The sequence below is a fragment of the Algibacter amylolyticus genome, from assembly GCF_014202225.1.
Lineage (GTDB): Bacteria > Bacteroidota > Bacteroidia > Flavobacteriales > Flavobacteriaceae > Algibacter_B > Algibacter_B amylolyticus.
In genome coordinates this window covers 288,207-345,877 of the sequence record NZ_JACHGE010000002.1, presented here as the reverse complement: position 1 = coordinate 345,877, position 57,671 = coordinate 288,207, and the positions used below count along the sequence as shown (strand labels likewise).

General features: G+C 33.2%; 54 protein-coding genes and 1 tRNA gene (2 of these 55 cut by a window edge). 35 read left to right on the top strand and 20 right to left on the bottom strand.

Going from position 1 to position 57,671, the window contains the following annotated elements:
* A protein-coding gene (locus tag HNQ90_RS06590; protein WP_144117082.1) for a DUF294 nucleotidyltransferase-like domain-containing protein crosses the window boundary here: on the top strand, positions 1 to 1,259 show its 3' portion. The gene continues 658 nt to the left of window position 1, outside the view; 1,259 of the gene's 1,917 nt are visible here — the last part of the coding sequence; its start codon lies beyond the left edge, outside the window; its stop codon occupies positions 1,257 to 1,259.
* On the top strand, positions 1,256 to 1,918 hold the full coding sequence (locus HNQ90_RS06585; RefSeq protein WP_144117081.1) for a 3'-5' exonuclease: 663 nt from the start codon (positions 1,256 to 1,258) through the stop codon (positions 1,916 to 1,918). Before HNQ90_RS06590 ends, HNQ90_RS06585 begins: the two co-directional genes overlap by 4 nt.
* An 85-nt stretch (positions 1,919 to 2,003) precedes the next feature.
* On the opposite strand, the gene acs is transcribed toward HNQ90_RS06585, so the two are convergent.
* The 4 genes from acs to HNQ90_RS06565 form a co-directional block, all read right to left on the bottom strand.
* Positions 2,004 to 3,911 carry an acetate--CoA ligase gene (acs, locus tag HNQ90_RS06580; protein WP_144117080.1) on the bottom strand — a complete coding sequence of 636 codons (1,908 nt, stop codon included), beginning with the start codon at positions 3,909 to 3,911 and terminating at the stop codon, positions 2,004 to 2,006.
* A gap of 239 nt (positions 3,912 to 4,150) precedes the next feature.
* Complete coding sequence (locus HNQ90_RS06575) at positions 4,151 to 5,869, bottom strand: sodium:solute symporter family protein (protein WP_144117079.1); 1,719 nt, start codon at positions 5,867 to 5,869, stop codon at positions 4,151 to 4,153.
* On the bottom strand, positions 5,859 to 6,116 hold the full coding sequence (locus tag HNQ90_RS06570) for a DUF4212 domain-containing protein (RefSeq protein WP_144117078.1): 258 nt from the start codon (positions 6,114 to 6,116) through the stop codon (positions 5,859 to 5,861). The genes HNQ90_RS06575 and HNQ90_RS06570 overlap by 11 nt, the downstream gene beginning before the upstream one ends.
* Positions 6,117 to 6,227: 111 nt before the next feature.
* Positions 6,228 to 7,583 carry an alanine/glycine:cation symporter family protein gene (locus tag HNQ90_RS06565; protein WP_144117077.1) on the bottom strand — a complete coding sequence of 452 codons (1,356 nt, stop codon included), beginning with the start codon at positions 7,581 to 7,583 and terminating at the stop codon, positions 6,228 to 6,230.
* An 87-nt stretch (positions 7,584 to 7,670) separates the two neighbouring features.
* Here HNQ90_RS06565 and HNQ90_RS06560 point away from each other — a divergent pair, with 87 nt between their 5' ends.
* The 11 genes from HNQ90_RS06560 (at position 7,671) to arsB (ending at position 18,517) form a co-directional block, all read left to right on the top strand.
* Complete coding sequence (locus HNQ90_RS06560; protein WP_144117076.1) at positions 7,671 to 8,780, top strand: heparan-alpha-glucosaminide N-acetyltransferase domain-containing protein; 1,110 nt, start codon at positions 7,671 to 7,673, stop codon at positions 8,778 to 8,780.
* On the top strand, positions 8,767 to 9,141 hold the full coding sequence (locus HNQ90_RS06555; RefSeq protein ID WP_144117075.1) for a TfoX/Sxy family protein: 375 nt from the start codon (positions 8,767 to 8,769) through the stop codon (positions 9,139 to 9,141). Before HNQ90_RS06560 ends, HNQ90_RS06555 begins: the two co-directional genes overlap by 14 nt.
* Before the next feature lie 85 nt (positions 9,142 to 9,226).
* Entirely contained in the window at positions 9,227 to 11,101 is a 1,875-nt protein-coding gene (locus HNQ90_RS06550; protein ID WP_144117074.1) for a M1 family metallopeptidase, read from the top strand.
* Positions 11,102 to 11,163: 62 nt separating this feature from the next.
* Positions 11,164 to 13,521, top strand: a complete 2,358-nt coding sequence (locus tag HNQ90_RS06545; protein WP_144117073.1) for a TonB-dependent receptor — start codon at positions 11,164 to 11,166, stop codon at positions 13,519 to 13,521.
* Positions 13,522 to 13,654: 133 nt separating this feature from the next.
* Entirely contained in the window at positions 13,655 to 14,434 is a 780-nt protein-coding gene (locus HNQ90_RS06540) for a carbonic anhydrase (protein ID WP_144117072.1), read from the top strand.
* 12 nt (positions 14,435 to 14,446) lie between these two features.
* Complete coding sequence (locus HNQ90_RS06535; protein WP_144117071.1) at positions 14,447 to 15,094, top strand: HAD family hydrolase; 648 nt, start codon at positions 14,447 to 14,449, stop codon at positions 15,092 to 15,094.
* A gap of 125 nt (positions 15,095 to 15,219) precedes the next feature.
* On the top strand, positions 15,220 to 15,873 hold the full coding sequence (locus HNQ90_RS06530) for a hypothetical protein (RefSeq protein ID WP_144117070.1): 654 nt from the start codon (positions 15,220 to 15,222) through the stop codon (positions 15,871 to 15,873).
* Between the two features lie 84 nt (positions 15,874 to 15,957).
* Positions 15,958 to 16,287 (top strand): ArsR/SmtB family transcription factor, encoded by a 330-nt coding sequence (locus HNQ90_RS06525; RefSeq protein ID WP_144117069.1) that lies wholly within the window; start codon positions 15,958 to 15,960, stop codon positions 16,285 to 16,287.
* A 48-nt stretch (positions 16,288 to 16,335) separates the two neighbouring features.
* Positions 16,336 to 16,803, top strand: a complete 468-nt coding sequence (locus HNQ90_RS06520; RefSeq protein WP_144117068.1) for a DUF6428 family protein — start codon at positions 16,336 to 16,338, stop codon at positions 16,801 to 16,803.
* Positions 16,804 to 16,833: 30 nt separating this feature from the next.
* Complete coding sequence (locus HNQ90_RS06515; protein ID WP_144117067.1) at positions 16,834 to 17,466, top strand: arsenate-mycothiol transferase ArsC; 633 nt, start codon at positions 16,834 to 16,836, stop codon at positions 17,464 to 17,466.
* Positions 17,467 to 17,470: 4 nt separating this feature from the next.
* Positions 17,471 to 18,517, top strand: a complete 1,047-nt coding sequence (arsB, locus tag HNQ90_RS06510; protein WP_144117066.1) for an ACR3 family arsenite efflux transporter — start codon at positions 17,471 to 17,473, stop codon at positions 18,515 to 18,517.
* 98 nt (positions 18,518 to 18,615) lie between these two features.
* Here arsB and HNQ90_RS06505 read toward each other — a convergent pair whose 3' ends face one another.
* The 3 genes from HNQ90_RS06505 to HNQ90_RS06495 all read right to left on the bottom strand — a co-directional run bounded on the left by HNQ90_RS06505 (position 18,616) and on the right by HNQ90_RS06495 (position 21,527).
* On the bottom strand, positions 18,616 to 19,563 hold the full coding sequence (locus HNQ90_RS06505; RefSeq protein ID WP_144117065.1) for a phosphoribosylaminoimidazolesuccinocarboxamide synthase: 948 nt from the start codon (positions 19,561 to 19,563) through the stop codon (positions 18,616 to 18,618).
* Positions 19,564 to 19,688: 125 nt separating this feature from the next.
* Positions 19,689 to 20,201 (bottom strand): hypothetical protein, encoded by a 513-nt coding sequence (locus HNQ90_RS06500; protein WP_144117064.1) that lies wholly within the window; start codon positions 20,199 to 20,201, stop codon positions 19,689 to 19,691.
* Positions 20,202 to 20,573: 372 nt separating this feature from the next.
* Complete coding sequence (locus tag HNQ90_RS06495; protein ID WP_144117063.1) at positions 20,574 to 21,527, bottom strand: PhoH family protein; 954 nt, start codon at positions 21,525 to 21,527, stop codon at positions 20,574 to 20,576.
* A 254-nt stretch (positions 21,528 to 21,781) separates the two neighbouring features.
* On the opposite strand from HNQ90_RS06495, the gene HNQ90_RS06490 reads away from it, so the two are divergent.
* From HNQ90_RS06490 to HNQ90_RS06455, 8 genes are all read left to right on the top strand, one after another.
* Positions 21,782 to 22,672: an SAM hydrolase/SAM-dependent halogenase family protein gene (locus HNQ90_RS06490; protein ID WP_144117062.1), complete on the top strand. Its 891-nt coding sequence runs from the start codon at positions 21,782 to 21,784 to the stop codon at positions 22,670 to 22,672.
* 15 nt (positions 22,673 to 22,687) lie between these two features.
* Complete coding sequence (locus HNQ90_RS06485) at positions 22,688 to 22,984, top strand: putative quinol monooxygenase (RefSeq protein ID WP_144117061.1); 297 nt, start codon at positions 22,688 to 22,690, stop codon at positions 22,982 to 22,984.
* A gap of 154 nt (positions 22,985 to 23,138) precedes the next feature.
* Positions 23,139 to 23,855, top strand: coding sequence for a gliding motility-associated ABC transporter permease subunit GldF (gene gldF, locus HNQ90_RS06480; RefSeq protein WP_144117060.1), 717 nt, complete (start codon positions 23,139 to 23,141; stop codon positions 23,853 to 23,855).
* Positions 23,856 to 24,341, top strand: a complete 486-nt coding sequence (locus tag HNQ90_RS06475) for a hypothetical protein (protein ID WP_144117059.1) — start codon at positions 23,856 to 23,858, stop codon at positions 24,339 to 24,341.
* Entirely contained in the window at positions 24,334 to 26,001 is a 1,668-nt protein-coding gene (gene gldG, locus HNQ90_RS06470) for a gliding motility-associated ABC transporter substrate-binding protein GldG (RefSeq protein ID WP_172625898.1), read from the top strand. Before HNQ90_RS06475 ends, gldG begins: the two co-directional genes overlap by 8 nt.
* A gap of 172 nt (positions 26,002 to 26,173) precedes the next feature.
* Entirely contained in the window at positions 26,174 to 27,292 is a 1,119-nt protein-coding gene (gene dnaN / locus HNQ90_RS06465; protein WP_144117058.1) for a DNA polymerase III subunit beta, read from the top strand.
* A 392-nt stretch (positions 27,293 to 27,684) separates the two neighbouring features.
* Positions 27,685 to 31,575, top strand: a complete 3,891-nt coding sequence (locus tag HNQ90_RS06460) for an Eco57I restriction-modification methylase domain-containing protein (RefSeq protein ID WP_144117057.1) — start codon at positions 27,685 to 27,687, stop codon at positions 31,573 to 31,575.
* Positions 31,576 to 31,589: 14 nt separating this feature from the next.
* Positions 31,590 to 32,228 (top strand): hypothetical protein, encoded by a 639-nt coding sequence (locus tag HNQ90_RS06455; protein ID WP_144117056.1) that lies wholly within the window; start codon positions 31,590 to 31,592, stop codon positions 32,226 to 32,228.
* Between the two features lie 325 nt (positions 32,229 to 32,553).
* Here the strand turns inward: HNQ90_RS06455 and HNQ90_RS06450 are convergent, their stop codons facing one another.
* Both HNQ90_RS06450 and HNQ90_RS06445 read right to left on the bottom strand, forming a co-directional pair.
* A complete protein-coding gene (locus HNQ90_RS06450; protein WP_144117055.1) occupies positions 32,554 to 32,892 on the bottom strand; it encodes a DUF4870 domain-containing protein in 339 nt (112 codons plus the stop codon).
* Positions 32,893 to 32,990: 98 nt separating this feature from the next.
* Positions 32,991 to 33,833: a universal stress protein gene (locus HNQ90_RS06445; protein WP_144117054.1), complete on the bottom strand. Its 843-nt coding sequence runs from the start codon at positions 33,831 to 33,833 to the stop codon at positions 32,991 to 32,993.
* A 167-nt stretch (positions 33,834 to 34,000) separates the two neighbouring features.
* Here HNQ90_RS06445 and HNQ90_RS06440 point away from each other — a divergent pair, with 167 nt between their 5' ends.
* From HNQ90_RS06440 to HNQ90_RS06425, 4 genes are all read left to right on the top strand, one after another.
* Complete coding sequence (locus HNQ90_RS06440) at positions 34,001 to 34,756, top strand: DUF3108 domain-containing protein (RefSeq protein ID WP_144117053.1); 756 nt, start codon at positions 34,001 to 34,003, stop codon at positions 34,754 to 34,756.
* 10 nt (positions 34,757 to 34,766) lie between these two features.
* Complete coding sequence (locus tag HNQ90_RS06435; protein WP_144117052.1) at positions 34,767 to 35,129, top strand: DUF3810 domain-containing protein; 363 nt, start codon at positions 34,767 to 34,769, stop codon at positions 35,127 to 35,129.
* Positions 35,130 to 35,260: 131 nt separating this feature from the next.
* Entirely contained in the window at positions 35,261 to 36,313 is a 1,053-nt protein-coding gene (locus HNQ90_RS06430; protein WP_144117051.1) for a M28 family peptidase, read from the top strand.
* A gap of 63 nt (positions 36,314 to 36,376) precedes the next feature.
* Entirely contained in the window at positions 36,377 to 37,390 is a 1,014-nt protein-coding gene (locus HNQ90_RS06425; RefSeq protein WP_144117050.1) for a M28 family metallopeptidase, read from the top strand.
* 58 nt (positions 37,391 to 37,448) lie between these two features.
* Here the strand turns inward: HNQ90_RS06425 and HNQ90_RS06420 are convergent.
* Both HNQ90_RS06420 and bshB1 read right to left on the bottom strand, forming a co-directional pair.
* Positions 37,449 to 37,524, bottom strand: a tRNA-His gene (locus HNQ90_RS06420).
* 186 nt (positions 37,525 to 37,710) lie between these two features.
* On the bottom strand, positions 37,711 to 38,427 hold the full coding sequence (bshB1, locus tag HNQ90_RS06415) for a bacillithiol biosynthesis deacetylase BshB1 (protein ID WP_144117049.1): 717 nt from the start codon (positions 38,425 to 38,427) through the stop codon (positions 37,711 to 37,713).
* A 372-nt stretch (positions 38,428 to 38,799) separates the two neighbouring features.
* On the opposite strand from bshB1, the gene HNQ90_RS06410 reads away from it, so the two are divergent.
* The 3 genes from HNQ90_RS06410 to HNQ90_RS06400 all read left to right on the top strand — a co-directional run bounded on the left by HNQ90_RS06410 (position 38,800) and on the right by HNQ90_RS06400 (position 43,061).
* Positions 38,800 to 40,629, top strand: coding sequence for an SLC13 family permease (locus HNQ90_RS06410; protein WP_144117048.1), 1,830 nt, complete (start codon positions 38,800 to 38,802; stop codon positions 40,627 to 40,629).
* 35 nt (positions 40,630 to 40,664) lie between these two features.
* Positions 40,665 to 42,290, top strand: coding sequence for a phosphoenolpyruvate carboxykinase (ATP) (gene pckA, locus HNQ90_RS06405; RefSeq protein WP_144117047.1), 1,626 nt, complete (start codon positions 40,665 to 40,667; stop codon positions 42,288 to 42,290).
* A gap of 96 nt (positions 42,291 to 42,386) precedes the next feature.
* Complete coding sequence (locus HNQ90_RS06400; protein WP_144117046.1) at positions 42,387 to 43,061, top strand: DUF2490 domain-containing protein; 675 nt, start codon at positions 42,387 to 42,389, stop codon at positions 43,059 to 43,061.
* A gap of 47 nt (positions 43,062 to 43,108) precedes the next feature.
* Here the strand turns inward: HNQ90_RS06400 and rlmF are convergent, their stop codons facing one another.
* From rlmF to HNQ90_RS06380, 4 genes are all read right to left on the bottom strand, one after another.
* Complete coding sequence (gene rlmF / locus HNQ90_RS06395) at positions 43,109 to 44,035, bottom strand: 23S rRNA (adenine(1618)-N(6))-methyltransferase RlmF (RefSeq protein WP_241678379.1); 927 nt, start codon at positions 44,033 to 44,035, stop codon at positions 43,109 to 43,111.
* A gap of 61 nt (positions 44,036 to 44,096) precedes the next feature.
* Positions 44,097 to 45,893, bottom strand: a complete 1,797-nt coding sequence (locus HNQ90_RS06390) for a YfiR/HmsC family protein (RefSeq protein ID WP_172625897.1) — start codon at positions 45,891 to 45,893, stop codon at positions 44,097 to 44,099.
* 113 nt (positions 45,894 to 46,006) lie between these two features.
* On the bottom strand, positions 46,007 to 46,381 hold the full coding sequence (locus HNQ90_RS06385) for a response regulator (RefSeq protein ID WP_144117044.1): 375 nt from the start codon (positions 46,379 to 46,381) through the stop codon (positions 46,007 to 46,009).
* 25 nt (positions 46,382 to 46,406) lie between these two features.
* Positions 46,407 to 46,811 (bottom strand): response regulator, encoded by a 405-nt coding sequence (locus HNQ90_RS06380; protein WP_144117043.1) that lies wholly within the window; start codon positions 46,809 to 46,811, stop codon positions 46,407 to 46,409.
* A gap of 195 nt (positions 46,812 to 47,006) precedes the next feature.
* Between HNQ90_RS06380 and HNQ90_RS06375 the strand changes: the two genes are divergently transcribed.
* Positions 47,007 to 47,666: an HAD family hydrolase gene (locus HNQ90_RS06375; RefSeq protein ID WP_144117378.1), complete on the top strand. Its 660-nt coding sequence runs from the start codon at positions 47,007 to 47,009 to the stop codon at positions 47,664 to 47,666.
* 51 nt (positions 47,667 to 47,717) lie between these two features.
* Here the strand turns inward: HNQ90_RS06375 and HNQ90_RS06370 are convergent, their stop codons facing one another.
* The 3 genes from HNQ90_RS06370 to mscL are packed head-to-tail and all read right to left on the bottom strand — an operon-like array spanning position 47,718 to position 49,314.
* Entirely contained in the window at positions 47,718 to 48,611 is an 894-nt protein-coding gene (locus HNQ90_RS06370; RefSeq protein WP_144117042.1) for a DUF2167 domain-containing protein, read from the bottom strand.
* A gap of 42 nt (positions 48,612 to 48,653) precedes the next feature.
* Positions 48,654 to 48,815, bottom strand: coding sequence for a hypothetical protein (locus tag HNQ90_RS06365; protein ID WP_172625896.1), 162 nt, complete (start codon positions 48,813 to 48,815; stop codon positions 48,654 to 48,656).
* 46 nt (positions 48,816 to 48,861) lie between these two features.
* Positions 48,862 to 49,314, bottom strand: coding sequence for a large conductance mechanosensitive channel protein MscL (gene mscL, locus HNQ90_RS06360; protein WP_144117041.1), 453 nt, complete (start codon positions 49,312 to 49,314; stop codon positions 48,862 to 48,864).
* A gap of 284 nt (positions 49,315 to 49,598) precedes the next feature.
* Between mscL and HNQ90_RS06355 the strand changes: the two genes are divergently transcribed.
* Both HNQ90_RS06355 and HNQ90_RS06350 read left to right on the top strand, forming a co-directional pair.
* Complete coding sequence (locus HNQ90_RS06355) at positions 49,599 to 50,201, top strand: SatD family protein (protein ID WP_144117040.1); 603 nt, start codon at positions 49,599 to 49,601, stop codon at positions 50,199 to 50,201.
* A complete protein-coding gene (locus tag HNQ90_RS06350; RefSeq protein WP_144117039.1) occupies positions 50,195 to 50,917 on the top strand; it encodes a DUF3307 domain-containing protein in 723 nt (240 codons plus the stop codon). Before HNQ90_RS06355 ends, HNQ90_RS06350 begins: the two co-directional genes overlap by 7 nt.
* Before the next feature lie 174 nt (positions 50,918 to 51,091).
* Here the strand turns inward: HNQ90_RS06350 and HNQ90_RS06345 are convergent, their stop codons facing one another.
* Both HNQ90_RS06345 and HNQ90_RS06340 read right to left on the bottom strand, forming a co-directional pair.
* A complete protein-coding gene (locus HNQ90_RS06345) occupies positions 51,092 to 54,361 on the bottom strand; it encodes a cytochrome c biogenesis protein CcsA (RefSeq protein WP_144117038.1) in 3,270 nt (1,089 codons plus the stop codon).
* Positions 54,362 to 54,626: 265 nt separating this feature from the next.
* Positions 54,627 to 55,025, bottom strand: coding sequence for a group III truncated hemoglobin (locus HNQ90_RS06340; protein ID WP_144117037.1), 399 nt, complete (start codon positions 55,023 to 55,025; stop codon positions 54,627 to 54,629).
* Between the two features lie 258 nt (positions 55,026 to 55,283).
* On the opposite strand from HNQ90_RS06340, the gene HNQ90_RS06335 reads away from it, so the two are divergent.
* The 4 genes in view from HNQ90_RS06335 to HNQ90_RS06320 are tightly spaced (at most 8 nt apart) and all read left to right on the top strand, a layout consistent with a single transcriptional unit that may run on beyond the window.
* Positions 55,284 to 56,051 carry a Rossmann-like and DUF2520 domain-containing protein gene (locus HNQ90_RS06335; RefSeq protein ID WP_144117036.1) on the top strand — a complete coding sequence of 256 codons (768 nt, stop codon included), beginning with the start codon at positions 55,284 to 55,286 and terminating at the stop codon, positions 56,049 to 56,051.
* Positions 56,032 to 56,562 (top strand): KdsC family phosphatase, encoded by a 531-nt coding sequence (locus HNQ90_RS06330; RefSeq protein WP_092852426.1) that lies wholly within the window; start codon positions 56,032 to 56,034, stop codon positions 56,560 to 56,562. Before HNQ90_RS06335 ends, HNQ90_RS06330 begins: the two co-directional genes overlap by 20 nt.
* Positions 56,563 to 56,570: 8 nt before the next feature.
* Positions 56,571 to 56,888, top strand: a complete 318-nt coding sequence (locus HNQ90_RS06325; RefSeq protein WP_144117035.1) for a hypothetical protein — start codon at positions 56,571 to 56,573, stop codon at positions 56,886 to 56,888.
* A gap of 3 nt (positions 56,889 to 56,891) precedes the next feature.
* A protein-coding gene (locus tag HNQ90_RS06320; RefSeq protein WP_144117034.1) for a geranylgeranylglycerol-phosphate geranylgeranyltransferase crosses the window boundary here: on the top strand, positions 56,892 to 57,671 show its 5' portion. It continues 132 nt past the right edge of the window; only the first 780 of its 912 coding nucleotides appear in the window; the start codon lies at positions 56,892 to 56,894; its stop codon lies beyond the right edge, outside the window.

The following is a 57,671-nucleotide window of genomic DNA, read 5'->3' as shown; positions in this document are numbered from 1 at the left end:
AAATTGCAACAGGTCTTTTTCCTATTGAAACTAAAGTAACTCAAATAATGAGTTCTCCTGTAATTACAGCAAAAAAAGACTTAACAGTAGCCGACGGTCAATTACAAATGATAAAAAATAGTATTGGGCATTTATGTATTACCAAAGATGGCACTGTAAACTCTAAATTAATAGGTGTATTAACGCACCACGATGTTTTAACCACTTTGGGTAACAACCCTACTGTAATTTTAAAGGATATAAAAAGAGCCAAACGGACTAAAAAACTTCGTGCTGCTAGACATAAAGCCAATGGTTTATTAAAAAGCTATTTAGATCAAAACATTCCCTTATCACATATTATTAAATTGATTTCTCAAATTAATGATGCGGTAACTGTAAGAGCCATTGAATTGGCTGTTTTAAAAATGCCTACAGCTCCACCAGTTTCTTTTACATGGTTAGCCTTAGGAAGTCAAGGTAGGCGTGAACAATTACTATTTACCGACCAAGACAATGCCTTGATTTTTGAAAATGTTTCTAAAAAAGGCTATTCTGAAACTAAAGATTATTTTTTAGAACTTTCAAAGCTCGTTAATAAAACACTTAATAAAGTAGGTTTTGAGTATTGCGAAGCCGATATGATGGCTAGTAACCCAGAGTGGTGCAAATCGCTTTCAGAATGGCAAGACCAATTTCAAACTTGGATTTTAAATCCAGATGAAAAGGCCATTTTACTATCGTCTGTCTTTTTTGATTTCAATGCTGTTTATGGTAATAGCAATCTCACAGATAAGGTTACAGACACCATCTTTAAAACCTTAAATGAGGCCTCGCTGTTTTATAAATTTCTAGGTAGAGATGCTGTAAAAAGTCCATCGCCACTTGGTTTTTTTAAACAATTTTTAATCGAGCAAAACGGTGATCAAAAGGAGCTTTTCAACATAAAAAGCAGAGCCATTATGCCTTTAGTTGATGCGGCTAGACTACTCATTTTAAACAAGCAAATAAAAGGTGTTAATAACACCTACGAGCGTTTTGAAAAGTTAGCAGAACTAGAACCTGAAAACTCAGAGTTATACGAATCTTGCTCCTATGCTTTTAAGGCGCTTTCTAAATTTAAAACCAAACAAGGATTATTAAATGGTAATTCCGGAAAATTTATAAACCTTAAAACTTTAACTAAAGAGGAAAAATTAAAACTAAGACGATGCTTTAAGCCTATACACGAAATTCAAGAAGTTTTAATAAATAGATTTGATTTAAAAAACTTTATATGATTAGTTGGTTTAAAAAGCGTAAAAAAGATTATCCAGATTTTTGGTTGGCTTATCTTAATCATTTTAAAAACGAGAAGAAAACACCAATTGGCGAAACACGTTTTGTTGCTTTTGATACGGAAACTACTGGATTCGACAGGAAAAAAGACAGAATACTATCCATTGGCGCTGTTGCTTTTGTAAATAAAACAATTCCGGTAAATCAAAGTCTTGAATTATATTTAGAACAAGACATTTTTAATCCAGACACGGTTAAAATACATGAAATAATGAAGTCTAGTGATTTTGAGAAAATAACGGAACTAGAGGCCATAAAAGTGTTTTTAGATTATATAAAAAATGCCATTTTAGTAGCACACCATGCGAATTTTGATAAAACCATGATGAATGAAATGCTCTCTAGACATGGCTTAGGAAAATTAAAAAATAAATTTATTGATACCGGCGTATTATTTAACAAATCGAAACACAAAATATATCAAGAAAGCTTAAAAAAACATTACTTTTTGGATGATTTGTGTGAAGAATTAAATGTACCTAAAGTAGATAGACACACGGCAAATGGTGATGCCCTTATAACAGCAATTGTGTTTTTGAAAATCTTATCGCGTTTGGATAAGCGCAAAAATTTAAAATGGGGCTATTTATTGGGTAAATAGACTTGAATATTGACTTTTAATAAAACTAAACTTGATTTTCATGTTAAGATGAAAACCAAGTTTAGCATAGTTTTATTTATAGAAATTAAAGCACATTATCCATAATTTCCTGAACAACTTCTGGATTTAATAATGTACTAGTATCTCCCAAATTACCGGTATCTTTCTGTGCAATTTTACGTAAAATACGTCTCATAATTTTACCAGATCGGGTCTTTGGCAACCCACTAGTAAATTGAATTTTATCTAGTTTAGCTATTGGACCAATACTCTCTGTTATAATTTGATTTATTTCTTTTCTTAGGTTATCGTGATTTCTACTTTCTCCTGTATCTTTTAAGGTTACATAACCGTATAAAGCACTTCCTTTAACATCGTGCGGAAAGCCAACAATGGCAGATTCTGCTACGGCTGGATGCTCGTTTACGGCATCTTCAATTGGTGCAGTGCCTAAATTATGTCCTGAAACAATAATAACATCATCTACTCTACCCGTAATTCTGTAATATCCTACTTCATCGCGAAGTGCACCATCGCCAGTAAAATACTTGTTTTCATAGGCTGAAAAATAGGTCTCTTTATAACGTTGATGATTTCCCCAAATGGTTCTAGCCATGGATGGCCAAGGGAACTTAATACATAATCGACCATCTACTTGATTGCCTTTAAGTTCATCGCCGTTTTCATCCATTAAAGCTGGCTGAATACCTATAAACGGTAACGTAGCATAAGTTGGTTTAGTAGGTGTTGAATACGGAATTGGAGAAATCATAATACCTCCTGTTTCGGTTTGCCACCAAGTATCTACAATAGGGCTATTTCTTTTACCAACATTATCGTTATACCAATGCCATGCTTCTTCATTTATTGGTTCGCCCACCGAACCTAAAACTTTAAGAGATGATAAATCGTATTTCTCAACTAACTCTGCCCCTTGTTTTGCTAAGGCGCGAATTGCTGTTGGTGCGGTGTAAAACTGATTGACTTTATGCTTTTGAATAATATCCCAAAAACGACCAAAATCAGGATAACTTGGCACGCCTTCAAACATTACTGAAGTGGCTCCATTTACTAGCGGGCCATATACAATATAACTGTGTCCGGTAATCCAACCAATATCGGCAGTACACCAATACACATCGTTTTCGCGGTATTGAAATACGTTTTTAAAGGTATATGCGGTGTAAACCATATATCCGGCGGTGGTATGCACCATACCTTTTGGTTTACCTGTTGATCCTGATGTGTATAAAATAAATAAAGGATCTTCGGCATTCATAATTTCTGCTTCGCAATGCTCTGATGCATTATCTAAAAGGGGTTGCAACCATTGGTCGCGACCAGAAACCATATTTATATCTGAGTTAATTCGTTTTGCAACTAAAACGTTTTTAACTCCTGGGCAGCTCTCTAAAGCTTCGTCTACTATACCTTTTAAATCGATTGTTTTTGCACCTCGATACGACCCATCGCTGGTTAATACCATTTTACAATCGCTATCATTTATACGAGTTGATAATGCTGTAGATGAAAACCCTGCAAAAACTACCGAGTGTATAGCGCCAATTCTAGCACATGCTAAAACGGATACGGCTAATTCGGGAATCATTGGTAAATAAATACACACACGATCGCCTTTATTGATGCCTTGCGCTTTTAAAACATTAGCAAATTTATTGACACGTTTATGTAATTCGTTATAAGTTATATGTTGCGCTGCTTCCTTTGGATCGTTAGGTTCAAATAAAATAGCTGTTTTTTCGCCTCTAGTGGCCAAATGCCTATCTATACAGTTTTCTGTAATATTTAATTGAGCGCCTTCAAACCATTTTACTTCTGGCTTGGAAAAATCCCAACTTAATACATTATCCCATTTTTTTCGCCATAGAAAATGTTCTTCTGCTATTTCCTCCCAAAAACCTTCTGGGTTTCGTACAGATTTTCTATAAACTTGATAATACTCTTCTAAATGTTTTATGTGATAATTACTCATGAATTTTAGTTTAGATATTTGATGAAAAATATGTGTCTTCTAAATTAATAAATTAATGGAGATTAGGACTGTTTTGTTAAGGCGGATTATTATAAAATATTGTTAAGAAACTTACCATAGCAAACTAACCCGCGTTAGGGATTGCAGTGGAAAGCCCACAGTTTTTTGCGCCTTAGCTCAAAAACGAGGACTTGTAATGGAAAGCCCGACCCTTGGGTAACGCCCAAATTATTTTTATATTAATGTGTAGCCTCTCCTGCTCCGCTTGGTATTCTGATGTTTTCTACAATTTCTTGAACGTCTAGTGGAGGTTCTGGTGTGAATTTCATGATAACTACGGACACGATAAAATTGATAATCATAGCGACTGTTCCGAAACCTTCGGGCGAGATGCCGAACCACCAATCGGCTTTTGTACCGCCGCCAAACCAGCCAAACTTAAATTTAGTCATGTAGAAAAGCATGGATAAAATACCAACTACCATACCGGCAATAGCGCCTTCTTTATTCATTTTTTTATAAAATATACCCAATATAATAGCCGGAAAAAAGGATGCTGCCGCCAACCCGAATGCTAATGCTACGGTGGCTGCTACGAATCCTGGTGGATTAATTCCGAAATATCCTGCTACGCAAACCGCTACTACTGCTGCTAAACGTGCTGCGATTAATTCGCCTTTTTCTGAGATGTTTGGATTGATCATTTTCTTGATTAAATCGTGAGAAACTGATGCTGAAATAACTAATAATAATCCTGCCGCTGTTGATAATGCTGCTGCTAATGCTCCTGCAGCAACCAAAGCAATTACCCAGTCTGGTAATTGGGCTATTTCTGGATTGGCGAGTACCATGATATCTTTATCGACAACTAATTCATTTTTAGCTTCGTCGGCTACATAATTAATTAAGCCGTCGTTATTTTTGTCGTTAAAGACGATTAAACCTGTTGTTTCCCATTTTTTAAACCATTCTGGCATATTGGCGTAAGGTTGATTTGAAACGGTTTCTATCATGTTGGTTCTTGCAAATACAGATACAGCTGGTGCTGCGGTGTATAAAATAACGATGAGTAATAATGCTAAACCTGCCGATTTACGGGCGTCTTTTACTTTTTTAACGGTAAAGAAACGTACAATTACGTGCGGTAATCCTGCTGTACCAACCATTAATGCTAAGGTTATCGCAAAAATATCTATGGTAGATTTTGAGCCTTCGGTATATTCGTTAAAGCCTAAATCTGTGCTTAAACCATCTAATTTATCTAATAAATAAGTTCCTGAACCATCGGCTAACTGACTCCCAAAACCTAATTGTGGTATGGGATTGCCCGTCATTTGAATAGAGATAAAAATGGCTGGTACCATAAATGCGAAAATAAGCACGCAATATTGTGCTACTTGTGTGTATGTGATGCCTTTCATACCACCTAAAACGGCATAAAACAATACGATAATCATTCCTATTATAACTCCTGTATTGATATCGACTTCTAAAAAACGAGAGAATACTAGACCTACACCTCGCATTTGTCCTGCAACATAAGTAAATGATACAATTAATGCACAAATTACGCCTACTAAACGGGCGGTGTTTGAATAGTAACGGTCGCCAATAAAATCGGGTACTGTGAATTTGCCAAATTTCCTTAAATATGGTGCTAATAATAGAGCCAACAGCACATATCCACCGGTCCAACCCATAAGGTAAACGGCTCCGTCGTACCCATCGAATGAAATAATTCCTGCCATGGAAATGAACGAGGCCGCACTCATCCAATCGGCCGCAGTTGCCATACCATTTGCTAATGGGGAAACGCCTCCACCTGCAACATAAAACTCTTTTGTCGATCCTGCGCGAGCCCAAATTGCAATACCTATATATATGGTAAATGTAATTCCTACTAAAACATACGTCCAATTTTGGACTCCGAATCCTTCAACTAATAAACTATGCATCATATCCGTATTTTTTATCTAGTTTATTCATTAGACGAACGTATACAAATATTAAAACAACAAAAACATACATAGAACCTTGTTGTGCAAACCAGAAACCGAGTTTAAAACCGCCAATCCTGATGGTGTTTAATTCGTCTTTAAATAGAATTCCTGCTGCGAAGGATACTAAAAACCATATGGCTAATAGTATTAAAACGTACCGGATGTTTTCTTTCCAATAGGCTTTTGCGTTGTCTTTTTCTGTCATATTATTTTGGTTTAGTTAATAATCAAATTTATAAATCGGTATAGAAAAGCTCTAGTAATTATTGGGCAAACCGTATAAACTATAACCCAAATAGGCTTATAGCAATACTGTTTACAAGGTTTTAAAATATTTTTTTGCTTCTACTATTACCTTAGGCGCTAAGGTTATTGTAGCTAACATAGTTGGTATTGCCATAAGGGCGAAAACACCATCAATTAAGTTTAGCATCACACTAAAAGGGGTGGTTGCAGCAATAATTATACTTAATATATACATATAATTGTAGTAATGCTTTTTATCTGCTCCAATTAAAAAGCCTAAACATTTACTACCATAATAAGCGTAAGAAAATAATGAAGAGATACTAAATATCAATACACAAACCATTAGCAAATATTTTCCATAAACCGGCATTACATGATTAAATGCTGAAGCTGTTAAACTTACCCCGTTATTTGAAGTTGTTTCCCAAACACCAGTAACTAAAATAGCCAATGCGGTTAAGGTACAGACTATTAAAGTATCTATTGCTGGTCCTAACATAGCTACTAAACCCTCGCGAATAGGCTCGTCGGTTTTTGCTGCTCCATGAGCCATGGGCGCTGTACCTATACCTGCTTCGTTTGAAAACGCACCACGACGAATTCCTAACAATATTAAAGCACCCAAAACACCGCCCATAAAAGCATCTCCTTTATAAAAATCGGCAGAAAAAGCATCTGTAAACATCAATATGAAATATTTAGGAACGACGCTATAATTTGAAATTAATATATAAAGCACGAGAACAAAATAAAGTAGTACCATGGAAGGCACCATTTTAGACGCTGCATTACTAATACGTTTTAAACCGCCAAGAATAATTACTGAGGTTAAACCAACAAGTATAGCTGCTACAATAAGATTCGATTTTAGTCCTACTTCTACTCCATTTGGTATTAAAATAATATCGTTTATGGCCTGAGTTAATTGATTAACGTTCACTACGGGTAACGCGCCAATCATTCCGAAAAGGCTAAACATAACCGCTAAAGGTTTCCAAGATTTACCTAAACCTTCTTGAATAAAATACATAGGTCCGCCTTGTAACTCGCCAGCACTATCTTTACCGCGATACATAATAGCCAACGATGATGTAAAAAATTTAGTAGACATGCCCACAATAGCACTTACCCACATCCAAAACATGGCTCCTGGACCACCCACAGAAATAGCTACAGCAACACCAGCAATATTCCCCATACCAATCGTAGAAGATAATGCTGTTGTTAAGGCTTTAAAATGTGAAATTTCTCCAGGATCATTTGGGTCGTCGTACTTACCTCTTAACACTTGAATAGCATGCCCAAAATACCTAAAAGGTAAAAATCTAGATAGTACTAAAAGATACAAACCACCGCCAATAAGTAATATAACTAAAGGCAACCCCCAAGCGTAATCAGAAAATGTTTTTATGAGTTGTTCCATAATTATTTTTATGATTTTATAAATATATAACTTTACAAACTTTCATTTCAAATATTTAAAAGTATATTTATAACAGTAAACCCATTTATGGCGCAAACCAACCGCTTATACTTTATTGATGCTGTTAGAGCATTTGCTATATTAATGATGCTTCAAGGTCATTTTATAGATACTTTGTTGGCTCCTGCTTATAGGGACGAATCCAATGCCATTTATAATATTTGGTCATATTTTAGAGGTATAACAGCGCCTACTTTTTTCACTATATCTGGATTGGTGTTCGCGTACTTATTACTGCGGTCGTATGCCAAAGGAAATGATAAAGCTAGAATAAAAAAAGGATTATTTAGAGGGTTACTTCTGCTTGTTATTGGCTATAGTTTAAGAATTAATATTTTTAATTGGATTAATGGTTATTTCAATTCCTATATTCTTGTTATTGATGTTTTGCAATGTATAGGATTGTCTTTAATTCTTTTGGTTGCACTGCATAGCGTTTTTAAAAAATACAGCTATTTATATTCCATAGTACTTTTTGCTATTGGGTGCATTTGTTTTGTAACCGAGCCACTTTATAGAGATATCATTTTAGACAACGTTCCTAAAGTTTTTGCTAACTATATAACAAAAACCAACGGCTCTATATTTACAATTTTACCATGGTTTGGGTATTCGGCATTTGGCGCCTTTATTTCTACAGTATTTTTTAGGCATGTACACCGCGAAAAATTTAAAATAAGTACGGTAATCTCCTTTTTTGTAACAGGCGTTTTTCTTATTTACTTTTCATCCTTATTTCTTACAAAACTAAGCCTTGTAACGTCCATCCCGCTTTTTAAAATGAGTGCCGACTACAACTACTTGTTTACAAGACTTGGTAATGTCCTTATATTATTTGGTGTTTTTTATGCCTTCGAAAAATACTTAAAACAATCTATTATTGCGCGTATAGGAGAGAAAACCTTATCTATTTATGTTATCCATTTCGTACTACTATATGGTAGTTACACTGGATATGGTTTAAAACGATTTCTAAACAAATCTTTAGAACCCGAAACAGCCATTTTTGGTGCTATATTATTTATGGTAGTGGTATGTTTTATGTCATTTCATTACGGTAAAACAAATACGTTTGTTTATAATTTAATTCGGAAAATATATAATAAACTAAAAATATATTACCATGGCATACGATGAATTTTTAGCAGATAGAATCAGACAACACTTAAAAGACAAACACACTTATTTTACTGAGCTTAAAATGATGGGTGGCCTATGTTTTAAGGTAGATAATAAAATGCTATGCGGTATTCATATTGATAAAAATTTTGGAGATAGTTTATTGATGGCACGCATTGGTTTAGATGTATACGAAAAAGAATTAAAAAAGCCAGAATGCTTACCCATGGATTTTACAGGAAGGTCCATGAAAGGTTATATTTTTGTAACCCCTGAAGGTTTTTATACCGACGATGATTTGGCGTATTGGGTAGATTTATGTTTGGATTTTAATCCTTTGGCTAATACAAGTAAGCCGAAAAAGAATAAAAATCAATAATTTTCATTTAAAATTTTAAAAGCTAAATTGACCAATCCCATTGATTCGAAGAGAAAAACCTATAAATTAAAACTACCTTTTTAAAATGAAAAAATATCAACTTCTTTTAATCGTATTTATTTCTCTAAATCTTTATTCACAAAAAAATTTATACATACCTATTGAATTTCAAAAGGCATATAAATCAAACACTAGAAGTGCAGATGGCAAACCAGGTAATCATTATTGGCAAAACTTTAGCTCTTATGCAATAAAAGCAGCTATAGAACCTGAGACATGGAAAATAAAAGGCAGCGAGGTTATTGAATACACTAATAATAGCCCAGATACCTTAACGGCTATTTATATTAAATTATATCCTAATCACTACAAAAAAGGAGTACCTAGAGCCAATTTAGTTCCTATTGAAGATCTTACTGATGGTGTTCAAATAACCAATTTAAAAATTAACAATACCGCTTTCAACGTTAATAAAAGTAGTCAAATTACGGTTTTAGGGACTTATATAATTGTACATCTAGAAAATGGGATACTTCCTAAAAGTAAAGCCCTTATATCTATGGATTGGACAACTGAAATGCCTCCAATACATGTGGATCGAATTGGAGCATACGATAGTTCAAGCGCTTTTGTAGGCTATTGGTATCCGCAAATAGCGAGATACGACGACATAGACGGATGGGATATGATGGAATTTATGGGTAGCCAAGAAACCAATAATGATTTCTCCGATTTCAATGTAACTATTGAAGTTCCTGATACTTATACTATTTGGGCTACAGGTATTTTACAAAATCCAGAAGCCGTTTTTACGCCTGAGGTGTTGCAACGCTACAACACAGCCAAAACAACAGAAGAACCAATTACCATTCTAACTGGAGGCACTCCAATTAATTCAGCTAAGGGCACAAAAAACGAGTGGCATTTCAAAGCAGAATATGTACCCGATTTTGCATTTGGTGTGAGTAATACCTTTAGGTGGATTGGCAATACGGTAACCATTGAAAATAATAAAATAGCATCAAATTTAGTGTTTGATCCCTCAAAGGCGGATGCTATAAGCTATTTAATCAATGCGCAAAAAAAATCGTTCGAATATTTAAGTATGGTTTATCCTAAAGAGATGTATCCATATCCACAATTTACAACCTTTATTGGTGTACCAGGTTTTAACGGGATGGAGTTCCCTATGATGGCAAATAATGGGGTTAGCGATAAAGACTTTGAAAATACAGATGTTACTTTTCATGAATTGGCACATTCATATTTTCCATTTCTTATGGGCATTAATGAAGTAAAATACTCGTGGATGGAAGAAGGTTGGGCTACCTTTTTCACCATAAAATTTATACAAGAGTATTATAAAAACACACCAAAGGAAGATGCCGAACTCAATAGAAATTTAAATAGTTATAATGCTAATGCAGGAAATATTTGGGATGTTCCACTTATAACACCCTCATATTTATTAACATTTAGCTCTGCTCATAGTCAATTATCCTATCGAAAGCCGGCATTCATGTACTTTACTTTGGAGCATTTACTAGGAGAAGAAATCTTTAAAAGTTGTTTAAAAACATACATTGAGCGTTGGAAAGGAAAACACCCAACACCCTATGATTTCATGTTTACCTTCAATGATGTGAGCAATACTAATTTAAATTGGTTTTGGAACAAATGGGTATTTGAAAATGGGTATGGTGATTTAGGTATAGTCAAGTTTGAAAACTCAAAGGTGTATATTCAAAACTTTGGTGGCTTACCATTGCCAGTGTTTTTGAAACTTACTTATAAAAACGGGAAACAAGTATCTATTGAAAAAAAAGCAGATATTTGGATGAATAATAACGAAAACATAGCTGAAATTGAGATTTTAGATATTGATAATTTAATCGAAATAAAATTAATTGATACTAATTATCCGGATGCAGTCAAGAAAAATAATTTGTTTAAATTATAAAAGCAGGCGTTCTTATAGTTAAATTTTATATTTGTATTACAATTCTGAATTACCATCCAATTATGCTGAAAAATATTACATTCGTTTTATTCACCCTTTTTAGTTTAAACTTAGCTTCAGCTCAAGTTATAATTACTGGAAAAGTTTTAGAAAGCAATGCTAATTTGCCTATAGAATATGCCACCATCTCGGTTATAGACACTAATTCAAAAACACCTTTAACAGGAACGATAACAGCTGAAGATGGCACATTTTCTTTAAAAACTAACGAAACCAACTTTTATATAGAAGTGAGTTTTATGGGTTATGAATCGAAAACCATTAAGCAATTCGACATTGTAAAAAATACAATAAATTTAAAAATAATAACCTTATCGGAAGATAATCAAGCATTAGATGAAGTTGTAATTCGTGCTGAAAAATCCTCGACCGAATTTAAGCTGGATAAGCGCGTTTTTAATGTTGGCGCAGATTTAAGTTCAACAGGTGCTAGTTCACTTGAAGTTTTAAACAACCTACCATCGGTTAATGTAAATATAGAAGGCGAAATTAGTTTACGAGGCAGTCAAGGTGTTCAAATTCTAATTAATGGTAAACCTTCAGTTTTAGCTAGTGCAGATGGTAATGCCTTAGGAAGTATCACTGCCGATATGATTGAAAAAATTGAAGTTATAACCAATCCTTCAGCTAAATATGATGCCGAAGGCACATCTGGAATCATTAACATCATTATTAAAAAATCTGAAAAACGAGGTATTAATGGGTCGGCAACTTTAAACTTTGGTGTTCCTAACAGCAATAGTTTTGGCTTAAGCGTGAATAAACGTACAGAAAAATTTAATCTTTTTAGCCAATTCGGGTTTGGTATTCGTACCTATCCTAATAAAACAGAATCTATTAACCGAGATTTAGTAAATGACATAACCGTAAGTAGCACTGGCGATGGCGATTTTAATGAAAAGTTCGGAAATATATTAATTGGAACCGACTACCATATTAACGATTATAACATTATAACGCTTTCCGGATCGTATGCTTACGAGATTGAAGATCAAGATTCTAAAACCAACTACAATCAAACAGACGAGACCAACACCATAACCGACAGCTGGTTACGAAATGAGTTAACCGAAGCTGACAATCCAAAACTGCGTTACGAACTACAATACAAAAAGAGCTTTAAACGGCATGCCGACCAAAGTTTACTTTTTAGTGCTTTAGGAAATTCTTTTAGAAAAGATCAATTTTCAGATTTTGAAAACACGTTTACTCTAGGCGATAATGAAGATTTTAAACAAAAAACGCGTACCGACTACACCTTGGCAGATTATACTTTTAAACTAGATTACACGCATCCATTTTTAGAAAAATTCACTTTAGAAACAGGATCGCAATATGTAATAAATAGTGTATCTAACGATTTTGCTGTTAGCGATTTACAAGATGGTACTTACGTAAACAATCCCGACTTAACCAATGTATTTGATTTTGATCAAAATGTTTTAGGCCTTTACACCACCGCAGCTTACGAAGGCGATGTTTGGGGACTTAAACTTGGTTTTAGGTTAGAGCATACTAACCTTAGTACTTTGTTACAAACCACCAACGAAAGTAATGGAAACGACTACACCAATTTATTTCCTAGTATACATACCTCCTATAAAATAAGTGACGATTTTTCAATACAAGCAGGATACTCTAAACGTATAAGAAGACCAGGATTAAGAGAACTAAACCCTTTTAGTAATATTAGAAACAATTTTAGCATATTTACTGGTAACCCAGATTTACAACCAGAATTCACCGATTCTTACGAAATTACAAGTATAAACAAACTAGGTAAGGCCTCCTTAAATTTTAGTTTGTATAACAGATATACGGTTGATGTGGTAGAACGTATTTCAACTTTTGAAAACAATGTTAGTATATCCACCCCTGAAAATGTAGGTACCAATACAACCACAGGTTTTGAAGCTAACGGAAAATACGCACCAACAAATTGGTTTTCATTTAATGGCGATTTTAATATTAATTATTTTAGTAGAAAAGGTGTTTTTGAAGCAACAGATTTCGATTTTAAAGGCAACCAATGGTCCGCTAGTTTAACTACTAAGTTTAAACTTCCAGCAGATTTCGATTTAGAGGTCTCTGGCGATTATCAATCCAAATTTAAAACCGTGCAAAGCGAAATTGCAGATAACCTTTTTGCAGATCTTGGTTTAAGAAAAAAGATACTTAAAGGTAAAGTTATTTTAAACCTAAGTATTCGTGATGCTTTTGCGTCTAGAATAAACAAAACAACCACCTCGCAATCGGACTTCTATTTATTTAATAGCAGACAACGTGGGCGTTTTGTAACCTTTGGTGTTAGCTATGGCTTTGGAAAAGGCGAGGCTATGCAATTTTCAGGACAACGATAATAGTATAAATTTAATGAGATAAACTAATTAGCTAACCAAGTTCCCTAAAAAGATTAAAACATGATAAAAGTAAGGTTTTAAAATACCTGAATTAATTAATTTTGATCAATAAAAATCAACCTAATTTAAAGTTATGAAAATCAAATTTAGTCTGTTTTTTTATATAGTCCTAATAACTATACTATCATGTAAAGACTCAAAAAAAACAGATCATAGTGCAGCAAACGAACATCATTGGAGTTATGCTGGAGAAACCTCTCCTGAACATTGGATAGAAATTGAAAAAAATTCCGATTGCGACGGACCATCGCAGTCCCCAATAAACATTATACATAGAGATGTTGATTCTATAAAAAAGAATCATGAGCTAAAAATTCAATATACACCTAGCACTTTAATAAGTGAAGTTAAAAACAATGGGCACTCCATCCAATTTGATTTTGAACCTGGCGACTCTATAAATTATAAAAATGAGACCTTCTTTTTAAAACAAATCCATTTTCATGAACCGTCAGAACATAAAATAAACGGTATTATATACCCTATTGAAATGCACCTGGTACATGTTAGTAAAGCTGGAGAAATTACTGTGTTAGGTATTTTAGGCGAAGAAGGAAATGAAAGCCAATTATTTGAATTCTTTGAAAGTTTTTTACCCATAAAAGAAGGTGCTTTTAAAGATATTCACCAGGAAATTGATTTATCAAATTTATTTTTAGAGGATAAAAAGTACTACACATATAACGGTTCTTTAACGACACCTCCGTGCACAGAAAGTGTTAATTGGATTGTTTTTAAAGACCCTATTATATTGTCTGTTGAAGAAGTCTTAAAACTTAAAAGTAACATGCCAATTAACAATTACCGAAACGAACAACCATTAAATGGGCGTGTTGTTAAGTTTAATTATTAAACAAGAAAAAACATGAGCTATAAGGCAGTTATTTTCGATTTAGACGGCACACTAGTAAATTCCATTGAAGACATTGCAGATGCTATGAATTCAGTTCTAAAAAGCGCTAACTATCCAACCCATAGTTATCAAGATTATAATAATTTTGTAGGCAGCGGTATAAAAAGTCTCGTTACTAGGGCATTACCTAATACCAGTTGTAATGCGCAACAAACAGAAATAGGTTTTACTGCCATGATGGATATATACACTAATAATTGCATCAACAAAACAAAACCTTATGATGGTATTACAGCATTACTTGAGGCCCTAAAGGCTCGTAAATTAAAGCTTTCTATTTTATCAAATAAAGAGGATACACTCACCAAAAAAGTAGCTTTAGCGTTATTACCGAGCTATTTTGAGTCTGTTGATGGATTAACTACCGAGGCTCATAAAAAGCCAAACCCAATTAAAGCTCTTGAAATAAGTAAAAACTTAGGCATAAAACCAGAGGATATTATTTTTGTTGGCGATTCTGATGTTGATATACAAACCGCAAACAATGCCAATATGTATGCCGTTGGGGTATCTTGGGGCTTTAGAAAAAAAGAAGAATTGATTGCTAATGGTGCTAAATTAATAATAGACCATCCTTTAGAATTAATTGAAGTTTTATAACTCAAAGGTTAAATAGACCACCAATTACCCCAACTCATCCTTTTAAAAACACATTTGAGCTTTTTAAACTTCCAAAACTAAAACCATTATCTTTAATTTGAAGTGCTAACCGTAATCAAATTATAATGGAAGAAACAATAAAACTATTAATTTATATTCATGCCTTCTTTGGGGGATTAGGATTAATAACAGGAATAGGAAGTATTATTGTAAAAAAGGGAGGAAAACTACATAAAACTATGGGGAAACTTTTCTCTATTGGCATGCTAACAAGTTCACTTATTTCCATTCCTATATCTTGGATGCCCAACCATGAAAATATATTGTTATTCTTAATTGGCGTATTTACTATTTATCTTGTTTTATCGGGACAACGGGCTTTAACATTTAAAACTAAAACCAATGCCAATTGGGTTGATCACACTATTTCTGGTGTTATGCTCCTGCTCTCAATTATCATGATTGTTTTTGGCGTTTACGCACTTATAAACAACAATTATAATGGTATTATTCTACTTGTTTTTGGTTGTTTTGGACTGTTGTTTTCAGTAAAAGATTTTATATTTTACAAAAAAGCTAAAAAGCCTAAAACTTCATGGCTAATTTTACACCTAGGAAAAATGAATGGTGCATTAATAGCCTCAATTACTGCCTTTTTTGTTGCTGGAATGGGTTTTAAAAATTTAGTAGCTTGGATACTACCTTCCGTTTTAGGCACCATTTATATTTTGTATTGGAAGCATAAGGTAAAACCAAAGAAGATTAACAAAACAACCTAGCTTCTTTTTCTGTAAAATTTGTCTAATAAATTTTGAAAACAAAATACTTAATCGTAATATTGCAATGAATAAATAATTAAACACATGGGATTAGCTAAAACAGAAATGTTTACCGACGAGCAAAACAAAATTGCTCTATTTGCAAAAGTCTTTGGGCATCCTGCTAGAGTGTCTATATTACAACATTTATTTAAAATAAATGCTTGCGTTTGTGGCGATTTGGTAAACGAAATAGGTTTAGCACAACCTACAATATCGCAACATTTAAAAGAACTTAAACATTTAGGCTTAATAAAAGGAAGTGTTGAAGGCACTAGCGTTTGCTACTGTATTGATACCGATAATTGGGCTAAAATGAAAAGGGTAATGCTTCAGTTTTTAGATCAAGATGTATCTAAAACAGAATGTTGCTAAAAAAATTTTCAAACATTAATCGTATAATTGCAATAAACAAATACAGTTATGAAACTATCAGAAGTAAAATCAGTATTAGGAGGCTTGGAAACTATAGGTTTTCAATTACCAAACGGCGAATTAGTACCAAACCACTTTCATGTAACCGAAGTTGGTAAAATAACAAAACACTTTATAGATTGTGGTGGTACCGAAAGAAAGGAAGACGTTGTAAACTTTCAACTATGGAATGCTAATGACTATGACCATAGATTACATCCAGAAAAACTTTTAAATATTATTGAGCTTTCTGAAAAAGTATTAGGTATTGAAGATTTAGATATTGAAGTTGAATATCAAGCCGAAACCATCGGGAAATTTGGATTAGAATTTAATGGAAAAAACTTCCTGTTAACCTCTAAACAAACAGATTGCTTAGCCAAGGATAAATGTGGAATTCCAGCTGAAAAACCAAAATTAAAATTTTCAGATTTAAACGATGAACCATGTTGCACGCCAGATGGAAACTGCTGCTAAATCAAAATTTAAACTATAACGTTATACCAAATGACAACGACACAATCCACCTTATTTACAGAAATAGATAATTTAATAAAAGGTTTAAAACCAGAAACTATTTCGGCAGAGCGTAAAACAGTTTTACAACCACTAATTGATTTTATCCAGTTAAAAGTAAGTAATAAAGAAGCAATTAGAATCAATTTTATTTGCACACACAACTCGCGTCGAAGTCATTTATCGCAAATTTGGGCACAAACCATGGCGCACTATTTTAATATCAAAAATGTGTTTTGTTATTCGGGAGGAACAGAAGCTACAGCACTTTTCCCAATGGCAGCTAAAACCTTAGAAAACTCGGGGTTTACAATTAAAACGCTTTCTGAAGGTAAAAACCCAGTGTACAGCATTAAATATGCAGATAATGCACACCCCATAATTGGATTTTCTAAAACATTAGATGATGATTTTAACCCTAAATCTGAATTTGCAGCCATTATGACCTGTTCTCAAGCAGATGGCGGGTGCCCTTTTATAGCTGGTGCAGAAAAAAGAATCCCTATTACTTTTGAAGATCCTAAAGCTTTTGACAACACACCCCAACAAGCAGAAAAATACAACGAGCGCAGTTTGCAAATTGCAACTGAATTGTTTTATGTTTTTTCGCAAGTAAATTTATAAAAACATGGCTCAAAAAAAATTAAGTTTTCTTGATAGAAACCTAACGTTGTGGATTTTTGTGGCTATGGCCATAGGTGTTGGTATTGGGTATTTTGTCCCTACATTTCCAGACCTTATAAATTCCTTTAGTAGCGGTACTACAAATATTCCCATTGCTATTGGGCTAATTTTAATGATGTATCCGCCACTTGCAAAAGTGGATTATTCACTATTACCCAAAGTATTTAAAAACACCAAAATACTATCCATTTCACTTATACTGAACTGGGTTATTGGTCCGGTACTTATGTTTTTCCTTGCCATAACATTTTTACAGGATTACCCAGAGTACATGGTGGGTCTTATTTTAATAGGATTAGCACGTTGTATTGCAATGGTTTTAGTGTGGAATGATCTTGCTGAAGGCAGCAGTGAATACGGCGCTGGTTTAGTGGCCTTAAACAGTATTTTTCAAGTATTTGCATATAGCTTTTATGCTTGGATTTTTATTACTGTACTTCCGCCCTATTTTGGTTTTGAAGGTGCTATAGTTGATATTTCGATAGTAACTATTGCTGAAAGTGTTGCTATTTATTTAGGAATCCCATTCGTGATGGGCATTTTAAGCCGATTAATTTTGGTAAAACTTAAAGGCGAACATTGGTATACAAACACTTTTATTCCTACTATTTCGCCATTAACCTTAATAGCCTTGTTATTTACTATTGTGGTAATGTTTTCGTTAAAAGGCGAATTAATTGTTGAAATCCCAATGGATGTTTTAATAATTGCTGTGCCTCTACTTATATATTTTAGTTTAATGTTTATTATAGGCTTTTTCTTTACTAAAGCTATGGGAGCAGATTATACTAAAACGGCTGCCGTTGCTTTTACAGCAGCTGGAAATAATTTTGAATTAGCTATTGCAGTTGCTATTGCTGTTTTTGGTTTAAATTCTGGACAAGCTTTTGCAGGTGTTATTGGTCCATTAGTAGAAGTACCCGCCCTTATTTTATTAGTTAGGGTGTCCTTTTGGTTTCGTAAAAAGTATTTTAAAAAAGAATACGCATAAACTAAGGATAAGAATAAGTTTATATCACTATTATTTTCATATAAAAAAACGACCTTGTAACTAAACAAGGTCGTTTTTTGTATGATTTAAATATATATTTATTTAGCTAAATACCCTAAAACATTAGCTTCTATTCTATCTTGGATATTAGAAACATCTGCTTTTACAAAGGTTTCGCCTGTAATATTTTCGTAAAGTTCGATATAGCGATCTGAAACACTTTGAATGTACTCATCGCTCATAAAAGGTACAGTTTGCCCTTCTAAGCCTTGAAAGTTATTAGCAATTAACCATTGGCGTACAAACTCTTTTGATAGTTGCTTTTGAGCTTCTCCTTTATCTTGACGCTCTTGATACCCATCGGCATAAAAATAGCGTGAAGAGTCTGGTGTATGAATCTCGTCGATTAACACAATTTGTCCATCTTTAGTTTTTCCAAATTCGTACTTGGTATCTACTAAAATTAATCCTCTTGAAGCTGCAATTTCTGTTCCACGCTTAAATAATTTACGTGTATAATCTTCAAGTACAAGATAATCTGCTTCTGAGACTATACCTTTTGCTATAATATCTTCTCGTGAAATATCTTCGTCATGATCGCCCATTTCTGCTTTTGTAGCAGGTGTTATAATAGGCTCTGGAAATGCATCGTTTTCCTTCATCCCTTCTGGCATAGGAACACCACAAAGCATACGTTTACCCGCTTTATACTCGCGTGCTGCATGCCCAGACATGTACCCACGTATTACCATTTCTACTTTAAAAGGCTCGCATAAATGACCAACAGCCACATTAGGGTCTGGTGTTGCGGTTAACCAATTTGGAACTAAATCCTGGGTAGCTGCCATCATTTTGGTTGCTATTTGGTTAAGTATTTGCCCTTTGTAAGGTATTCCTTTTGGCATAACAACATCGAAGGCCGAAAGTCTATCGGTGGCTACCATGACTAGTTCTTCGTCATTTATGTTATATACGGCTCTTACTTTTCCTTTGTAAAGGCTTTTTTGACCTGGAAATTTGAAATTGGTATCTATTATGGTATTCATAAAAAAATAGTGTGCTAGTTGTTTTGCAAATGTAATTTGTTTAACAATGCTAAACAACTGAAAATAAAAAAGGGAGAAATAAATATTTCTCCCTTTTAATGCTTTATAATGTATTAAATTCTTATTTATTTAAACCTAATGTTATAGGTAAGGCCTATACCTACGTTTTGCACATCAATATCGTTTTCTGCAAACGTGTTTTGGTAAAAAGCGTAAATATTCCAATCTCGGTTATGGTAACCAATGTGTGGGTTTACGTATAATCCGCCATCATTATCAGCGCTATTAGTTAAAAAACCATATCCTAAATCCGAGCCTAAAAACAGCCCATTAGGTGTAAAATAATAGCGAACAAATCCTGCTGCTGGAATAACTCCAAAATCTTCAACTTCATCTTTACCAAAATAATGGTTATATCCAGAAGCTAAACCAATTCCTAAATTAGGGTTAACTAAATACTGTCCTCTTAAATCTAGACCAAGGTTAAATGAGGATGCATCACCTGCATCTCCAACAGGAACTCCTGCCGTTATTCCTGCTTTTAACCAAGAGTTATCTGATGTAATATCGATATCTTCATCTTGTGCATAGGTTGAACCAAAAACTAATAATCCTGCAATTAAAAATAACTTTTTCATATTATATTTTTTTAAGTTTATGACACAAATAAAGAAAAAGGGAAGACGTAAGACTTATAATGTTTTCATAAAAGATTCCTAAAGTTTTACAAACGTTTTGTAAGATTTTACACCTAAAAACACGGTAAAAACCTAAGCACAAATCTTTTAAGCCGCTGTTAAAACTGTTAAATTTTATTAAATAGATAAGTAAGAAAAAACACCTATTTTAAGCATGTATAAAAAAAACACCCAAAACCATGCTAAAATACACTAGTGAATAATAGATAATGTTAATAACTAAAATGCCCTAGCCCCGATTGCAACGGCATCCTTTTTGCCATTAAAAGCAAAAAGATATAGTGGAAAGCGGGAAATAGCTTCTAAAAAAAATTAATCTCGGTTTTCGATTTCTTTATAGGCAGCAATTACTTTTTTAACGAGTTTATGACGAATAACGTCTTTGTCGTCTAGGAAAATCATGCCTACACCTTCTACATTTTTTAAAATTAATAAGGCTTCTTTTAGACCAGAAATGGTACGACGCGGTAAATCGATTTGACCCGGATCGCCGGTTAACAGGAATTTAGCGTGCTTACCCATACGTGTTAAAAACATTTTCATTTGGGCATGTGTGGTGTTTTGTCCTTCGTCTAGAATCACAAAAGCATTGTCCAGAGTTCGACCACGCATAAAGGCTAATGGCGCTATTTGTATGGTACCATTCTCGATATAATGTGCTAATTTTTCGGGCGCAATCATGTCGCGTAAAGCGTCGTAAAGGGGTTGCATGTAAGGATCTAGCTTTTCTTTTAAATCGCCTGGTAAAAACCCAAGGTTTTCGCCTGCCTCGACTGCCGGACGTGTTAATATAATACGCTTAACTTCCTTATTTTTAAGCGCTTGTACCGCCAATGCCACACCTGTATAGGTTTTACCTGTTCCTGCTGGACCAATGGCAAAAACCATATCGTTTTTGCGCATAAGCTCGACCATTTTACGTTGGTTGGCCGTTTGCGCTTTTATAATTTTACCGCCTACGCCATGTACAATGGTTTCTCCACTTTGGTTAGAGGTTGTATAATCGTCGCTACTTTGGCTTGTTAAAACACGCTCTATGGTGTTTTCGTCTAACTTATTATATTTACCAAAATGCTTAAGAAGCATTGAGATTCGCCTATCGAACTCATCTAACAACTCTTCATCTCCAAAGGCCTTTATTTTGTTTCCGCGGGCTACAATTTTTAATTTAGGAAAGTACTTTTTAAGTAGTACTATATTTGCGTTTTGTGCTCCAAAAAACTCTTTTGGAGATATTTCTTCGAGTTCAATAATAATTTCGTTCAAAAGCGTTTGTTTATTATAAGTTGAGTAAAAACATTTTTTTAAGTGTTTACTTAGATGAAATGATTTATTAGATTTATTAGATTTATTAAGTATTTCTTATTTTCCTGAAATATGACTTTATGAACCTACAATTTTAATTTAAAAAACAAAAACTAAAACGAAAATTTATGTAGGTTTGTATCACATACAAGTATAACTCAAAAATACATAATTTTGAGTAAGGATACATTAAAAACATATCAACAATTTTGCCCATGGCAATTATAACATTAACAACTGATTTTGGTGAAAAAGATTACTTTAGTGGCGCTACAAAAGGCGCTATCTATAGTGAGCTGCCCGATGTTAGGATTGTTGATATCTCGCATTCTGTGTCGCCATTTAATATTCCTGAGGCGGCTTACATTATTCAAAATGCGTATAATAGTTTCCCAAAAGGCACCATACATATTATTGGTATTGATTCTGAAATTAACCCAGACAATAAGCATATAGCCTTAAAATTAGACGACCACTATTTTATTTGTGCCAATAATGGTATAATGAGTATGATTTGCTCTGAAATTGCACCCGAAAAAATAGTTGAAATTAACATACACGATAAAATACAAAGTAGTTTTCCTGTTTTAGATGTATTTGTAAAAGTTGCTTGCCATATTGCTCGTGGTGGTACCTTGGAGGTTATTGGCAAACCTATTACAGAAATTAAGCCTATTAAAAATATAACGCCTTATATAAATGAAGACAAGACCCAAATTATTGGTAGTGTTATTTATATAGATAATTATGGCAACGTGGTAACAAATATTAAACGAAGTTTTTTTGAAACCATACAAAAAGGACGCGAATTTGAAATTTCGGCACGCCATTACACGTTTAAAAAAATACATAAAAAATACAGTGATATTGTAAATTTTGAAATTGCAGAGAACAAAAGAAATGATGAAGGACGCAAACTTGTTGTTTTTAACTCCGGCGATTTTTTAGAAATTGCAGTTTATAAAAGTAATAGTGCTACCGTTGGTAGTGCCTCTACCCTTTTAGGTTTGGGTGTTATGGATGCTGTAAGTATTAGGTTTGAACCTAAACCCGTTATTCCTAAAGGCTCAGAAATTCCGGTTAATATTAAAGCGGCCGATTATTAAATTAAAACTAAAGTTATGTTGGTTAGAATAGTGAAAATGGGATTTTACAAACAAAATGTAGAGGTTTTTCTTGAAAATTTCGAGGCTACTAAAACCAATATAAGAGAGTTTAAAGGCTGTACCAATTTAGAATTATATAGAGATAAAAAGGACCCAAGCATATTTTTTACATACAGCTATTGGGAATCTGAAGCTGCTTTGGAAAATTATAGAAAATCTGAGTTATTCAACTCCATTTGGAGCAAGATAAAACCTCTATTTAGCATCAGACCAGAAGCTTGGAGTGTGGATAAAATGGAAAGTTTGAAATAGTTAATAGTTAATAGTTAATAGTTAATAGTTAATAGTTAATAGTTAATAGTTAATAGTTAAAAATTAAAAAACCCAATTACAAAAAACAAATAACCAACAACCAGTAACAAATAACCAGTAACCAGTAACCAGTAACCAGTAACCAAAACAACAAATGCTAGCTATACTTAAAAAAGAAATAAACTCGTTTTTTGCATCGCCAATAGGGTATTTAGTTATAGCCATTTTTCTTGTTTTAAATGGATTATTCCTTTGGCTATTTAAAGGAGAATTTAATGTTTTAGATTATGGTTTTGCCGATTTATCATCCTTCTTTTTATTGGCTCCTTGGATATTAATTTTCTTAATTCCAGCAGTAACCATGCGCAGTTTTTCCGATGAAAAAAAACAAGGTACTTTAGAGCTTTTACTCACTAAACCTATTTCGCATTTTAATATCGTTTTAGGTAAATATTTTGGAGCGCTTATTTTAATTTTAATAGCGCTTTTACCAACATTACTCTATGTTTACACGGTGTATCAATTAGGAAACCCTGTTGGTAATTTAGATTTAGGAAGCACCTTAGGCTCCTACTTTGGCTTACTATTTTTAGTGGCAGCTTATACAGCTATTGGCGTTTTTGCATCTACCTTATCAGACAATCAAATTGTGGCTTTTATAACTGCTGTATTTATCTGTTTTATATTTTATATTGGTTTTGAAGGCTTTGCCGAATTTACTTCTAGTAATTTTATAGAACAATTAGGCATGAGCTCGCATTATAAAAGTATGAGCCGTGGTGTTTTAGATACCCGAGATATTGTTTACTTTTTAAGTATTACGTTTTTATTTTTAGCCATTACAAAACTTAATATTAACAAAGCAAAGTAAATGATAGTAACGCCTCTTTTTGTAATTTTTATGGTGCTTGTGTTTATTGCTGTTTGGCTATTTGTAAACACCATAGACAAGCGTAAATATCTCACATTTATAGTTAGTTTAGTGTTAGCTCCCGTAGTTTACTTTTACTTGTTTTACCCAATGTTGAATATTTTTAGTAGCTACCACCATGAGAAACATTTTAATGCCGAAGCTTGGGAAGACCAACCAGAATTACGTTATGAAATGGCGACTCAAATTATAAATGATAGTCTTTTAATAGGAAAACAAAAAAGTGAAATTACTACGCTTTTAGGAAAACCAGAATGGTTAGGTTGGGATACCACATTAAAGGCAAATTCCGAAAATAAATGGAACTATAATTTAGGGTTTAAACCCGGGGCTTTTAATAACCAACAAGAATGTTTAGAGCTTAATTTTGTTAATAATACTGTAGAATCTATACGTCCGTATCAATTAGAAAAAAAGTTTGAATAAGAATTTAAAACACATATTAATACTTTGTATTGCTTTAATTGCGGTAAACGTTATTAGCAATATGTTTTATAAGCGTTTCGATTTAACCACCGATAAACGCTATACGCTTAGTGCATCGGCCTTAGATATTATTAAAGACGTTAACTCACCAATAGTAATTGATGTATTTTTAGAAGGCGAAGATTTTCCTTCGGAATTTAGACGTCTTCAAAACGAAACCAAACAACTATTAGAAGAGTTTACTGCTACCAATAAAAACATCGTGTTTAACTTTATAAATCCTTTAGAAGATGAAAGCACACGAGAGCGCAACATGCAACAACTAACACAACGTGGCTTAACACCTATGCAACTTAGTGTTCAGGAAAGCGGAAAATCGTCGCAAGCTGTTATTTTTCCATGGGCATTAGCAAGTTATAATGGGCAAACGGTAACCATCCCGTTGGTTAAAAATAAAATTGGAGCTACTCAGCAAGAATTAGTTACTAACTCGGTACAGCATTTAGAATACGCCTTTGCCGATGGCTTTAGCAAACTTACCAAACCTAAACGCCGAAAAATTGCTATTTTAAAAGGCAACCAGCAATTAGAAGATAAATACATTGCCGATTTTGTAAAAAAACTTGGCGCGTATTATTACATAGCACCTTTTACCTTAGATAGTGTAGCATCGAACCCGCAAAACACGTTAAAAGCTATTAATGCGTTCGATTTAATAATATCTGCAAAACCAACCGAAGCGTTTACCGAAGCGGAAAAACTTGTGTTAGACCAATACACCATGAATGGCGGCAAAAGTTTATGGCTAGTTGATGCTGTAGCCATGGAAAAAGATAGCCTTTACAATGCAACAGGTACTAATTATGCTATTTCTAGAGATTTAAATTTAACCGATTTCTTTTTTAAATATGGCGTTCGTATTAACCCGTATATGGTTAGCACGTTATACTCTGCGCCTATTACATTGGCTATGGGCCAAGGCAGCCAATCGCAATTTCAGCATCTTAAATGGCCTTATTCGCCATTGGCAGGCTCAAGTAGTAATCATCCTATTGTAAATAATTTAAATTTAGTCCGTTTTGATTTTGCAAACCAAATAGACACCTTAAAAAATAGCATTAAAAAGACCATACTTTTAGAAACGGCACCATTAACCAAACTAGAAGGCACGCCAAGAGAAGTGAGTTTAGAGTTGGTAACTAAAGAGCAAGACCCCAAGGCATTCAACAAAGGGAACCAAACCCTTGCTGTGTTGTTGGAAGGGGAATTTAACTCGGTTTACAGCAACCGCGTAAAGCCTTTTAAGCTTACCCAAGACAAGACTATAAGTCAACCTACAAAAATGATAGTTATTGCCGATGGCGATGTTATTAAAAATGATATGGCGCAAAATAAACCGCTAGAATTAGGTTTCGATAGATGGACCGGACAAACCTATGGCAACAAAGAATTTTTACTAAATGCGGTTAATTATTTATTGGACGATAACGGACTTATAAACATTCGTACTAAAGAAATCGCCATTGCCTTTTTAAATCAGCAAAAAATAACGGATCAAAAAACCAAGTGGCAACTTATAAACATCTTGCTACCATTACTTTTACTAGGCGTGTTTGGTTTTGTCTTTAACTACCTAAGAAAGAAAAGATACGCTTCTTAAATGTTAATAAGTTTGTTTCCAAATATAGACTGTTTGGAATATATTTGTAAGTAGTATAATTACAATAAAAACTAAGCTTTTAAATGAAGCATTTATAAGGGTTTTAGCGTTTTAGTTTCAACCTTTCAAATAAATGCAACATGCGATCTTTTAAAAAAATATATTCCAACACATGAAATTTATAGTATCAAGTACTTATTTATTAAAACAATTACAAGTTTTAGGTGGCGTTATTAATAGCTCGAATACCTTACCTATTTTAGATAATTTTTTATTTGAATTAGATAGTAACCAATTAACTGTTTCGGCAAGCGATTTAGAAACCACTATGGCTTCTACTTTAGAGGTTGAAAGCGACAGTAAAGGCAGTGTGGCTATTCCTGCGCGTTTATTATTAGATACTTTAAAAACGTTTCCAGAGCAACCCTTAACTTTTGTTGTAGAAGATAATAACACTGTTGAAATTAGCTCTAACCACGGTAAATATGCTTTAGCTTATGCCGATGGAAACGAATTTCCAAAAGCCGTAGCGCTAGAAGACCCAAGTAAAACCGTAATAACGGGCGATGTTTTGGCAACCGCCATTAGCAAAACTATTTTTGCTGCTGGAAACGACGATTTACGCCCGGTAATGAGTGGTGTATTTTTTCAGTTTTCAACCGAGGGTTTAACCTTTGTAGCTACCGATGCGCATAAATTAGTAAAATACACACGTGGCGATATTAAAGCCAACCAAGTAGCAGAATTCATTATGCCTAAAAAACCTTTAAATCTTTTAAAAGGAATTTTAGCGGCTAGCGAGGATGATGTAACTATAGAATACAACGAGAGTAATGCCAAATTCACTTTTGAAAACTCCGAGTTAATTTGTCGTCTAATTGATGGAAAGTATCCAAATTACGAAGCGGTAATCCCAAAAGAAAATCCAAATAAGTTAGTAATAGACAGAAACCAATTTTTAAACTCTGTGCGTCGTGTTAGTATATTCTCTAACAAAACCACACACCAAATACGTTTAAAAATTGCTGGAGCAGAATTAAATATATCTGCCGAAGATATTGATTACAGCAACAAAGCAGAAGAGCGTTTAACTTGCGATTACCAAGGCGACGATATGCAAATTGGTTTTAACTCGCGTTTTTTAACCGAGATGTTAAACAACCTAAATGCAGATAATGTACAACTAGAAATGAGTATGCCAAATCGCGCAGGTATTTTAACACCTGTCGATGGATTGGATGAAGGTGAACACATTACCATGCTAGTTATGCCAGTTATGCTAAATAGCTAAATGCTAGCAAACGCAGGAATCTCATAATACAAAGCAGCAATCTTAATTAGGTTGCTGCTTTTTTTGTCGCGCAAAATCGCCACTGCAAACTGAATAATTTGGGCGTTACCTAAAGGTCGGGCTTTCCACTATATCTTTTTTAAGTGGCATAGCAAGAACAAAGGACGTGGTTATCAGTTAAATGCATGTTTAAAGTAAAAATTAGTCTATATAACTCTTAAAAAAGGATGCCGTTTCAATCCCTAACGCGGGCAAATCCGCTAAAGTCAGTCACAAAACTATGTAGTAGTTATTCTAACTTGGCAAGTTTTATAAATTAACTTTTAAATATTACTAATTCCTACAAAAAGATTTCTATTTTTATAAGTTCATAAATAACGTCAACTACCTTTATGCCATTATATCAGTCATCTGTATTAAAACAGCACATCACTTTACAAGACAAAGACCTAGTCGATAAAGCTTATAAAAAATACACTAAGTATTTCCTTAATCCAACCATTCAAGACAATATACGTAGCTCTAAAGAAGAAGAGTATCAAGGCATATTTTTAACCGAGTTATTTGTAAACATTTTAGACTACACCTTAAAACCCAATGCTAATTTTAATTTAGTAGCCGAATATAAAAACCAAAACAACGCACGTAAAGCAGATGGTGCCATCTTAAATAACGATGTTGCCATTGCAGTAATAGAACTAAAAGGCACCAACACCAAAGATTTAGAGAGCATACGCAAACAAGCATTCGATTATAAAGCCAATCAAAAAGGCTGTGTTTATGTAGTAACCTCAAATTTCGAAAAACTAAGATTCTATATAAACGATGCCACAGAGTTTGAAGAATTTAATCTATTCGAACTCTCGCCAGAACGCTTTGCATTATTATACTTATGCTTACAAAAGGATAACATTATTAATAATGTACCCTTAAAAATAAAAGAAGCCTCGGTAGTTGAAGAAGAACAGATAACAAAACAATTTTATAAAGACTACTCACTTTTTAAGCGCGAGTTATATCGCGATTTAGTAAAACGCAATGCTAAAAACTTAAAAAACCAAGCATCATTACGAGCAGAAACAATGCAATCTCTTGACGAATTATCTGAAGAAGAAAAAGCAGAACAGCTAAAGCTCGAAAAAAACGTTAAGCTCACCTTATTTAAAAAATCGCAAAAACTAATAGACCGTTACCTATTTATTTTCTTCGCCGAAGATAGAGGTTTGCTTCCTCCAAACAGCACCCAACAAATATTAGACAAATGGCATGACGATGTCGATTTTGGCGACGACAGACCACTCTACACACTCTTTAAACAATATTTTAACTTCCTAGACCAAGGACGTGCAGGCACCGCTAAACGTGCCGAAATATATGCATACAACGGTGGTTTATTTAAAGAAGACAAAACACTAGATAGTTTGGAAATTGATAGCCAACTACTATTTACCCACACCAGTAAATTAGCCGCCTACGATTTTGAAAGTCAAGTAGATGTTAACATTTTAGGGCATATTTTTGAAAACTCACTAAATGAAATTGAAAGTGTAAATGCCGAAATTGAAGGTGCCGATTTCGATAAGCAAAAATCCAAACGTAAAAAAGACGGTGTATTCTACACACCAAAATACATTACCAAATACATAGTAGAAAACACTATTGGTAAACTATGCGACGAAAAGAAAACCCAACTCGGTTTTAAAGAAGAAGAGTATTTTAAAGGCCGAAAAATTAAGGGTAAAAACAGACCCGAAGCCACCATTAAAAAATTAGTTAATATTCTAGACGATTACAGAAATTGGCTATTACAACTCACCATTTGCGACCCTGCTTGTGGCTCTGGTGCATTTCTTAATCAAGCTTTAGATTTTTTAATAAAAGAGCACACCTATATAGACGAGCTTAAAACCAAGGTATTAGGTGGCGGTTTTCAGTTTCCAGATATAGAAAACACCATTTTAGAGAATAATATTTACGGCGTCGATTTAAACGAGGAGTCTGTAGAAATCGCAAAACTATCCCTTTGGTTACGTACGGCACAACCACGCCGAAAATTAAACGATTTAAGCAGCAATATTAAATGCGGAAACTCTTTAATAGATAGTAAAGCTATTGCAGGCGATAAAGCCTTTAACTGGCAAGAGCAATTTCCTAAAGTATTTAAAAAAACAGATAAAAAAATATACCACATAACAACAGCCATTCATGATAGTAGAACCTCTAAAAGAATGGAAAAATATAAAGTACGCGAGCGCAGAGATATGGGTACAAACCCGTACCCAAATGTTATTTACTTTACACCAGAAGACGATTTTTTAATAAGTAAAACCATTGCCAGCATTGTAAAAGAAGACGATTTAAAGGTACTAGCCTATAATATTTGTGCAGACCATATTCATTTATTACTGGCATGCGACCTAGAGGAAATACCAGCAATAATGCAAAAAATAAAAGGGCGCACGTCCTTTGAGTGCAACAAGTTTTACAAGGAGAATTACAAGGGGAATTACAAGGGGAATTACAAGGGGAATTACAAGGAGCAATACAAGGGGCTTAAGCCCCTTGCGCAAGATAAAGAGACAAAAAACAAACCCTTATGGCAACAAAAATACAGTGCACCAAAAGAAGTTACAACAACCCAGCAATTATACAACACCATAAAATACATACAAACCAACAGAGCTAAACACGAGTTACCAGAACACAACAGCGATGTACAAAACATAATAGATACTTTAACCTGTACTGAAGAAGAAGCCTTTAAAACCGAACACAAAGGTGGTTTTGATGTGGTTATTGGAAATCCGCCGTATGTAAGGCAAGAATTATTTAAAGAGATAAAACCATATTTAGAAAAAAATTATAAATGCTATAATAGTGTAGCAGATTTATACACCTATTTTATTGAAAAAGGAATCAAATTAATGAACGAAAAAGGATTGTTTTCTTTTATTCTACCTAATAAATTTCTAAAAGCAACTTATGGTAAAAACATAAGAAAAGTAATGAAAGAAGACGCAAACTTAGAATTGCTATTAGATTTTGACGATTATCCTGTTTTTGCTGATGCCACAACCTATCCAATTATTTATGTTTTAAATAAAAACCCAAATTATAAAGCCAAAACTTTTTTGTATTCTGAAATTAATAAAAGAGATTGTACAAGTGATCCAATTAATTCTTTAGAGTTAAAAAAATATAAAGTAAATAAATCTTCTATTAATGATGATAATTGGATTTTTATTAATGAGAAAGTTAATGATGTATTAATAAAAATTACAAATAATTCTGTGAGCTTGAAAGAATTTGTAAATGATAAAATTTTTAGAGGTGTTTCAACTGGTTGTAATGAAGTGTTCATAATAAATCAAGAAGCAAAAGACAGATTGGGTGAATCAAAGAATATTATTAAAATTTTAATGGGTAAAGAAGTGAAAAGAAACACCGTCGATTTTCAAAATACTTACCTGTTATTTATTCCTTGGGATTATAATTTAGAATCGAATCAAAATATTAAAGAATATCTTTTAGAAAATAAATCAAGATTAGAAAAAAGACCAGAAGTTAAAGAAGGTCGTTTTAATTGGTGGTGTTTAAGCAGGTATGGAAGTAAAAATTCTCATCTATTAACAGAGCCTAAAATAATATATCCAAGAATTAATAATCAATCAAATTTCTTTATTGATTCTGAAGGAGAGTTTTCTCTATCTGATAATAACTTTTTTATTAGTTCAGGAAATACAGAATTATTAGGACTTTTAAATTCTAGTTTAATATTTTTCTTTTTAAAGAATATATCTTCAACATTACAAGGAGGTTACTATGATTTTAGAAGGCCATATATAGAGAAAATTCCAATTAAAATTTCAGAGATTGTTAAAAATGATGCATTGAGAATAGGAGCAGATAAAAATTTAAAACTTAATGATAATTTTCAATTAATAATAACAAAATTCCAAAACTACCTCACACAAAAATTCCAACTAGAAAAACTATCCAAAAAAATCCAAAACTGGCACGAGTTAGAGTTTGGCGAGTTTATAAAAGAGCTTAACAAAGCCATAAAAGCCAATAACAAACTACGCATTAAAGAAGGCTTAGAAGAAATTCCAACTTTAACCAAAAAAGATGAGTTTGAGTGGCTAGACCTCTTTGAAGACAACAAACAAAAAGCACAAGCCTTACAAACCCAAATTAACCAAACCGATAAAGAGATAGACCAAATGGTTTATGAGTTGTATGGCTTAACTGATGAGGAAATACAAATAGTAGAAAACAGTTAACTTAATTAATATTTATGGCAGATTGCATTGATTGTAGAAAAGAAGTAAAAGTTAACTATAAGAGATGTTACTCTTGTAATAATGAATATCAAAATAATAGGAAGGTAATAAAACTAGAAAAAAATGAACCCTCAGAAGGTGAATTGTTTTTACAAGAATATTTTGAATCCGAGGGGATAAGATACAGGGCAGAAGTACCTATTTTAAAACTAAATAATGATTCAAAATCACATAGGGTAGCAGATTTTTATCTGCCCTATTACGGCCTTTATGTGGAGTTTTTAGGTAAATGGTTTGTTTCCGAAAAAGAAAAAGATCGATATCGCGAGAAAAAAAGAGTGTATCAAGAAAATGATATACCTTGTATTTTTCTTTATCCTGAAAATTTAGGAATCATAGATTTCATTCTTCCCAGTAGAGCAATTAAAGAGTTTAAAAAACATAGTTTAACTAAGGAATTATGGCTTTTTAGATCAAAGTTTCTTTGGCTCTATAAACAAGAAAATTTAGTTTTAATAGCCGTTTTAATAGCGATATTAATATCGGGTAATTTTATCTGGCAAGAAGACGTAAATCTTATTTTAATTTTGATTTCAATTATATGCTATCAGATATATTCAATAATTAAATTTTACAATAAGAAGCTTAAATGAAAGCAAACGATCCATCAATTAAAAACTTCCTTAAAAATTAACACATTGTATATAAAGGCCTAGAAACAAAGTAATCTTAATTAAAAAATAATTGAAAAAGTATTAACAATCAAAACAACCCCAAACCCTAGCAAACACACCCGCGTTAAGGATTGAACGGCATGTTTGAGCTCCCGACAAAGGAGGAGCGAGTAGTGAAAGCCTGACCCCATTTCGGGGTAACCTGCCTACCGGCAGGCTGGCGCCAAAATAATTATTAAACTAAAAAACGCCCACTAAAAAGTGAGCGTTTTACTTATCTCGTTCAAAATACTAACTAATAAAATTAAGAGATAAAAGTAAATGTTAATGGATAGTGTGCTGCTTCGCCTCTACTTGCTCTTACTGCATTAACTATTGGGAAAATTATAGATACAATACCTAAAACTGCAAAGCCTACCAGACCTAAACCAAATAATAAAATTAACGGTACGCAGATTATGCACCAAACTATTAAACTTAATTGAAAGTTTAGGATGTTTTTGCCATGGGTATCCATGTGATACACTTTGTCTTTTTGAGTAAGCCACAGCACTAATGGTAATAGTAAACTACCAAAACCGGTTATTAAGGTTATTAACTGACTTAAATGTGTAATGACTAAAAGTTGATTGTCTTGTTTCATGATGATTAATTATTGATTGATACTTATATGACGAAGAAAACCAAAAATTGTTACAGCATGAATGCATAAAACAGAAAACAGCCTATTTATAAACATACTTAGTCTTTATGTTGCAGAACTAAAAGGGGAATATCTATTTTAAAGGCGAGCCTCTCCACGGTATGGGTGGTAAATAAACGTTCTAAAAAGGAGTGTTTTTTATTAACTATAGCAAGAATATCTATATAGTCTTCTTTAATAAATGCGCTAACATCTTTAAACAGCTTACTACTTGTTGTATTTAGGTAGTGGTGTTTTAAATTGTTAAAATGGCTTGAAAAGAAATCTGTATTATCTTGAGCACGATACAGTAAATTATTTTCATCGGAAAGATGAAGCACATCCAAAGCAGCGTTATTTTGGTTTACAAATTGGGTTAAAATATCTAACTCGCCAGTTTTAAACTGTTTTGAATTTGTGGTTATAAATGCCAAACGATCTATCCCATTATAGCTATAACCATTGGGAATAGCCAACACAGGAACCAAACAACGTTGCATTACACGTACCGTATTACTACCAAAAAGCACTTTTTCTAGCCCTGAAGCTCCTTTAGTGCCCATTACAATTAAATCGATACTATGCTTCTGGCTTACCTGGTTTATAGAGTCTATAAAATTATCGTAATCGACTATAGAGTGAAATTCATGCCTTTGGTTATTATAACTTTTTTTAATAGTGGTTAAAATATTAGATATAGATTTTTTAGCAGCATCTATTAAGGTTTTATAAATAGTTGTAGATGAATTTACTGCCATCATATTATCTGAAATAAAGGATGATGCCTTCTGAATGTTTAAAATATAAAATTGACAGTCTTCATTTTTAAACAACTTTAAAGCGTAATGAATAGCATTTATAGAGTTTTTAGAAAAATCTGTGGGTAATAATATATGTTTCATGGCGCAAAGATTTATACCTAAAATTATTGTATTTCTCCCTTAAAAACTATGACAAAAATCAGTAAACGGTAACCATAAAAAAATAATAAATTAGCATAATAATTATTAGCATTGTATTTTCGGCACAATAAATGATAAATAGCTCGTTATAACCAAAACTATATTTTATGATTCGTATCTCTTTATTGGTATTATTTTTTGTTTCGATAACAATAAATGCACAGAATAGCGCTATTGGAAGCAATGAAAAACTAGCCTACACAGCATCTTACAACATGTCTGGAGTTTTAACCGATTTGGCCGAAGTCACCATGGAAACCAGCACCGTTAAAACATCGAAAGCCACACTTTTACGTTTAAAATGTAGAGCTTTTACTTATAGTAAATGGGACAGTTTCTTTAAAATTAGAGATTTATACGAAACTTATGTAAGCCCAAAAACCCTAACACCATACTTACATAACCGCGAAATTAATGAAGGTAGCTATTTTAAAAACATGAAATACACCTTTAGCCATAAAACCAATACAGTTAAAACGGTACAAACCAAGAAAAACAATTGGGTACAGAAAAAAACAGTTTCTATTGGTGCAGACACAAAAGATATTATCTCGACATTATATACCATAAGAACATTCGATTTAACAAACCTAAGTTCTGGAACGAGTAAAATATTTACTATTTTATTTGATCGTGAAGAGGTAAAGGCCAAAGTGACTTATTTAGGAAAAGAAACCATATCTACCGCTTTAGGTAAAAAGGCTTGCTACAAGCTTTCTATGGGTTCTGCTACAAACTCTAAGGTAAATGGAACCATATGGCTATCTGCCGATGAAAACAAGATTCCTGTTTATGTGCAATTTAAAATTCCTGTTGGCACAGGCGAGTTAAAACTTAAATCTGCTTCTGGCTTAAAAAACTAAACATATAAAAATGAAAAAAGCATTTACAATTTTAGCATTAATAGCGTCGATATTCGCAGTTATTTTTTCTGTTTTACCTATTTCTAACCTAGCTATATTTCCTGCAATAGCAGCTTTAATATTTGGAATAATTGCCTTTTACTTATCTAAAAAAGAAGGTCAAGTAAAAAAAATAATTAAATTTACATTTCTATTAACTATTGTTGCTCTGGCACTTACAACGTACAAAGCCGTTTTTACAACTACTGAAATTGCGGACACCGAAGCCATTGAAGCTAAGGAAGTTAAACTTGAAGAAGAATCTTTAGAAGAATTAGAGGATTTGGATATTGAAATAGATGAATCTGAATTAGAAGACATTTCGTTTGAGTAGTAAGTAATTTCATCCCAAAATATATATATATTTGCGTTAGTTTTTATGAAACTAACAAGCTATTAATTCCCCGCCCCTAACGAAATAATTTGATTGTGTAGTTACATGTAATTAATAATGACTTATTATACATGAAATTTATTGGAATACTCTCTTTATTTACAATGGTTGGCACGTGCTCTACGCCCAAATACATTGTGAAATTACAAAACCTTAAGGACGCTATTGTTTTATCGGACAGCACTATAGTAATGCAATACGCCAATAGCATTACTCAAAACGAGCTTAAAACGCATTTATATAAATTTACTTCCGATGATTTTGAGGGCAGAAAAGTTGGCGAACCCGGACAAAAACTAGCAGCCAATTATTTAAAATCATACTACATAGACGAGCAAATAAAATCGCCTTTAGGAAGCACTAATTACTACCAAACCATCCCAGAAAGCTTCTTTTCAAACCAATATAAAAGTTCCGAAAACGTGCTTGCCTATATTGAAGGCACAGAAAACCCTGAAGATATTATTATTATTTCTGCTCATTTAGACCATTTAGGTGTTAATGAAAATGGTAAAATAAATTCTGGTGCCGATGATGATGGCTCTGGAACTGTGGCTCTCCTAGAAATGGCGCAAGCCTTTAACTTGGCAAAGTTAGATGGTTACGGCCCTAAACGCAGTATTTTATTTCTGCACTTAACAGCAGAAGAAATAGGAAAAAGAGGCTCTGAATATTATACCAACCACCCTGTTTTCCCTCTTGAAAATACAATAGCCAACTTAAATATAGATATGATTGGTCGTGTTGACGACTTACATAAAAACAATAAAGACTATATATACTTAATAGGTGACGATAGGTTGAGTCAGGAACTTCATTTTATTTCTGAGGAAACAAATAACACCTTTTTTAATATAGACTTAGATTATAGGTATAATGCATTAAACGATACCAATAATTACTACTCCAGATCCGATCATTATAATTTTGCATTACACGACATACCTGTTATTTTTTATTTTAATGGCGAACATGCCGACTACCATAAAGAAACAGATACACCAGATAAAATTAATTATCAGTTACTAGAAAAACGAACCAAACTTATATTTGCTACCGCATGGCAAATCGCTAATCAAGACCACAGACTTGCTATTGATGCCGAAAATGAATTGTTAAAATAGACTGAAAACCTGCATGTCTATAAATACAATTTTGTAATATCGTAATATAAAAAATGATTTAACATGAAAACATTAGCCCTTTTAATTTGTGCTAGCCTACAAATAGCCTCTTGTAGCTCATCGCAAAATAAAAACAAAACAGAAAAAGAAACTACGCCTGAAACCTACGCGAACACAATAACTGCTAGCGAGCTTAAAACGATGCTTTACACCTATGCTTCTGATGATTTTGAAGGTAGAAAAACAGGAGAACCAGGACAGAAAAAAGCCATTGAGTTTATAAAAAGTAATTACCAATCTAATAACATTCTTTCCCCAATTGCAGAGGACGATTATTTTCAAGAAATTCCGGGAAGTTATTTTGGCAATAACGTTAAAGATTCTGAAAATGTGATTGCTTATATAAAAGGAAGCGAAAAGCCAGATGAAGTTATTATTATTTCGGCACATTTAGATCATATTGGTATATCTGGAAATGGCGATATTAATAATGGCGCAGATGATGATGGATCTGGAACCGTAGCCATTTTAGAAATTGCTGAAGCTTTTAAAGCCGCCGAAAAAGAAGGTAATGGCCCAAAACGTACCGTTGTATTTTTACATGTTACAGGCGAAGAAATTGGACTTTACGGATCGCGTTACTACTCTGATGAAGACCCTATTTTCCCTTTAAAAAACACAGTAGCGAATTTAAATATAGACATGATAGGTCGTGTGGACCCAAAGCATGAAGCTAGAGGAGAAAACTACTTATACCTTATTGGTGCTGATAAATTAAGTAAGGAGTTACATACTATATCTGAAGACGTTAATAAGAAATATTTCAATTTAGAATTCGATTATACATATAATGATGATAATGATCCTAATCGATTCTATTACCGATCGGACCATTACAACTTTGCAAAAAACAACATTCCAGTAATTTTTTACTTTAATGGTACACACGCCGATTACCACAAACCATCGGACACACCAGATAAAATAAACTATGAGTTTTTAGAAACCCGTGCTAAACTTATTTTCCATACGGCTTGGGAGCTAGCTAATAGGGAAGAACGCATTAAGCTTGACTAATAGTTAAATTAATTCCACAAAAAAAGCCTTTCAATTTCTTGAAAGGCTTTTACTTTTTGGGTGGAAGACCGGATTCGAACCGGCGACCCTTGGTACCACAAACCAATGCTCTAACCAACTGAGCTACAACCACCATGTGTTTTTTATCAAACTTTAAAAAAGTTTTTCAAAAAGGATTGCCCTAACTATCGAGTTAAAACCCTCCTTGCAAGTACATTTCTGTAATGCGTGTGCAAATGTAATTGATTTCATTCTTTATAACAAAGACTTTTTTTAAAATTTTTAGTTAAAAATGAAAATAATTTGCTCTAGAATTCTAACTACTTTAAATCGAACAAACTATCAACGGCTGCATAACGCTCTACCGTAAATCCTTCGGCATGCTCTACTCCTATTAATCGCCCTAAATCTCTAGACCTATAAATTATGCTATCTGTAAAGTTCTTACTCGATATAGGTGTTTGTGGTTCTTTACTATTCGCATCAAAAAACTGAGTTTTATATGCCAGTACAGCATCCATTTTTTTATCTATATACCCTGTAACATCAACAGCTACATCAGGTTCTATATGTTTCCATTGTATATAATGATATACTTGCTTTGGTCGCCATGGTTTTTGTATTACGCCATCATCTTTAGTTTCAATTTTAATTAAACCACTTAAAAAACAAGCATCACTTACTAATTTACTGCCTTTACCATGGTCTATATGCCTATCATCAACAGCATTACATAATATAAGTTCTGGTCTATATTTTCTTATCATTTTAATAATAGCCAATTGGTGTTGTTTATCATTAACAAAAAAACCATCCGCAAATTCTAAGTTAGTACGCATGCTAACGCCTAATATTTTTGCAGCATGAAAAGCTTCATCATCTCTAGTTTCTGCAGTACCTCGCGTACCTAACTCGCCTCTAGTTAAATCTATAATGCCTACTTTTTTACCTTTACTAACTTCTTTTGCTAATGTAGCTCCACAACCTAGTTCTACATCATCAGGATGAGCTCCAAAGGCTAAAACATCTAATTTCATGTGTATATATTTATTGTTTTTTAATTTTCACCTATAGTATCCATATAATCATTCTTCTAAATATCGAATTATTAATATGAATCTTTAATGTATCAATTAATTTTTTTTAATCCCATTTACGGATTCTATAAATCATTTAATTCATCTAAAACATAGAATATCGCAAAACTCTGCATAACGAAAACGTATTCGTTAACATTTTCTTTAATCATTTGATTATAAATATACCAAATACTTAAAAATAACGCCTTTACCTAAAGCATGACATTCGTCATAATTCTTACAGGATAATCACAGTAATTTTACTCTATAATTATTACGAACCCTATAGCAGTCAAAGCTAATAAAGAATTACAAGATATGATCTATTTAATGCTAACCATTTTAATTATTACTATTGGTCTCTTTGTTTGGGGAAAGTTTACACCAGATATTGTTGCATTAATTTCTATGTTAAGTTTATTCTTAACAGGAATATTAGATACTAAAGAAACCTTAAGTGGTTTTAGTAATCCTACTGTTATCATGATTGCTGCCTTGTTTATAATAGGAGAAGGTATTGCACAAACAGGCTGGACGGCTTTAGCAGGTAAAAAGTTTGTAGAATGGGCAGGAAAAAGTGTACCAAAGCTATTAGTAATCATTACACTTGGCGCAGGTGTTTTATCTGGTTTTGTTAGTAATACGGGTACAGTTGCTACCTTAATGCCACTTACCATATCATCTGCTTGGAGCATCGGTACTTTACCTTCTAAAATGCTAATGCCTGTAGCCTTTGGATCTAATACAGGTGGTTTACTAACTTTAACAGGAACACCTCCAAATATTATAGCTAGTAATGCTTTAGTTGAAGCTGGTTTTGATGGGTTTTCATTTTTTGAATTCGCTCTTATAGGTTTACCATTACTTATTGTAGCCTTACTCTATTTTAGATATATAGGCTTTAAACTATTACCGGAAAACAAAACCAATAATAAACCTGTAAATATCGAGTCTACACTTCATAATTGGATTGAAGCTTATAAAGTACATAATGGATACTACAGATTACGTGTAAGGTCAATATCACCTTTACTAAACACTAAAATAGATACTTGGGATCTTGAAAAAAACTTTAACATTTCTATTATTAGAATAAAAAGAAGACACCCTAGTGTATTAAAAAAAGTACCACAGTTTATAGAATTTCCAGATACTAATACAGAATTTCTGTATCATGATATTATAACTGTAAAAGGAGAAACCGAAGATATAAACCGATTAATGATTACGTTTAGATTAGGACTTTTACCTCTTGAGCCGATTACAGACGAGCTTAAAAACAACTTAATTAATCAGGAGGTTGGTATGACCGAAGTTATTGTAAACCCGAACTCTATGTTAGTGGGTCGAAAATATAATTTAAGCACTTATTTTAATCGTTTTAATCTGCAATTATTAGCTATTTCTAGAAATAGACAACCCATTTTAGACAAAGAGATTACGGTAAAATCTGGCGATGCCTTTTTAATTAGAGGTACTTGGGAACATATTGAAGACTTAAAAAAACAACATGAAAACTTAGTCATTATTGGAAGTCCAGAAGGCATGGCTAAAAACGTAGAAAACCTTAACTACAAATCATTTATTGCCTTAGGTGCTTTAATTCTCATGATAATATTCATGGTTTTTAAAATCGTACCAGGATCTATAGCAGCACTACTATCTGCTGGTATAGTATTGCTAACGGGTTGTGTACCTATTTCTAAAGCCTATAAAGGCATTAGTTGGACTAGTGTAGTTATGATTGCAGCTATGATACCTATGGGTATTGCGCTTCAAAAAACAGGAACAGCTCAATTAATAGCAAGCGGACTTGTAGAGTATTTAGGCGCTATACACCCTATACTTTTATTAGGCGGTGTGTTTTTACTAACTACAACGTTTAGTCAGGTTATAAACAACTCTGCAACTGCAGTATTAATGGCACCAATAGCCATACTAGCAGCAAGCTCATTAAACCTATCACCAGAACCCTTTATGATTGTTGTAGCTATAAGCGCATCAACAGCCTTTTTAACGCCTATAGGAACAACCACTAATGCTATGGTAATGACGGCAGGCGGATACAAATTCATGAACTATTTAAAAGTGGGAGCACCATTGCTATTCATTTTTTTCATAATCACTTTAATACTAGTGCCAATTATATGGCCATTTTAAATAATAATTAATAGGAACCTTTAAAATCAATAAAAATGGAAACAACAGTAACAAAAAATCCAAGCTTAGAGCAATATGGACTAAAAGATGTGACGGTTAACTGGAATTTATCACCAGAGGAATTACAAAAAATCACAGTTGATAAAGGTATGGGGAAAGAAACAGCTAATGGCACCCTAGCAGTAAATACTGGAAAATTTACAGGACGTTCACCTCAAGATCGTTTTATTGTAAAGGATGATTATACAGCAGATAAAGTATGGTGGGGTAAAACAAACAAACCTGTTTCTACTGAAAACTTTAATAAATTAAAAGACGAAGTCACTAAATACCTTTCTGGAAAAGAAATTTATGCTAGAGATGGTTATGTATGTGCAGACCCAGAATACAGAACTAATATTAGAACTGTAACCGAATTACCGTGGTCTAACATGTTTGTATACAATATGTTTTTGAGGCCTAGCGAAAAAGAGCTGGAGAATTTTAAAGAGGATTGGCTAATTCTTTGTGCTCCTGGATATGTATGTCCAAACCCAAAAGATTTTGGTATTCGTCAAGGTAATTTTTCAATACTAAACTTTACCCAAAAAATAGCATTAATTGGAGGATCTGCTTATACAGGAGAAATGAAAAAAGGTATTTTCTCTGCATTAAATTTAATTTTACCAACAGAACGTAATGTATTACCAATGCACTGTTCTGCTAATGTAGGTAAGTTTGGAGATACTGCAATTTTCTTCGGATTATCAGGAACAGGAAAAACAACTTTATCGGCTGATCCAGAGCGTAAGTTAATTGGAGATGACGAACACGGTTGGACAGCAGACAATAATATTTTTAATTTTGAAGGTGGTTGCTACGCCAAAGTAATAGACTTATCTGAAGAAAAAGAACCAGATATATTTAGAGCGGTTAAACCTGGAGCTATTCTTGAAAACGTGGTTTTTAAAGACAATGGAGAACCAGATTATCTTGATAGTAGCATTACTCAAAATACACGTGTAAGCTACCCTATTCATCATATTGATAATATTCAAGAAACGCTTTATGCTAACAACCCAAAGAATATTTTCTTTTTAACTTGTGATGCTTTTGGTGTTTTACCTCCAGTATCTAAATTAACTCCGGGACAAGCTGCTTATCATTTTATCTCTGGATATACTGCTAAAGTAGCTGGAACAGAAGCTGGAATTACCGAGCCTGTACCATCATTCTCTGCATGTTTTGGCGAACCTTTTATGCCATTACACCCAACAGTTTACGGCGAAATGCTTAGTAAAAAAATGACTGAAGCTGGAGTAAACGTTTGGCTAATTAATACAGGATGGAGCGCAGGACCTTACGGTGTTGGATCTCGTATAAAATTAAAATATACCAGAGCAATGATTACTGCTATTCTTAATGGTGAATTAGACAATGTAGATTACGAACAAAACTTTATTTTCGGTTTATACATGCCTAAATATTGTCCTGGTGTTCCTTCTGAAATTTTAGACCCTATGAACACTTGGTTGCAAAAGGGAGCCTATGTTGGGAAAGCTATTCATTTAGCACACTCATTCCACTTAAACTTTGAGAAATTTGCTCAACACGCATCAGATCAAATTATTGAAGGTGGACCGCTAATTGATGAACACCATCACTTAAACGAACACTTTTAATAGGTTCTTATTTAGTTGTAAAAGGAGCTCCTTCATTTTGAGCTCCTTTTATTTTTTATCCTATTTCAAATTCTAGTTGTTATAAAAGCATATATTATGAAGTATTTACTAATTGTGATACTATTAAGTATTTCTGTTTGTAATGGTTACTCACAATCTAACCAAGAAGAAAAAACAGGTTCATGGTTTACTTATGCAGGCACACATCGTGTATCCGATAAGTTAAGTATAAGTACACTCTCGCAAGTTTGGATGTTCGAATTAGCAGAAAATTTTAATTTCATTCTACTTTATGGTGGTATAAATTATAAGGTATCTGCAAACCTTACCACATCGTTAGCGTATGGATATGGAGATATTGATGGTGGTTTTTATACCGATAAACCACATACTTACGAGAATAGAATATTTGAACAGGTAACTTTTAAGCATAAAGTGTCAAACCTTCCTTTCGATCATCGATTTAGAGTAGAACAGCGGTTTTTTCATAAATATGATTTTAAAAGTACATCTCACCGATTTCGATACAGATTAGGAACTAAATTAACTTTAAATAAAAGTTTATTTATTAGGCTGAATAATGAGTTTTTAGCCACCCTTGAAAGTGATATTCTTACAGAAAACAGGCTATACACCGCATTAGGAATTAACATCTCAAAATCTTGCAATGTACAATTAGGCTATTTAAACAGAAAAATAAACGGTTTAAACCTGCATAGACTTCAAGCTGGACTATATATTAAAACAGACCATAGAAAGAAAAAACAATAAGCTAAATCGGATTAAAACATAGTATGCAGTAAGATTACTTCACAAGCTTATTTAAAAGTCCACGCTACTATGCGGGATATTTTATTGCCTTGTCCCATATTTATGGTTTTAATACTTGTAGCGCCTAATTTTTTTAACGAGGCGTACATGCCTTTTACTAAATCCTTTTTAGAAACTAAAGTCGTAAACCATTCGCAATGGTCTTTAAACAAAGAACTTTCATATAAATACGTATGTAAAAAAGCTTTTTCGCCACCTTTATACCACAACTCGTTTTGAGTTCCCGAAAAGTTTCTTACCGGTTTTAATGCATCCATATTTAAGCCTTTAAGTTTTCTAGCATTAGCCTCTAATGCTTCGGCTTCCGATTTATAAAACGGCGGGTTACAAATTGATACTGAAAACTTATCCGTATCTTTTAAAACACCTTGAAATATTTGAGAGGCATCACTTTGATACCTCAGTTCTATAGCATCGTCAAGCTTATTTTTAGCAATAATATTTTGAGCATGTTTTAAAGCTCCTTTATCGATATCTGAAGCTACAAAACTCCAATTGTATTCGGCTTGTCCTATAAGTGGATAAATACAACTCGCTCCTGTTCCAATATCCAAAACTTTAATATTCCCCGTAATATTTGATGATTTTAATACATCGGAAATATGATGAATATAATCTGCTCGCCCAGGAATTGGCGGACATAAATTAGTTTCTGGAAAGTCCCAAAATACTATATTATAATGCTTATAAAGTAAAGCCGTATTAAGTGCTTTTACTGCTTTAGGATTTGAGAAATCTATAGTTTTTGTTTCATGTTTATTTGTAAAAACAAAAGGTGCTAACCCCGGAAATGATTCACTTAAAGCATCTAAATTGTATCCTGACTTATGTTTGTTATTTGGGTGTATTTGGGCTGAATTCTTGATAGCTGTAGTTTTAAAAAAAGGGTTTACGCATACTATTTGATGCCGCACAAAGTTATGAATAACATACTACACCGCCATACTTTTAATTAATTGGAAATAAACCGTAATTCTACGATTCCTTAGGAATTGAAAAACTAAACGTGGTTCCTTCACCTTTTTCTGATGTAAACCATATTTTACCTGAATGAGCTTCAACAATTTTTTTACAATGTGCTAAACCAATACCAGAGCCCTCGTACTCTAAACGGGAGTGCAAACGTTGGAAAATATCAAACACACGATCTTGATATTCCTTAGCTATACCAATACCATTATCGGTAACAGAAAATACCCAGTATTTTTGATCTTTCATTAAAACGCTATCTGTTTCATGAATCTCGTTACATGTTATGTCTATAATAGGTTTGGCACCTGGATTTCTAAACTTTATACCATTAGTTATCAAGTTTTGAAACAACAATCTTAATTCCACCTCATTACCTTTTACAGTCGGTAAAGCAGCATAATTAATCTCGGCATTAGAGTTTTTAATGGTGTTTTGAAGGTCGTGTGTTAACACATCTAAAAGCGGCATACAGTTAACATCTTCATACTCTTTAGAGCGTCCCAATCTGGAATATTGTAAAAGTTCGTCAATTAACTTTTTCATTCTTACACTACCCTCTTTAATAAACCCAAGCATCTGCACGCCATCCTCATCAAATTTACTTTCATATTCCTCATTAATAATATCTATAAAGCTAGATATAGTATTTAAAGGCTCTTGTAAATCATGACTTGTTATATAGGCAAATTGCTCTAATTCTTTATTTTTTAAAGATAATTGTCTAGACTGCTCATTTATCTCAATATGCTGTGCATTTAAACGAATATTTAATTTCTTATTTTTAATGTAAGCCACCAATAAAGACATACTTAATATAAGCAGTAAAGTAGACAGGATTGATAGTACAATATTTTGCTTTCTTTGTGTATCAATTATAATATTCTTTTCCTGTAAAATGGCTGTTTTTTCTTGAATGTCGCTACTTTGATCGTTCAATATTTTTTGTTGATATTGAATTCGAGTATTTATAGAATCTATTTTGTTTTTCTGAAAGTTTAACCGCGCTATCTGCTCATTAATCTTGCGTTCATTTTCGCGTTCAATCGTTATAATTTCCTCTAATTTCTTATTCTTTAATTCGCCCTCAAGAAATAAAGAGTTTATAGAATTATCCTTTTCGGCAAGTGCTTCTTCCTTCTTATTTAAACTATCTATATGGCTTCCAATGGTTTTAATCTGCTCTTTAATAATTTCTTTTTGCTGATCGTTTTCCCTACTAACCACATACAATTTTTGTTCTGCTTTTTTATAAAGTTTCTCTTTAAGCTCTGTAGAAGTCACAGCATAACTAGCCAAGGTAGAAACCATTTTAAGATTAGCCTCTCTAAAATACATTCTATTAATATCGTAACTGTAAGTTTCACCTACTTGAACCATATTAATCATGGAAGAATTGGTTGGATAGCCCTCAGTAATAATTAAAATTTTATTACCAATTGTGGCCTCAAGAATATCTTTTAATAAATACTCGTATGCTGTATTAACGTAGATAACATTAAAGTTTTGAATTTCTCCAATACCCATAACCCTTTTTACATCAATAAGCTTATCAAAAAGGCGTTTGTTCTCTGCAACTTTATTAAGATTATTATAAATAGACTCGGTTCCAAGAACACCAATTTTAAAAGTTTCAATATTATCTAAATTTGGCCATCTTACCTGCTCCGATAAGTTTAAAATCATAAAGGAACGTTGATCTTCAATAGGTATATCTTCTGAAGATTTAGTGTCTTGAGCGAAAGAAACAAAAGTGCTAAACACCACAAATAAAATTGAAGCATTTAATTTTGAAATTTTCAAATTAAAATGAGGTATTTTATTTAAAAATAGCGCTATTAAACTTGTAAAAATTTTAATTACAACTTTCATTAAATCGATAATTGGGGAATTATTTATAAAAGCTTTTTTGACTTCTAGTTTTTTAAAATTTTATTAATCTCTGTTTTTGTTAACACTTTGCTATTTATTACTCTAACATAATTATAATGCGCTAATTTTTTAAGCTTTTCATCGGATAAAACGACGCTCATCATGACATAGATTTTAGTGTTATTTGTTTCACCTTCTAGCCAACTTTCGTATGCCTCTAAAAACTGAAAACCATCCATGACAGGCATATTAATATCCAAAAAAATAAAATCTGGCTGACTATTGTTTCGGATATACTCTATGGCCTTCAAGCCATTTTCCATAACTTTAATATCATGATCGACCTTATTTCTTTTTAAAATAATTTGATTGTAAAAATTAGTTGCCCTATCATCGTCTACTAGAAGTATTTTGCCCATATATATATAACATTCTAAATAAACTTTAAATTTTTTGTAGGACAGAATCTAACGCTTTTACATTTAATGGTTTTCTTAAAAAATCTAGTAGTTTACCATTATTTTCAAATCTTTTTAAATCTCCTGGATCGTCAGATGAGGAAAGAATGATCACCTTAATTTGATTTACTAAATTTTCATCTAGGGTATAAAACTCTTCTAAAAACTCCCAACCATTCATAGCTGGCATGTTAATATCTAAAAAAATTAAATTCGGAATATTTTCGGTTTCAGTACAGCAACCCTCAAGAAACTCCATAGCTTCAAAACCACTGTGTTTCAAATAAATAGACTCTATGTTTTCACGTCCTTTAGCTAAATGTTTATTTAAAAAATTAGTAGCCTTATCATCATCAATAAATAGAATTTTTATTTTTTTTTGGTCACTCATTTAATTATAAAAATAGATAATAGTTTATAGATGTTTTCTGTCATTTACGGAAGGCAATTTAGTATTTTTTTTCGACATAATACATTTTTTTACGTCAAAACACCAGTTTTCAAAAAACAAAGGTGTATTTAACACTTCTTTCTTGGTCATTAGGCATTTAAATTACAATCTAATATCTTCGTGAAAAAATTTTCTATGCTTAAAGCTGTTATTTTTGATATGGACGGAGTTATTATTGATAGCGAACCCATGCACAACAAAGCCTATCATGATATGTTTAATGAAGTTGGCATTAATGTTTCAACAGAACTTTACGAATCATTCACAGGACAATCTACAATTAATATTTGTAAACGGTTATGCGACCACTTTAATTTAGAGCAGGACCCAGAAACTTTAGTTGCTTTAAAACGCAAGTATTATAAGCACTTTTTTTATAGTAATTCTGATTTAGGCCTTATTGATGGCGTTTTAGATTTAATTAAGGATTACCATAAAAACGGACTGACTTTGGTTTTAGCATCGTCTGCAGCTATGACCAGTATTAATCAAATTTTTGATCGTTTTGATTTAAACCAGTATTTTATCGATAAATTAAGTGGTGGGGATTTAAAACAATCTAAACCACATCCCGAAATTTTTATAAAAGCAGCAGCAGCTTCTGGTTTTAATAAAGAAGAGTGTATGGTTATAGAAGACTCTACAAACGGAATTACAGCCGCCAAAGCAGCAGGTATTTATTGTGTTGGGTTTGATAGTTTCCACTCTAAAAACCAAGACTACTCTAAGGCCGATATGGTTATTAAAGATTTTAAGGATATTCGTTATAACAAAATATCAAATGTATTTTACTAAAAAAAGAAGCACCATGGTGCTTCTTTTTTTATATGTATTACTAAATTGGCTTTAGGCATCTTCTTTCCCTGCACCAAATAATTTCTTTCTAAAACCGCTAAATAAGGCTACGGCTCCAATAGCTATAAATTTCCAGAATTTTAATATTACAGCAAAAAATCCTGCTTTGGCTAAAATTTTACCTGCTATTAACCCTCCAATACCATAAGCAGCAACTTTATCAATATCTGGGTTAAAATCGCTATATCTATTTCCTGCGGTAAACTCTACACTATGCAAAATATTATCTCTATCGGCATTAAAGGCATCTAACATATCAATATCTCCAATAGCATTTAAGTTTAAAAAACCATTTCTACCAAGAATACGAATATTATAATTAAGCGTATTAACATCGTAATCTTCAAACTTTAATTCTTTTGCCCAATGTAATTTTTTATTGTCTTGATCATAATAAGGTGGCGATGCCCAACCTACTAATTCCATTGTTGGATATCCTTGTGCTGTACGTTGCGGATTATCAACCTTAATATCTTCCTGCATTTCTTCCAGCAAATCGTCATAATCTAAATCTTCGGCATCTTCATCTTCAATATAACCTTCATCAGAATACTCAATTTCTACGGCATAAGTAAACTCATCGTGCATGGGTGTCATAGCTTCCGGAAACAGCAACCCAAGTGGTTCGCTAGGTGGGTTTCCCCATAAATCGGTTAATACACGCTTGCTTTGTTGGCCATCTAAAAATTTAAAACCTTTTGGTACATTTAATATAGCCAAACCATCATTTAGTATAACTTCGCCATATTGGTAGGTAAAGCTATTATTAATACTGTCTAAGGTTTTCGGGTAACTTTCGGCTTCAAAGGCTGTTGTTTCTGTCTCTTCTTGTGCATTAATTTGAATAACAAAAAAACACAAAAAAGCTGTAATAAGTTTGTTCATAATTTTGGGTGATTAGTTAATTTTAAGCGTCAAAAATAGCTTTTATTCTTTATCACCCGAATTTTCTTTCATCTTTTTAATGATGTTTTTAAGCTTTTCTTTCCTTAATTGCGCTTCAGTTTTCTTTTTATTTTTTTTCTGAGCCATTAATTTAGAATGCTTCGCTTTGTTTTTCGTATTCTTTTCTCGTCCTGTTTTTACCATGATATTACATCGTGTTTTTTAGAGCCTATAAAAACTCTAAAGGTTATTAATTGGCACTATTATTTTGCTTTAATAAAGCATTTTGTTCTTGCATTAACTCGTTAAGGTTCGATAACAACTCAATATCCTTTGGTGTCACTACAGTTTTATCTTTGGCATCATGCGATTTGTTTTTAAGCCTATTCATAAATTTAACCACAATAAAAACAGTAAAACCTATAATTAAAAAGTCCAAAAACGCTTCGCTTAATGCGCCATAACCAATAGCAACCTCTTCGGTTACAATAGTACCACTAGCATCGGTTACAGCATCTCGCAAGATAAAACGTTTGTTAGCCATATTAACACCATCGGTTAATAAAGATAATGGCGGTAAAAATACTTTTTTAACCATCACATCTATTACCTTATTAAAAGACGCTCCAATTATTATACCTATAGCCATGTCCATCATATTACCTTTAACAGCAAACTCCTTAAATTCTTTAAATAACTTCATATATATTTTTTTAATGTTCTGAGACAAAGATATTAGATTGTACTTTTCTTTATTACTCCTTTTAATATAAAAAATACTCTAAATGCTTAAAGCTAATAACCTTATTAAAATGGTGATTTTAGACTATTATGGGTGTTACTAAAATCTTAATATATAATCAAAAAAGCTAATAATTTAAAATATTAACTAATTAGCTAATATTAACAATTATTAGCTTTAAAGATAATAATTTTGCAATTTCAAATAATAAGTAATACATTTGAGTATAATATGTTACAAATTTTATGACCAGCATAATAACAGGCGATATAATAAACTCTAAAAAAAGCGATCCTAAAAAATGGCTACAAGCACTTAAAACTATTTTAAGTAGTTTCGGTACAACCCCATTACATTGGGATATTTACAGAGGCGATAGTTTTCAATTAGAAATAAAACCCGAACAAGCCCTACACGCCTGTATACTAATTAAAGCCACTATAAAACAATTTGATAATATAGATGTTAGGCTTGCTATTGGCATAGGCGATAAAACCTATAATTCTCCAAACATAACCGAATCTAACGGAACTGCCTTTGTAAACTCTGGCGAGTGTTTCGAGCAGTTAAAAAAAACAACACTAGCCATTAAATCGCCATTCCAACCCTTTGATGCTGCCATAAATATTATGTTAGAGTTGGCACAATTAACTATAAACAATTGGTCTAGCACCTCAGCAACACTAATAAAAACAACTTTAGAAAACCCCAACCTTAACCAAAACCAAATAGCCCAAATTTTAAACAAAACTCAAGGCAATATTAGCCAAGGCTTAAAACGCGCTGGTTACGACGAAATTTCAAAACTATTACACTACTACACCACCCAAATACAAAGTCTATGTTAGCATTAGCCATAAAATTTATACTTGCACACGTAATTGGCGATTTCCTGTTTCAGCCCTATAAATGGGTACAACACAAAGAAACCCACAAACATAAATCCAAATATTTATACTGGCATATAGTAGTGCATTTATTAGCGTTACTCGTTGTGCTTCAGTTCAATTTTAAATATTGGCTAGCCTTATTAATTATACCTATTTCGCATTATATAATCGATATAATAAAACTTCACCTTAAAACAAAAACAAACCACCGCTTACTGTTTGGGCTGGATCAATTAGCACACCTTATAGTACTAGCACTCGTAATAAAAATTTACGAACCCTACCCCATCCAAATCGACAGTCTATTTACACCAAAAATCCTATTATTTATAACCAGTTTACTGTGCATCACTAAAGTATCGTCCATTATCATGAAAACCATAATTTCAAAATGGGATTTATCAGAATACAATAAAGAAGCCTCTCTAGCCGATGCCGGCGCCTATATAGGTATTCTAGAACGCCTATTTGTATTCATGTTTATCATAACAAACCACTGGGAAGGTGTAGGTTTTTTAATAGCCGCCAAATCCGTATTCCGTTTCGGCGATTTATCAAAAGCCAAAGACCGCAAACTCACTGAGTACATATTAATAGGTACACTCTTAAGTTTCGGTTTAGCTATAGCCTTCGGAATAAGCTACGAGTACGTTTTAACTTTAATAGAAAAATAAATTAGGGCGTTACCTCAAGGGTCGGGCTTTACGCTACAAGTCCTCGCACCTCCTGCGTCGGGCTGTGGGCTTTACACTGCAATCCCTAACGCGGGTTACAATTTGCCATAGGCAGTCAACCATCTGCAGATAACTAACCTATTTAAAATAAAAACCTATAGAAAAATAAGTGTATTACTTCTTATAATACTTAGCATAGCCACGGTAGGCAAAAAATCCTAATACAGCCACAATACCACAAGCAATACTAATAAACTTAACACTTACAATTTGGTCGCCACTAGCGTAACTATGTAAACCAGCTAAGTAGAAATTCACACCAAAATACGTCATTAAAATACTAGCAAAGGCCACAATAGACATCAGGTTAAAAAACCAACGTCCGCGTAGTCCCGGAACTAAACGCATGTGTATTACAAAAGCATAAATCATAATACTAATAAGCGCCCAAGTTTCTTTCGGGTCCCAGCCCCAATAACGTCCCCAACTTTCGTTAGCCCACATACCACCTAAAAAGTTTCCAATGGTAAGCATTACTAAACCAACCGTTAAGGCCATTTCGTTTATAATGGTTAACTCCTTAATATTTAAATCCATTTTGGCCTTGTTAGCCTTATTGGTAAAAATCATAAGTATTAACGAAACCACACCTAAAATCATACCTAAAGTAAACGGACCATAACTTGCCACAATTACCGCAACATGTATCATTAACCAATAGCTATTTAAAACAGGCTGTAGGTTTGCAATAGCAGGATCCATCCAGTTCCAGTGTGCAATCATTAAAATCATTGCGGTAACAAAAGCCGATGCTGCAATGGTAAGATTAGAAGATTTCATTTTAAAAAACCCAGCTACTTTTGATGCAAATGTTGTTGATTCTTGATTAGAATCTTTTTTATGAATTTTACTAATACCTGTGATTAACCCAAACAACATGGTAGACCAAGCTACATAAATCATAGACTCGTAAGCATCACTCCAAGGTGCATGTCCAGAAATATACCAACGTGTTATTAAACCTGCTGTGTGTAATATAAATAAGCCTATTATTACGAATTTTAAAACAGAAACTGCAACATTTACAAACTTCCTTTTATCGTTAAATATTTGTACAATCAACAAGACGAACAACAAACTACCCGCATACATATACCAACTAAAAAGCTTCTTAAAAATGTCGTACTTGTTGTAAAGCACCTCGGTATAGACCTTATCATCACTAAGCATAACATCGCCACCATAACGGTGTTGTGTTTTACTAAAGGCTTCCAATAGTTTATTAGCTTCGGTAAAATCGCCAGTACGTTTTGCTTGGTTTAAAGTATATAAATAGGCTCTAAACCCATTGTTTACAAAGTTAGAATACAAGGAATCTTTAATTACAGAAGTATCCTTTTTGTAATCGAAGTTCGAAATCCATTTGTTGTTATCATCATTAGGAATAGGAAAAATCTTTAAAGACATCCCCTCTATGGTGTTGTACAATAAATTAACACGTTGGTCGGTTTCTTTAAATTCCTTTTGAAAACCATTAGGTACTTGTGCCTTATAAGCTTCATCTAAAAACGGTGCTAATTTATATTCTCCTCTATCCGAAAAGAAATCTGCCAAAGGCACATAACTAACATCTTTATTAGCCCCCAAAAGACGCCTAATAGAATCACCCTTTTTAGGTTTTAAATAAATAATAGGCACATTATACCAAAGCATAGGGCTTTCTTGTATAGACAAAAATACTTGGTTAGCATCAAAATCGCCATAAGTATCATGTTTGCTTAATTTTCTAAGCATTTCCGATGCATACGTATTAACAGGCATCATACGTCCGCTTAAATCCTGAATCACTAAATGACCAAATTTATCGGCGTGCGCTTTAGGCGCAATATTAGCTTTAAGAATAGAATCTATTTGTGCTTTTGTTGGTTGCGAATGGTCATGACCATCGCCTTCATGATGCTCATGTGTTTGCGCCATTGCATTTAAGCTAAAACACAACACCAAAATGGTAAGCAGTTTTTCCTTTTTTGCTTTTACTTTTTCTAACTGGCGCTTAATTTCTCCAAAACGAGAATGCTTAGAAAACAAAATAGCCATTAACCCAAAATATAACATATAATACCCTAAATAGGTAATAAAAGAACCCCAATAATCATGATTTACAGAAAGGATTGTTCCTTTTTCGTCTGGATCAAATCCCGATTGAAAAAATCGATAGCCATCATGATCCAAAATATTATTCATAAATATTTTATAATCATAATTTTCGCTTCTATCATCTATAACCGTTACTTCGCTTGAATATGCCGAATAACCACGTTCTGTACCTGGATAACGTTCCGCTTCAAAATCATTTAATTTTATAGAGAATGGTAGGTCTAAAACTTTAGAACCATATTTAAAAGCAAAATCTAAACCACCAACTTGTATTTGTTTAAAGCTACTGTTAGTGCCTTTTCCTCCTAATAAGCCAACACGTTTTGTTTCGCCATTAGTAGTCACTTTTAAAACCAAACCATCTTCGTCGTTTTTAAGAAATTGTGCTTTTTGAACCACATCAAAAACGCCTTTAACAACAGGTTTTGGAAACACCATTTGCATATCGCCAATTTTATAAAGCGATCTTAAAACTAAAGGTTGTAAACTATCTTTTACCAAAAGGCCTTCTGCTCTTGTGGCCATGGTCATGTAAGAACCTTCAAAAGGCGATTCTATGGTTAAACCACTATCGCTATAGTTTATATTAATAGCGCCTTTAGCCGGATTGTTTAAAGTAAAAATAACATTATGGATACTAGCTTGCTCGCCTACTTTTAAAAAGTGATTATGCGCACCGTTACCACCTGCTTCAACAATTTTTAAATATGCTTCACCATTTTCATCTGGAATAACGTCTTCTTCGGCACTTACTATAAACTTTTCTAACTCGATAGTTACAGGTTGCTCTCCGTATTGTGTAGCTATTTTAAAATCGTTTTCTAAGCGTCCTGAAAAATCGACCTCACTCTCAATTGGCAAACGTTGTGGCACACCGTTAATTTTATAATCGCCATCTATGTATGTGGTAACATATGTTTTTTGCGAAAGAAACGTGTTTTCGGTTGCGCCTTCTCTAATGGCCATCATCCCTTCAAAACTAGCATAACGGGTAATAAATGCGCCTAATAGAATAAAAATGAACGATAAATGCAAAATAAACGTTGCCCATTTTTCTTTTTTGTAAAGTCTGAATCTAAAAACATTACCAATAAAATTGATAATAAAAAACACCATAATAGCTTCGAACCACCAGGCATTATAAATTAAGTTTCTAGTATATGGTGTTGGAGATGTTTCTTGTCCTGCATCTAAAATTGTTCCGGTTGCCATGGCAACAGCAAAAGCAATAAATAAAACAGCAGTAAGTTTTGTAGAAAATAAAATATTGGCTAGCTTTTTTTGCATAATCAGAGCCCTTTTTTAAGGTTGTGCAAATTTACGGATTAATGTTTATTTGGAAGTGTTAAATTCTTCTAAAAGTTTGAGGAATTGACAATAACAGAAGAAGTTAGATATTGGGCTAAAAACCACTAAAATTTTACAGAGATACTCTTTATTAAAGCTAATGAAAAAGCAATAAAACGCTCTTACAACTTAATCTTATTTTTTTTGAAGTGTAAAAGCTATAGAATTAACTTAATGAATATCGAGACTGGTTAATAGCCTTAACCTACTTTGATCTTGCTTCGAAAATTTTTAAATATAAAAAAGATCCCATTTTGCGCGCACGACGTTTGGCGTTTTCGGTAACTTCGCCTTCAAAGAGTTCTTCTAAGGTTTCGAACCATATGTTTAACCATAGCCCAAAGTGTAATTCGGTAATACTATTGTTATTGTCTTTATCTACTTTTACATGAGCTTGTAGTGGATCGCCATGGTATTTATGCTCGAGCTTACGTGTCATGAACAGGCTGGTTTCCCAAAAGGTGGTTAGTCTTTCTAAATGGGCGTCCCAATCCTTTATAACGTCGTTAAAAAAGGGACCTAAAACATTATGCGCTCTCACTTTTTTATAAAATGAAGTAACTAATAAAGCGACGTCTTCTCGGGTTTGTATATCGGTTTTCATAGTATGGTAAAATTAAGCTATTTTTTTAGGTAGAGTTGATAAAGCTTTAAAATGTTAGATGGATTTATTAACATGAAAAAGCCTTTGAAACTATAAACTACTCTGGCAAACAAGCGCGCAAGGGATAGTAAAGGAAAGCCCACAGCCCGACGTAGGAGGTGCGAGGACTTGTATTGGATAGCCCGACCCTTTTGGGATGCGCCCAAAAATAAATAATTTGGTTGTCTGTTTTTGAGAATTCATTAGTACTTTTGCAACATGATTTCAGTAGTAATTTTAGGTGCTGGCAATGTAGCCACACATTTATTTAAGGGGTTTGAAAAAACCAACGATGTTTCTGTTGTGCAATGGTATAACCGGAATGCGTCTAGTATACAACAGTATAGCCATTTGATTGATGTTACCGATAATTTAGAGGCTTTAAAGGACGCCGATTTATACATTATTGCGGTTAGTGACGATGCTATTTCTGAGCTTTCTAGCAGTTTGCCTTTTAAGGATAAATTGGTGGTTCATACTTCGGGGAGCGTTAGTGTTTACGATTTGGATATGAAACTAAAACGCGGTGTTTTATACCCATTACAGAGTTTTAGTAAGGCAGCTAAATTAGATTTTGCCAATGTGCCAATTTGCATTGAAACGATTGATAAAAAAAGCTATCCGCTACTTAAAAAGGTAGCTGTAAGTTTGGGCAGCCCTACAAAGCGAATAAATAGCGACCAAAGGCGTGTACTACATTTAGCGGCTGTTTTTGTAAATAATTTTACAAACCAACTGTACCGCATTGGGCATGAAATTACCGAAAGCGAAGGTGCCGAATTTGATTTGCTAAAACCGTTAATTAAGGAAACGGCAAATAAAATTGAGGATATGTCGCCGTTTAAAGCGCAAACAGGTCCTGCTAAACGCAACGATAAAAAGACTATAAAAAAGCATTTAAAACAATTAGATAACGAGCACCATAAAGCAGTTTACGAATTGCTTACCGACTCTATAAAACGCACTCATGGAAGAAAAAAGTTATAAGGAATATTTAGAACACATTAGTACATTTATTTTTGATGTTGATGGCGTACTTACCGACGGAACGGTTACCGTAACCTCTACCGGCGAATTGCTAAGAACCATGAACATTAAAGATGGTTTTGCCTTAAAAACGGCTATAGACCAAGGGTTTAATGTGTGTATTATCTCGGGAGGATCTAACGAAGGTGTGCGTATTAGGTTGAGTGGCTTAGGTATTACCGATATTTATTTAGGCGCCCACAATAAAATTGAACAGCTTAATGACTATTTTAGTAAAAAGAATATTAAGGCTGAAAACGTGTTGTATATGGGTGATGATATTCCGGATTACCCTGTAATGGAACTTATTGGTTTACCGTGTTGCCCGCAGGACGCTGTGCCAGAAATTAAAGGCATTTCTAAATACATTTCTCATAAAAAAGGTGGTAAAGGAGCTGTTAGAGATGTTATTGAACAAGTGCTTAAAGTACAAAGTAAATGGAATGGTAATTTTAATGCTAAATATGATTAGTTACAATTTTGGCAAGACAACGAAGAAGACATAGCACTGGTTTTGGTTACATTGGTTTTGGCAACAACCAAAGTGTTTTTAACCAAAATACCACAAAAGCGTTTTCTAGCTTAAAGGAAAAGCTGGATAATGAAACGTTTTTACATCACAACGTTCATTTTCTTCATAAAAAACTTACTAAAGCCGAAAAAGAAGCCATAAAAACACGCATAAGAAAACAAGAAAAAATTAGAACTAAAAAAACCATAGCGCTATTTATTATTCTTGCTATTCCTATTTTCTTTTTCGTGAAATTCTTTTTTGATAAACTCGCATCAAACCTTTAATTTTTGAATGTTTTAAACCTTATACGCTGGAAAAATTTATTGATGATTGCCTTGGTGCAACTCCTCATTAAATATGCGTTTTTGGAACCATTTGGTGTTGAAACCGCTTTAGATGGTTTTGGTATTACTCTTTTAATTATAGCAACAACTTGTATTGCCGCTGCAGGAAATATTATTAACGATATTTACGATGTGGAAACCGATTTGGTTAACAAACCAAACCGCGTTATTATTACCAAGCACATTGCTGAAAAAACAGCCTATACCCTATTTATAATTTTTAATATAATTGGTGTTGGTATTGGCTTTTATTTATCGCATGTTGTAGGTCGTGCTCCGTTTTTTACCATATTCGTACTTATTTCTATATTGCTTTATGTGTATGCTACGTATTTGAAAGGCACACCTCTGTTTGGCAATATTGTTATTTCCTTTTTGGTAGCGTTGAGTATTATTATTGTAGGGATTTTTGAACTAATCCCAGCAATGACCGCCTCCAACCAAAACCTACAAACCGTTTTTTTTAAAGTGATTTTAGACTACGCTATTTTTGCGTTTTCAATAAATTTATTACGCGAAATAGCCAAAGATATTGAGGATATTGATGGCGACTACAAAGCAGGGCTAAACACCTTGCCCATTGCTATTGGCAGAGCACGAGCTAAAAACGTTTTAACAGGACTAAGTTTTCTCCCTTTAATAGCTGTTATTTTTTATGTGGTTTCCGATTTGTACAAACAACCTATTGCTGTTGGCTATTTTTTACTATGTATTGTGGGACCG

Bases quoted from the DNA above. Each gene is read 5' to 3' on its own strand.
- HNQ90_RS06585 (WP_144117081.1), top strand. From the start codon at position 1,256: ATGATTAGTTGGTTTAAAAAGCGTAAAAAAGATTATCCAGATTTTTGG.
- acs (WP_144117080.1), bottom strand. From the start codon at position 3,911: ATGAGTAATTATCACATAAAACATTTAGAAGAGTATTATCAAGTTTAT.
- HNQ90_RS06575 (WP_144117079.1), bottom strand. From the start codon at position 5,869: ATGATGCATAGTTTATTAGTTGAAGGATTCGGAGTCCAAAATTGGACG.
- HNQ90_RS06570 (WP_144117078.1), bottom strand. From the start codon at position 6,116: ATGACAGAAAAAGACAACGCAAAAGCCTATTGGAAAGAAAACATCCGG.
- HNQ90_RS06565 (WP_144117077.1), bottom strand. From the start codon at position 7,583: ATGGAACAACTCATAAAAACATTTTCTGATTACGCTTGGGGGTTGCCT.
- HNQ90_RS06560 (WP_144117076.1), top strand. From the start codon at position 7,671: ATGGCGCAAACCAACCGCTTATACTTTATTGATGCTGTTAGAGCATTT.
- HNQ90_RS06555 (WP_144117075.1), top strand. From the start codon at position 8,767: ATGGCATACGATGAATTTTTAGCAGATAGAATCAGACAACACTTAAAA.
- HNQ90_RS06550 (WP_144117074.1), top strand. From the start codon at position 9,227: ATGAAAAAATATCAACTTCTTTTAATCGTATTTATTTCTCTAAATCTT.
- HNQ90_RS06545 (WP_144117073.1), top strand. From the start codon at position 11,164: ATGCTGAAAAATATTACATTCGTTTTATTCACCCTTTTTAGTTTAAAC.
- HNQ90_RS06540 (WP_144117072.1), top strand. From the start codon at position 13,655: ATGAAAATCAAATTTAGTCTGTTTTTTTATATAGTCCTAATAACTATA.
- HNQ90_RS06535 (WP_144117071.1), top strand. From the start codon at position 14,447: ATGAGCTATAAGGCAGTTATTTTCGATTTAGACGGCACACTAGTAAAT.
- HNQ90_RS06530 (WP_144117070.1), top strand. From the start codon at position 15,220: ATGGAAGAAACAATAAAACTATTAATTTATATTCATGCCTTCTTTGGG.
- HNQ90_RS06525 (WP_144117069.1), top strand. From the start codon at position 15,958: ATGGGATTAGCTAAAACAGAAATGTTTACCGACGAGCAAAACAAAATT.
- HNQ90_RS06520 (WP_144117068.1), top strand. From the start codon at position 16,336: ATGAAACTATCAGAAGTAAAATCAGTATTAGGAGGCTTGGAAACTATA.
- HNQ90_RS06515 (WP_144117067.1), top strand. From the start codon at position 16,834: ATGACAACGACACAATCCACCTTATTTACAGAAATAGATAATTTAATA.
- arsB (WP_144117066.1), top strand. From the start codon at position 17,471: ATGGCTCAAAAAAAATTAAGTTTTCTTGATAGAAACCTAACGTTGTGG.
- HNQ90_RS06505 (WP_144117065.1), bottom strand. From the start codon at position 19,563: ATGAATACCATAATAGATACCAATTTCAAATTTCCAGGTCAAAAAAGC.
- HNQ90_RS06500 (WP_144117064.1), bottom strand. From the start codon at position 20,201: ATGAAAAAGTTATTTTTAATTGCAGGATTATTAGTTTTTGGTTCAACC.
- HNQ90_RS06490 (WP_144117062.1), top strand. From the start codon at position 21,782: ATGGCAATTATAACATTAACAACTGATTTTGGTGAAAAAGATTACTTT.
- HNQ90_RS06485 (WP_144117061.1), top strand. From the start codon at position 22,688: ATGTTGGTTAGAATAGTGAAAATGGGATTTTACAAACAAAATGTAGAG.
- gldF (WP_144117060.1), top strand. From the start codon at position 23,139: ATGCTAGCTATACTTAAAAAAGAAATAAACTCGTTTTTTGCATCGCCA.
- HNQ90_RS06475 (WP_144117059.1), top strand. From the start codon at position 23,856: ATGATAGTAACGCCTCTTTTTGTAATTTTTATGGTGCTTGTGTTTATT.
- dnaN (WP_144117058.1), top strand. From the start codon at position 26,174: ATGAAATTTATAGTATCAAGTACTTATTTATTAAAACAATTACAAGTT.
- HNQ90_RS06460 (WP_144117057.1), top strand. From the start codon at position 27,685: ATGCCATTATATCAGTCATCTGTATTAAAACAGCACATCACTTTACAA.
- HNQ90_RS06455 (WP_144117056.1), top strand. From the start codon at position 31,590: ATGGCAGATTGCATTGATTGTAGAAAAGAAGTAAAAGTTAACTATAAG.
- HNQ90_RS06450 (WP_144117055.1), bottom strand. From the start codon at position 32,892: ATGAAACAAGACAATCAACTTTTAGTCATTACACATTTAAGTCAGTTA.
- HNQ90_RS06445 (WP_144117054.1), bottom strand. From the start codon at position 33,833: ATGAAACATATATTATTACCCACAGATTTTTCTAAAAACTCTATAAAT.
- HNQ90_RS06440 (WP_144117053.1), top strand. From the start codon at position 34,001: ATGATTCGTATCTCTTTATTGGTATTATTTTTTGTTTCGATAACAATA.
- HNQ90_RS06435 (WP_144117052.1), top strand. From the start codon at position 34,767: ATGAAAAAAGCATTTACAATTTTAGCATTAATAGCGTCGATATTCGCA.
- HNQ90_RS06430 (WP_144117051.1), top strand. From the start codon at position 35,261: ATGAAATTTATTGGAATACTCTCTTTATTTACAATGGTTGGCACGTGC.
- HNQ90_RS06425 (WP_144117050.1), top strand. From the start codon at position 36,377: ATGAAAACATTAGCCCTTTTAATTTGTGCTAGCCTACAAATAGCCTCT.
- bshB1 (WP_144117049.1), bottom strand. From the start codon at position 38,427: ATGAAATTAGATGTTTTAGCCTTTGGAGCTCATCCTGATGATGTAGAA.
- HNQ90_RS06410 (WP_144117048.1), top strand. From the start codon at position 38,800: ATGCTAACCATTTTAATTATTACTATTGGTCTCTTTGTTTGGGGAAAG.
- pckA (WP_144117047.1), top strand. From the start codon at position 40,665: ATGGAAACAACAGTAACAAAAAATCCAAGCTTAGAGCAATATGGACTA.
- HNQ90_RS06400 (WP_144117046.1), top strand. From the start codon at position 42,387: ATGAAGTATTTACTAATTGTGATACTATTAAGTATTTCTGTTTGTAAT.
- HNQ90_RS06385 (WP_144117044.1), bottom strand. From the start codon at position 46,381: ATGGGCAAAATACTTCTAGTAGACGATGATAGGGCAACTAATTTTTAC.
- HNQ90_RS06380 (WP_144117043.1), bottom strand. From the start codon at position 46,811: ATGAGTGACCAAAAAAAAATAAAAATTCTATTTATTGATGATGATAAG.
- HNQ90_RS06375 (WP_144117378.1), top strand. From the start codon at position 47,007: ATGCTTAAAGCTGTTATTTTTGATATGGACGGAGTTATTATTGATAGC.
- HNQ90_RS06370 (WP_144117042.1), bottom strand. From the start codon at position 48,611: ATGAACAAACTTATTACAGCTTTTTTGTGTTTTTTTGTTATTCAAATT.
- HNQ90_RS06365 (WP_172625896.1), bottom strand. From the start codon at position 48,815: ATGGTAAAAACAGGACGAGAAAAGAATACGAAAAACAAAGCGAAGCAT.
- mscL (WP_144117041.1), bottom strand. From the start codon at position 49,314: ATGAAGTTATTTAAAGAATTTAAGGAGTTTGCTGTTAAAGGTAATATG.
- HNQ90_RS06355 (WP_144117040.1), top strand. From the start codon at position 49,599: ATGACCAGCATAATAACAGGCGATATAATAAACTCTAAAAAAAGCGAT.
- HNQ90_RS06350 (WP_144117039.1), top strand. From the start codon at position 50,195: ATGTTAGCATTAGCCATAAAATTTATACTTGCACACGTAATTGGCGAT.
- HNQ90_RS06345 (WP_144117038.1), bottom strand. From the start codon at position 54,361: ATGCAAAAAAAGCTAGCCAATATTTTATTTTCTACAAAACTTACTGCT.
- HNQ90_RS06340 (WP_144117037.1), bottom strand. From the start codon at position 55,025: ATGAAAACCGATATACAAACCCGAGAAGACGTCGCTTTATTAGTTACT.
- HNQ90_RS06335 (WP_144117036.1), top strand. From the start codon at position 55,284: ATGATTTCAGTAGTAATTTTAGGTGCTGGCAATGTAGCCACACATTTA.
- HNQ90_RS06330 (WP_092852426.1), top strand. From the start codon at position 56,032: ATGGAAGAAAAAAGTTATAAGGAATATTTAGAACACATTAGTACATTT.